This window comes from Fusibacter sp. QWL-12 (genome assembly GCF_058683495.1).
Map to the genome: position 1 here is coordinate 2,014,732 of NZ_CM178745.1, position 57,671 is coordinate 2,072,402.

The 57,671-nt window shown below is 38.1% G+C and carries 51 protein-coding genes (2 of these 51 only partly in view); 36 read left to right on the plus strand and 15 right to left on the minus strand.

Features of this window, described 5'->3' with window-relative positions; translation table 11 throughout:
- Positions 1–438, minus strand: the 5' end (the start) of a protein-coding gene (gene sdaAA, locus AC4PID_RS09800) for an L-serine ammonia-lyase, iron-sulfur-dependent, subunit alpha (protein WP_492131828.1). The gene continues 438 nt to the left of window position 1, outside the view; 438 of the gene's 876 nt are visible here — the first part of the coding sequence; its start codon is at positions 436–438; its stop codon lies beyond the left edge, outside the window.
- 8 nt (positions 439–446) lie between these two features.
- Positions 447–1,121 (minus strand): L-serine ammonia-lyase, iron-sulfur-dependent subunit beta, encoded by a 675-nt coding sequence (gene sdaAB / locus AC4PID_RS09805; RefSeq protein WP_492131829.1) that lies wholly within the window; start codon positions 1,119–1,121, stop codon positions 447–449.
- Positions 1,122–1,254: 133 nt separating this feature from the next.
- Here sdaAB and AC4PID_RS09810 point away from each other — a divergent pair, with 133 nt between their 5' ends.
- The 3 genes from AC4PID_RS09810 to AC4PID_RS09820 are packed head-to-tail and all read left to right on the plus strand — an operon-like array spanning position 1,255 to position 5,599.
- Positions 1,255–3,051 (plus strand): DegV family protein, encoded by a 1,797-nt coding sequence (locus AC4PID_RS09810; protein WP_492131830.1) that lies wholly within the window; start codon positions 1,255–1,257, stop codon positions 3,049–3,051.
- The gene (locus AC4PID_RS09815; RefSeq protein ID WP_492131831.1) at positions 3,048–3,821 is read left to right on the plus strand and encodes a DUF1295 domain-containing protein; all 774 of its coding nucleotides are present in this window, start codon (positions 3,048–3,050) and stop codon (positions 3,819–3,821) included. The genes AC4PID_RS09810 and AC4PID_RS09815 overlap by 4 nt, the downstream gene beginning before the upstream one ends.
- Positions 3,821–5,599, plus strand: a complete 1,779-nt coding sequence (locus AC4PID_RS09820) for a methyl-accepting chemotaxis protein (protein ID WP_492131832.1) — start codon at positions 3,821–3,823, stop codon at positions 5,597–5,599. The genes AC4PID_RS09815 and AC4PID_RS09820 overlap by 1 nt, the downstream gene beginning before the upstream one ends.
- A gap of 150 nt (positions 5,600–5,749) precedes the next feature.
- Here the strand turns inward: AC4PID_RS09820 and AC4PID_RS09825 are convergent, their stop codons facing one another.
- Positions 5,750–7,306, minus strand: a complete 1,557-nt coding sequence (locus AC4PID_RS09825) for an ABC-F family ATP-binding cassette domain-containing protein (protein ID WP_492131833.1) — start codon at positions 7,304–7,306, stop codon at positions 5,750–5,752.
- 102 nt (positions 7,307–7,408) lie between these two features.
- Here AC4PID_RS09825 and AC4PID_RS09830 point away from each other — a divergent pair, with 102 nt between their 5' ends.
- The 3 genes from AC4PID_RS09830 (at position 7,409) to AC4PID_RS09840 (ending at position 10,418) form a co-directional block, all read left to right on the plus strand.
- On the plus strand, positions 7,409–8,011 hold the full coding sequence (locus tag AC4PID_RS09830; RefSeq protein ID WP_492131834.1) for an NUDIX hydrolase: 603 nt from the start codon (positions 7,409–7,411) through the stop codon (positions 8,009–8,011).
- A complete protein-coding gene (locus AC4PID_RS09835) occupies positions 8,011–8,490 on the plus strand; it encodes a GNAT family N-acetyltransferase (RefSeq protein ID WP_492131835.1) in 480 nt (159 codons plus the stop codon). Before AC4PID_RS09830 ends, AC4PID_RS09835 begins: the two co-directional genes overlap by 1 nt.
- Before the next feature lie 125 nt (positions 8,491–8,615).
- Positions 8,616–10,418: a DEAD/DEAH box helicase gene (locus tag AC4PID_RS09840; RefSeq protein ID WP_492131836.1), complete on the plus strand. Its 1,803-nt coding sequence runs from the start codon at positions 8,616–8,618 to the stop codon at positions 10,416–10,418.
- An 80-nt stretch (positions 10,419–10,498) separates the two neighbouring features.
- Here AC4PID_RS09840 and AC4PID_RS09845 read toward each other — a convergent pair whose 3' ends face one another.
- A complete protein-coding gene (locus AC4PID_RS09845; RefSeq protein WP_492131837.1) occupies positions 10,499–12,004 on the minus strand; it encodes a polysaccharide deacetylase family protein in 1,506 nt (501 codons plus the stop codon).
- 150 nt (positions 12,005–12,154) lie between these two features.
- Between AC4PID_RS09845 and AC4PID_RS09850 the strand changes: the two genes are divergently transcribed.
- From AC4PID_RS09850 to AC4PID_RS09865, 4 genes are all read left to right on the plus strand, one after another.
- The gene (locus AC4PID_RS09850; protein ID WP_492131838.1) at positions 12,155–12,484 is read left to right on the plus strand and encodes a DUF1904 family protein; all 330 of its coding nucleotides are present in this window, start codon (positions 12,155–12,157) and stop codon (positions 12,482–12,484) included.
- Between the two features lie 188 nt (positions 12,485–12,672).
- Entirely contained in the window at positions 12,673–15,348 is a 2,676-nt protein-coding gene (locus AC4PID_RS09855) for a winged helix-turn-helix domain-containing protein (protein WP_492131839.1), read from the plus strand.
- A gap of 76 nt (positions 15,349–15,424) precedes the next feature.
- Positions 15,425–15,646: a DUF8691 family protein gene (locus AC4PID_RS09860; RefSeq protein ID WP_492131840.1), complete on the plus strand. Its 222-nt coding sequence runs from the start codon at positions 15,425–15,427 to the stop codon at positions 15,644–15,646.
- A complete protein-coding gene (locus AC4PID_RS09865; protein WP_492131841.1) occupies positions 15,624–16,598 on the plus strand; it encodes an NAD(P)-dependent alcohol dehydrogenase in 975 nt (324 codons plus the stop codon). The genes AC4PID_RS09860 and AC4PID_RS09865 overlap by 23 nt, the downstream gene beginning before the upstream one ends.
- 67 nt (positions 16,599–16,665) lie before the next feature.
- On the opposite strand, the gene AC4PID_RS09870 is transcribed toward AC4PID_RS09865, so the two are convergent.
- Together AC4PID_RS09870 and AC4PID_RS09875 are read right to left on the minus strand one after the other, a co-directional pair.
- Positions 16,666–17,856, minus strand: a complete 1,191-nt coding sequence (locus AC4PID_RS09870; protein ID WP_492131842.1) for a class I SAM-dependent rRNA methyltransferase — start codon at positions 17,854–17,856, stop codon at positions 16,666–16,668.
- Positions 17,857–17,867: 11 nt separating this feature from the next.
- On the minus strand, positions 17,868–19,523 hold the full coding sequence (locus tag AC4PID_RS09875; protein ID WP_492131843.1) for a SulP family inorganic anion transporter: 1,656 nt from the start codon (positions 19,521–19,523) through the stop codon (positions 17,868–17,870).
- Between the two features lie 239 nt (positions 19,524–19,762).
- Between AC4PID_RS09875 and AC4PID_RS09880 the strand changes: the two genes are divergently transcribed.
- From AC4PID_RS09880 to AC4PID_RS09895, 4 genes are read left to right on the plus strand one after another with little or no spacing between them, the layout of a single operon-like run.
- A complete protein-coding gene (locus tag AC4PID_RS09880) occupies positions 19,763–21,844 on the plus strand; it encodes an LTA synthase family protein (RefSeq protein ID WP_492131844.1) in 2,082 nt (693 codons plus the stop codon).
- The gene (gene sfsA, locus AC4PID_RS09885) at positions 21,844–22,548 is read left to right on the plus strand and encodes a DNA/RNA nuclease SfsA (protein ID WP_492131845.1); all 705 of its coding nucleotides are present in this window, start codon (positions 21,844–21,846) and stop codon (positions 22,546–22,548) included. Before AC4PID_RS09880 ends, sfsA begins: the two co-directional genes overlap by 1 nt.
- Position 22,549: 1 nt before the next feature.
- Positions 22,550–22,840: a hypothetical protein gene (locus AC4PID_RS09890; protein ID WP_492131846.1), complete on the plus strand. Its 291-nt coding sequence runs from the start codon at positions 22,550–22,552 to the stop codon at positions 22,838–22,840.
- Complete coding sequence (locus AC4PID_RS09895; protein ID WP_492131847.1) at positions 22,837–23,424, plus strand: LysO family transporter; 588 nt, start codon at positions 22,837–22,839, stop codon at positions 23,422–23,424. Before AC4PID_RS09890 ends, AC4PID_RS09895 begins: the two co-directional genes overlap by 4 nt.
- A 79-nt stretch (positions 23,425–23,503) precedes the next feature.
- On the opposite strand, the gene tpx is transcribed toward AC4PID_RS09895, so the two are convergent.
- Entirely contained in the window at positions 23,504–24,004 is a 501-nt protein-coding gene (tpx, locus tag AC4PID_RS09900) for a thiol peroxidase (RefSeq protein WP_492131848.1), read from the minus strand.
- Positions 24,005–24,164: 160 nt separating this feature from the next.
- Between tpx and AC4PID_RS09905 the strand changes: the two genes are divergently transcribed.
- The 4 genes from AC4PID_RS09905 to AC4PID_RS09920 are packed head-to-tail and all read left to right on the plus strand — an operon-like array spanning position 24,165 to position 26,938.
- The gene (locus AC4PID_RS09905) at positions 24,165–24,638 is read left to right on the plus strand and encodes a pyridoxamine 5'-phosphate oxidase family protein (RefSeq protein WP_492131849.1); all 474 of its coding nucleotides are present in this window, start codon (positions 24,165–24,167) and stop codon (positions 24,636–24,638) included.
- Positions 24,639–24,653: 15 nt separating this feature from the next.
- Positions 24,654–25,490 (plus strand): inositol monophosphatase family protein, encoded by an 837-nt coding sequence (locus tag AC4PID_RS09910; RefSeq protein ID WP_492131850.1) that lies wholly within the window; start codon positions 24,654–24,656, stop codon positions 25,488–25,490.
- An 11-nt stretch (positions 25,491–25,501) separates the two neighbouring features.
- Positions 25,502–26,107: a flavodoxin family protein gene (locus AC4PID_RS09915; RefSeq protein WP_492131851.1), complete on the plus strand. Its 606-nt coding sequence runs from the start codon at positions 25,502–25,504 to the stop codon at positions 26,105–26,107.
- 24 nt (positions 26,108–26,131) lie between these two features.
- Entirely contained in the window at positions 26,132–26,938 is an 807-nt protein-coding gene (locus AC4PID_RS09920) for a carbon-nitrogen hydrolase family protein (protein ID WP_492135377.1), read from the plus strand.
- Positions 26,939–27,162: 224 nt separating this feature from the next.
- Here AC4PID_RS09920 and AC4PID_RS09925 read toward each other — a convergent pair whose 3' ends face one another.
- The gene (locus tag AC4PID_RS09925) at positions 27,163–27,906 is read right to left on the minus strand and encodes an HAD family hydrolase (protein ID WP_492131852.1); all 744 of its coding nucleotides are present in this window, start codon (positions 27,904–27,906) and stop codon (positions 27,163–27,165) included.
- Positions 27,907–28,071: 165 nt separating this feature from the next.
- Between AC4PID_RS09925 and AC4PID_RS09930 the strand changes: the two genes are divergently transcribed.
- Complete coding sequence (locus tag AC4PID_RS09930) at positions 28,072–28,680, plus strand: acetate uptake transporter (RefSeq protein WP_492135378.1); 609 nt, start codon at positions 28,072–28,074, stop codon at positions 28,678–28,680.
- Between the two features lie 147 nt (positions 28,681–28,827).
- On the plus strand, positions 28,828–29,055 hold the full coding sequence (locus AC4PID_RS09935) for a hypothetical protein (RefSeq protein ID WP_492131853.1): 228 nt from the start codon (positions 28,828–28,830) through the stop codon (positions 29,053–29,055).
- A gap of 118 nt (positions 29,056–29,173) precedes the next feature.
- Here AC4PID_RS09935 and AC4PID_RS09940 read toward each other — a convergent pair whose 3' ends face one another.
- Positions 29,174–29,815 (minus strand): lactate utilization protein, encoded by a 642-nt coding sequence (locus AC4PID_RS09940; RefSeq protein ID WP_492131854.1) that lies wholly within the window; start codon positions 29,813–29,815, stop codon positions 29,174–29,176.
- Positions 29,816–29,990: 175 nt separating this feature from the next.
- Between AC4PID_RS09940 and AC4PID_RS09945 the strand changes: the two genes are divergently transcribed.
- Positions 29,991–32,288: an ATP-dependent Clp protease ATP-binding subunit gene (locus tag AC4PID_RS09945; protein WP_492131855.1), complete on the plus strand. Its 2,298-nt coding sequence runs from the start codon at positions 29,991–29,993 to the stop codon at positions 32,286–32,288.
- Positions 32,289–32,432: 144 nt separating this feature from the next.
- Here the strand turns inward: AC4PID_RS09945 and AC4PID_RS09950 are convergent, their stop codons facing one another.
- Together AC4PID_RS09950 and dsdA are read right to left on the minus strand one after the other, a co-directional pair.
- Positions 32,433–33,365, minus strand: coding sequence for a magnesium transporter CorA family protein (locus tag AC4PID_RS09950; RefSeq protein ID WP_492131856.1), 933 nt, complete (start codon positions 33,363–33,365; stop codon positions 32,433–32,435).
- 212 nt (positions 33,366–33,577) lie between these two features.
- Positions 33,578–34,930 carry a D-serine ammonia-lyase gene (gene dsdA / locus AC4PID_RS09955; protein ID WP_492131857.1) on the minus strand — a complete coding sequence of 451 codons (1,353 nt, stop codon included), beginning with the start codon at positions 34,928–34,930 and terminating at the stop codon, positions 33,578–33,580.
- A 125-nt stretch (positions 34,931–35,055) separates the two neighbouring features.
- Here dsdA and AC4PID_RS09960 point away from each other — a divergent pair, with 125 nt between their 5' ends.
- The 3 genes from AC4PID_RS09960 (at position 35,056) to AC4PID_RS09970 (ending at position 37,040) form a co-directional block, all read left to right on the plus strand.
- The gene (locus AC4PID_RS09960) at positions 35,056–35,562 is read left to right on the plus strand and encodes a hypothetical protein (protein WP_492131858.1); all 507 of its coding nucleotides are present in this window, start codon (positions 35,056–35,058) and stop codon (positions 35,560–35,562) included.
- A complete protein-coding gene (locus AC4PID_RS09965; protein ID WP_492131859.1) occupies positions 35,559–36,515 on the plus strand; it encodes a helix-turn-helix transcriptional regulator in 957 nt (318 codons plus the stop codon). The genes AC4PID_RS09960 and AC4PID_RS09965 overlap by 4 nt, the downstream gene beginning before the upstream one ends.
- A gap of 81 nt (positions 36,516–36,596) precedes the next feature.
- Positions 36,597–37,040 (plus strand): GyrI-like domain-containing protein, encoded by a 444-nt coding sequence (locus AC4PID_RS09970; protein ID WP_492131860.1) that lies wholly within the window; start codon positions 36,597–36,599, stop codon positions 37,038–37,040.
- A gap of 132 nt (positions 37,041–37,172) precedes the next feature.
- Here AC4PID_RS09970 and AC4PID_RS09975 read toward each other — a convergent pair whose 3' ends face one another.
- The 4 genes from AC4PID_RS09975 to AC4PID_RS09990 are packed head-to-tail and all read right to left on the minus strand — an operon-like array spanning position 37,173 to position 41,635.
- Complete coding sequence (locus AC4PID_RS09975) at positions 37,173–38,915, minus strand: NADH-dependent [FeFe] hydrogenase, group A6 (protein ID WP_492131861.1); 1,743 nt, start codon at positions 38,913–38,915, stop codon at positions 37,173–37,175.
- 12 nt (positions 38,916–38,927) lie between these two features.
- Positions 38,928–40,721 (minus strand): NADH-ubiquinone oxidoreductase-F iron-sulfur binding region domain-containing protein, encoded by a 1,794-nt coding sequence (locus AC4PID_RS09980; protein ID WP_492131862.1) that lies wholly within the window; start codon positions 40,719–40,721, stop codon positions 38,928–38,930.
- A gap of 12 nt (positions 40,722–40,733) precedes the next feature.
- Positions 40,734–41,129, minus strand: coding sequence for a (2Fe-2S) ferredoxin domain-containing protein (locus tag AC4PID_RS09985; RefSeq protein WP_492131863.1), 396 nt, complete (start codon positions 41,127–41,129; stop codon positions 40,734–40,736).
- On the minus strand, positions 41,129–41,635 hold the full coding sequence (locus AC4PID_RS09990) for an NADH-quinone oxidoreductase subunit NuoE family protein (protein WP_492131864.1): 507 nt from the start codon (positions 41,633–41,635) through the stop codon (positions 41,129–41,131). Before AC4PID_RS09990 ends, AC4PID_RS09985 begins: the two co-directional genes overlap by 1 nt.
- A gap of 314 nt (positions 41,636–41,949) precedes the next feature.
- Here AC4PID_RS09990 and AC4PID_RS09995 point away from each other — a divergent pair, with 314 nt between their 5' ends.
- The 12 genes from AC4PID_RS09995 to AC4PID_RS10050 form a co-directional block, all read left to right on the plus strand.
- Positions 41,950–42,966, plus strand: a complete 1,017-nt coding sequence (locus AC4PID_RS09995) for a hypothetical protein (protein ID WP_492131865.1) — start codon at positions 41,950–41,952, stop codon at positions 42,964–42,966.
- Between the two features lie 174 nt (positions 42,967–43,140).
- The gene (gene truA, locus AC4PID_RS10000) at positions 43,141–43,893 is read left to right on the plus strand and encodes a tRNA pseudouridine(38-40) synthase TruA (RefSeq protein ID WP_492131866.1); all 753 of its coding nucleotides are present in this window, start codon (positions 43,141–43,143) and stop codon (positions 43,891–43,893) included.
- Positions 43,894–43,947: 54 nt separating this feature from the next.
- Positions 43,948–45,378 carry a nickel pincer cofactor biosynthesis protein LarC gene (larC, locus tag AC4PID_RS10005; RefSeq protein WP_492131867.1) on the plus strand — a complete coding sequence of 477 codons (1,431 nt, stop codon included), beginning with the start codon at positions 43,948–43,950 and terminating at the stop codon, positions 45,376–45,378.
- 159 nt (positions 45,379–45,537) lie between these two features.
- Positions 45,538–46,356, plus strand: a complete 819-nt coding sequence (gene larE, locus AC4PID_RS10010) for an ATP-dependent sacrificial sulfur transferase LarE (RefSeq protein ID WP_492135379.1) — start codon at positions 45,538–45,540, stop codon at positions 46,354–46,356.
- Entirely contained in the window at positions 46,357–47,106 is a 750-nt protein-coding gene (larB, locus tag AC4PID_RS10015) for a nickel pincer cofactor biosynthesis protein LarB (RefSeq protein ID WP_492131868.1), read from the plus strand.
- 307 nt (positions 47,107–47,413) lie between these two features.
- Positions 47,414–49,063 carry a hydroxylamine reductase gene (hcp, locus tag AC4PID_RS10020; RefSeq protein WP_492131869.1) on the plus strand — a complete coding sequence of 550 codons (1,650 nt, stop codon included), beginning with the start codon at positions 47,414–47,416 and terminating at the stop codon, positions 49,061–49,063.
- Positions 49,064–49,192: 129 nt separating this feature from the next.
- Positions 49,193–50,953, plus strand: a complete 1,761-nt coding sequence (locus AC4PID_RS10025) for a sensor histidine kinase (protein WP_492131870.1) — start codon at positions 49,193–49,195, stop codon at positions 50,951–50,953.
- Entirely contained in the window at positions 50,946–52,517 is a 1,572-nt protein-coding gene (locus AC4PID_RS10030) for a response regulator (protein WP_492131871.1), read from the plus strand. Before AC4PID_RS10025 ends, AC4PID_RS10030 begins: the two co-directional genes overlap by 8 nt.
- A gap of 157 nt (positions 52,518–52,674) precedes the next feature.
- Positions 52,675–54,000 (plus strand): ABC transporter substrate-binding protein, encoded by a 1,326-nt coding sequence (locus AC4PID_RS10035; RefSeq protein ID WP_492131872.1) that lies wholly within the window; start codon positions 52,675–52,677, stop codon positions 53,998–54,000.
- 100 nt (positions 54,001–54,100) lie between these two features.
- Positions 54,101–54,988: a carbohydrate ABC transporter permease gene (locus AC4PID_RS10040; RefSeq protein ID WP_492131873.1), complete on the plus strand. Its 888-nt coding sequence runs from the start codon at positions 54,101–54,103 to the stop codon at positions 54,986–54,988.
- Between the two features lies 1 nt (position 54,989).
- Positions 54,990–55,844 (plus strand): carbohydrate ABC transporter permease, encoded by an 855-nt coding sequence (locus AC4PID_RS10045; RefSeq protein WP_492131874.1) that lies wholly within the window; start codon positions 54,990–54,992, stop codon positions 55,842–55,844.
- Positions 55,845–55,848: 4 nt separating this feature from the next.
- Positions 55,849–57,671: the 5' portion of an alpha-galactosidase gene (locus AC4PID_RS10050; protein WP_492131875.1), read on the plus strand. It continues 418 nt past the right edge of the window; 1,823 of the gene's 2,241 nt are visible here — the first part of the coding sequence; the start codon lies at positions 55,849–55,851; its stop codon lies off the right edge, out of view.

Genomic DNA, 57,671 nt, shown 5'->3' on the forward strand with positions numbered 1-57,671 from the left:
TAAACCAGAGATTAGAGTTTCTTCATCCAGTGCAAATCGTTCTTTGGTGGTCATTAAAACCGCCGGCATGACACCACAGGAACCCGCTGTCGGTGATGCAACGACTTTACCCATTGAAGCATTCAGCTCCATGGTACTGAGTGCATAAGCCGCAGCCTTTGCTATCGTTTCACCACAAACTGTATTGTGGCTCCCTAAACGATCGTGAATTTTTCGACTGTCATTGCCAATTATTTTACCGCGTCTTGAAGGCTGAGTTGTATCTTGACTGGATATAACAGCGTTCTGCATAACACGGATGACATTTTTAAGATAGTCTCTAATATAACCGTAACTTCTACCGGTACTGATAATCTCTTCTGAGAGAGAAAAGGCATTTAATGTAAGGTTGTTGTTACGGCAGTATAGGACCAATTCAGTTGAAGATGAAAATTTCATAGAACCTCCTAGTCGTAAATTTTCTCGATTAGATTGACGTTAATCATGCCATCTAGTCGCGTTAATTCGTTTAAGACAACTTCCTCAATCATTTCGTCTGTTTCAATAATGCCAATTGCAATTTTTCCTTTTTCTTCTCTAAAGAGCTTCATATAAGCGATGTTGATTCTATGTTCTGAAAGACAAGTTGATATTTTTGCTAGCATACCAGAGTTATCCTTATGATGTGTCACTAAAGTGTTGTAATCACCTGAAAACTGTACGTCTATGCCATTGATGGAATTGATAATCATCTTACCACCACCTATAGATACGCCTACGATTTCCCAAGTTTCTAGTCGATTGGTATGTGCGATGATTTTCACAGTATTTGGATGGGCAGCTTCATCATCAGAGCATGTAAATTGATATTTGAGTCCTCTGGTTTCGGCAATTTTAAATGCATCCACTAATCGTTCATCATCTTGCTTAAGGCCAAGAAAACCACCGAGTAATGCAATGTCAGTTCCATGTCCTTTATAGGTTTTTGCAAAGGAACCATATAAGACAAACTCAACCTGATCAACAGGGAGTTTGATGATATTTTGTGCAGTGTAACCGATTCGGCATGCGCCCGCAGTATGCGAACTGGATGGCCCAATCATCACAGGGCCAATGATATCAAACAAGTTATAATTTTTCATAATAGCTCCTATAATTTGAATTACATCTATCATAGCAAAATGCCTATAGAAAGGCTAATAAATAATTCGTTAAGAATAATTAAAATTCGTAAAATAGGGTAAAAGTGCCATAGTACTGAAAAAAGGAGGACTCATGAATCAGACATTGCTAAACGGTCTTGATTTTTTTAAGCACTTTAAGTGTGGTGCAGAAAATGTGATTAAAGCATCAGAAGTATTGAACCGAATTAATGTATTTCCTGTGAGAGATGGTGATACAGGGACCAACTTGTCCATTACTCTAAGCTCTATTTTGAATGAGGCAGTTGTTCATCCGGATCTCGATTTGGTTGTTAGCTCTATGTCAGATGTCGCACTTGAAAATGCTAGAGGTAATTCGGGAATTATATTTGCTAGCTTTATAGAAGGGTTTTCTGAGGCTTGTCATCAACTGAAAGAAATATCGCCTGAGCAGTTTGTTAAAGCAGCTTCACATGCTGTCTCTGTGGCTTATCAGTCGGTCAGAAACCCACAGGAAGGCACCATATTAACGGTAATGCGTGCATGGGAAAAATACCTAGTTGAGCACATTCAGCCTCATGTGAAATTTAATGATATGCTTCATGAAGCTTATAAAAAAGCCGAGCTTACTCTTGAGGAAACACAAAACATGATGCAAGTTCTTAAAAAAAATAAAGTGGTGGATTCGGGTGCAAAGGGGTTCGTCTTATTTTTAGAAGGGTTTTTAAAGGCAAAAAGTGAGTTAAATGATCCAGGAGATTATTTTCTTGAAACCATACCATATGATTCAAAGATTCAGTTACATGAGGAATCAGAAGAACTCAACTTTAGATATTGCACTGAGTTTATTTTAAAGGAACCATTAGAAGATACGAAGTCACTTGATCATCTGATGGATCGATTTGGGGATTCCCTCATTATAACAGGCAACCAAAGATTGACGAAGATTCATGTTCATACCAATGCCCCTGATCAAATTACATTAAAATTACATGACGCTGGGCATAAAATTTATAAATCAAAAGTTGAAGACATGTGGCTTCAAAATAAAATTGAAACCCATCAGCACCCTAAAATTGGGATATTAACCGATTCAATTTGTGATATTTCAGACGCGTTAATTGATCAGTATCAGATTCATTTTTTACCGTTAGCTTTTATTGCTGGAGAAAGCACATATTTGGATAAATATACAATTTCAAGTGAGGTTTTAAAACCGTTGTTAGATGCTTCAGAGCATTACCCGTCTAGCTCGCAAGTAGACGTCAAGTTGGTTAAGATCAAATTAGAATGGATGCTGAGGTACTATGAAGAGGTGGTCGTACTCAGTGTAAGTAAAGCGCTGAGTGGTACTTACGAGGGGTATAAAAAAGCAATTGAAGCATTAGGTGAGCATTCGAAGAGAATTACACTTTTAGATACTAAGCTGAATTCTGGAGCACAGGGACTTGTAGTTTTAAAGGCTGCACAGATGGCATCAGAGGGGCAACCACTTAATAATATAATCGAAACGGTCAAAAGGGTGATAGGGAATACGAAGATTTTTGTAAGCTTAGATACGTTTAAGTATGCAACAAAGAGTGGTCGTGTGCCTTATGTTGCTGGCAAGATTTTAACCGCATTACATGCTAAGCCAATCATGACTTTGGATGAAGCAGGCTTTGGTAAAGCGGGAGGAATCGCCTTTTCTAGAGATTCAGCAAATCGGAAAATATATAAAAAGGTCATGCAAATTGCAAGTAAATCGGAGTCGATTAAATATGCGATTGTTCATGCCGATAATATCGCTTTGGCAGAGCGTTTTGCTCGACGAATTGAAGCAATCACAGGACAAAAGCCTGAGTATATGACCTCGATATCTGCAATAACGGCTATACATGCTGGCATTGGCTCAGTAGCTGTTTGCATCGTCTCAGGAGGAGAGCAATGATTGAAAGTATCGTTTTTATTGGGATTTATTTTATGATATTCTTTATTTTTGGCACGATTCAAAAAAACAACAGCATCGTCGACCAGGCATGGGGGATTGGGTTTGTTTTGGTAGCATTCTTTAACTTATTCCGACTTGAAACGATTCAGCTCACACATTTGCTCGTCGTTGGATTGATCTCATTATGGGGATTGAGATTGTTTTTCCATATTTTCAAAAGGAACCATAAAAAAGCAGAGGATTTCAGATATGCGAAATGGCGAGAGGAGTGGGGGAAATGGGTTGTACCTCGTGCTTTTTTACAAGTCTATATGCTTCAAGGCTTGTTTATGTGGGTTATCGCATTACCTGCTATTATACTGCTTAACACGGTAAATGATATTAATAGCTCAATTTTATGGCTCATTGGAGTGATAGTTTGGTTATGGGGCTATTATTTTGAAGTGGTAGGCGATGCGCAACTAAAAAAATATAAGTCCAACCCAGCGAACAAAGGTAAGATCATGACGCAAGGGCTGTGGCAATATACAAGGCATCCAAATTATTATGGAGAAGCAACTATGTGGTGGGGCATTTGGCTGCTTTGTATTTCAAGTGGTGTGGGATTATGGACGGTGGTAGGACCGTTAACCATTACTTTTTTACTACTGTTTGTTTCAGGGGTACCCATGCTTGAAAAGGCAATGGCAAATAGAGATGGATTTGCCGAATATGCCTCAAGAACCAATCGATTTTTTCCATGGTTTCCAAAGAAGGGGGTTAAGTCGTAATGAAGAAGATTAGTAGTAAGATTATCACATTGGTAATCAGCAGTGTGCTTATTTCGTCATTAATTATTGGCGCAGTATCACAGTACATGATCTATACGACCAATATGGATCGTATTGATCAGTTGGAAAATCAATTAAGACAAGGCTACGATACAAATATCAAGCATCAAGTTGAGATCGTTGTCAGTGAGCTACAAGGGATAATTAATCAAATGAATTCTGGCGTCATCAGTCAAGCAGAAGCTAAAATCATCGCGGCGGATGTCATCCGTAATGCAAAGTATGGTGACTCTGGTTACTTCTGGGCAGATACGATTGAAGGTGTAAACGTCGTTCTATTGGGACGAGAGGATGTTGAAGGAACAAGTCGTATTGATTTGACCGATACAAATGGAAACAAAATTCTTCAAGGTTTTATTGCTCTTGTTAAACAATCAGGTGAAGGGTATTATGATTATTATTTCCCAAGACCTAACGAAACTGAGGCTCTGCCAAAACGTGCCTATGTAAAACTATTTGAGCCGTTTGAATGGATCATAGGAACTGGCAATTATATCGATGACATCGATGTTGCGGTTGCAGCTGAAATGGATCAGATGAAGAAAGAAATAACGAGTGCTTACTTTATGATCATAGGAGCTTTGATTATATCACTTATCGTTGGTATCATAGCGGCATTGATATTCGGGAAACGTCTTTCGAAGCCAATATTAAGAATCAATGATTTATTAATAAAAACCTCGCATTTGGATATTAAGAACGACGACTCATACGATAATTTATTAAAATACAAAGATGAAACAGGAACGATTGCTCATTCGGTGGCTAATTTAAGAACCGTTCTAAGAGAACTAATTGCTGAAATGCAAAAGGATTCAATTCAGCTCGAAAAGTCATCTGGCGAATTAAACGATGTCGTTGAAATGGGCAAAGAAGGCATCGATGCAGTAACGCAAACGGTTACAGATTTTGCTTCGGGTGCAACTTCTCAAGCCCAAGACGCTATGGTTGCTTCAGAAAAAATGGAGGGTCTAGCTAAGGATATTGATGAAACGGTGAAGAGTGCCGATAAACTCAAGGATTACACCACTGCAGTTTCTGTCAGCAATGTAGAAGGGGTTAAGCAGCTACAAGCATTAAATGATACCTTTGATTCTACAATGTCTGCTAACAAGCGATTGAATGAAAACGTTGAGACTTTGACCATAAAATCTTCATCAATTGTACAGATCACCAATACCATTCAGCAGATTGCAGAGCAAACCAACCTACTTGCGCTTAATGCAGCAATTGAGGCAGCACGTGCTGGGGAAGCTGGAAGGGGATTTGCTGTTGTCGCAGACGAAATTAGAAAGCTGGCTGAGGAAACATCAAAATCAACTACTCAAATCGATACAACCGTAAAAGAAATTCTCGGTGAAATTGGTGAAACGGAGAAGAATATGACCGCTTCAAACGAAGCGCTTGGTTTCTCAGGTAGTGTTTTAAACAAAGTTCAATCCGCGTTTGAAACGATTGAATCATCAATTAATAACACTTTATCACAGCTGGATCAGATCAATGAAAGTATCCGTCACGTCAATCGTAACAAGGACAATGCAACGGAGTCTATTCATGGTATTTCTGCTATTACAGAAGAAAATGCCGCAGCTGCAGAAGAAATTGCTGCAACTATGGATACACAGGCTGATTTGATGAGAAGCATTCAAGAAAATGCAGGGGAAGTTAAATCCATCGCTGATGATATGTTAGAAATTATTAGCAGATTTAAAGTTTAAGTTTTGAGAAAAGCCGATTTAAAAAATAGATGTCGCACAAATATACAGTATTTAATTAAAAAACAGTATGATGCTCAAAAAGAACTATATAAATAAAAAAGGTGCTATTCACATTCATATTAGATGTAAATAGCACCTTTAATAGTTTGACTAGACGATTTTAGTGGTCCACTGCTCTAAGTTCCAGACATCGCTTACGACATCTCTATAGAATTCAGGCTCATGGCTAATGAGAAGAATGGTTCCTTTAAATGCATTGAGTGCGCGTTTAAGCTCTTCTTTTGCATCGACGTCTAGATGGTTTGTAGGCTCATCCAGAACTAGGAAATTTGTTTCTTTATTGATTAATTTACAAAGTCTTACCTTTGCTTGCTCACCACCACTGAGTACAACTACCTTACTCTCGATGTGTTGAGTGGTTAACCCGCATTTTGCGAGCGCCGCTCTTACTTCGTACTGCGTATATGAAGGGAACTCCTTCCACACTTCTTCGATACAGGTGTTATAGTTAGCCTCTTTGATTTCCTGTTCAAAGTAACCGATATGAAGGAATTCTCCGGTATCAACTTTTCCACTGATACTTGGAATCTGACCCAGTATACTTTTGAGAAGTGTCGTTTTACCAAGACCATTTGCCCCGATAATGGCAACTTTTTGTCCACGCTCTAAAGTCAGATTAAGTGGACGACATAAAGGCTCATCATAACCGATTACTAAATCTTCAGTTTTAAAAATCAGCTTTCCTGAAGTTCTTGCCATCTTGAAATTGAATTCTGGCTTCGGTTTCTCCCTTGCGAGTTCAATACGATCCATTTTATCTAGTTTCTTTTGGCGTGACATCGCCATGTTTCGAGTTGCGACTCTCGCCTTATTTCTTTGAACGAAATCTTCAAGGTCAGCAATCTCTTGTTGTTGTTGCTTGTATGCAGACTCAACCTGTTTTTTCTTAGCTTCATAAATTCTAATAAAATTATCATAATCGCCAACATAACGATTGAGTTCTTTATTATCCATATGATAGATGAGGTTGACGACGCTATTTAAGAATGGGATATCATGTGAAATTAAAATGAATGCGTTTTCATAATCGTTGAGGTATTTTTTTAGCCATTCGATATGATCTTCATCAAGGTAGTTGGTTGGCTCATCTAGTAAAAGGATATCAGGTTTTTCAAGTAGTAGCTTAGCGAGTAGAATTTTCGTTCTTTGACCGCCGCTTAAGCTATCAACTTCTTTTTCTAGGCCGACGTCAAGTAAACCTAGACCTCTTGCAACTTCACTGATTTTAGCTTCAATAATGTAAAAATCGTTATGATTGAGGATGTCTTGAATCGTACCGACCTCTTCCATGAGAACATCGAGTTCCTCTGGTGTGACATCGCCCATTTTCATATACATATCGTTCATTTCAGTTTCTAAATCGTATAGATATTGAAACGCACTTTCTAGTACATTTTTAATGGTCATGCCTTTTTCTAGTGCCGTGTGTTGGTCCAAATAACCTGCACGAACGCGTTTTGACCATTCAATATTGCCCTCATCTGGCTCAAGCTTATGCGTGATGATGTTCATAAACGTCGATTTTCCTTCACCGTTCGCACCGATTAGGCCGATGTGCTCTCCTTTTAGTAAACGGAAAGAGACGTTGTTAAAGATGGCTCTATCTCCAAAGCCGTGGCTGAGATTTTTAACCGTTAAAATACTCATTTCTTTTCCTTTCTATTAAAAGCGATATACGCTCTAGTTCTATTTTATCCTTTGATATTATATAATAAAAAGATAAAAAAACGCAAAGGAAATTGATGGGTTATGAGAGATAAGCTAGAAATAATTGAGGTTAAGCAGATCCCTAGCTTGAAATACCTATATGCATATGAAATTAGATACTTAAATCGCAAGGGTGAAGAAAAAATTTGGGAACTGGTTTCAAGAAAAGGAATTGAACGATTAGAATCGGAGATCTATCGTCATGAAAAATACAGCGATGGTACGATGATTGTAGCGACGAATCCGGATAAGACGCAAACGGTTATGATTAGAGAATATAGAGTTTCCGCAGGTCAGTTTATTTATATGTTTCCAGCGGGTCTTAGTGATCCTAATGAAACCATTGATGTAACTAGTAAAAGGGAATTTTTAGAGGAAACTGGTATGACGTTTGAGCTAAAAACTTTTTCAAATGCAAGATATACTTCAGTGGGGATCATCAATGAAAAGGTTGAAATCGCATACGGATACTACACTGGGAAACCAAACGCTGCCTACCAAACTGAAGATGAGTTGATTGAGGTTGTAATGGTAGATCGAATACTGGCGAAACACATTTTAGACAACGAGGAAATAAGTATTAGAAGTGCGTTGATATTAGAGAATCTTTTCAAACTAAATCCATTTATAAATGAGGTAAAATAATGACATTATTAGGTAAAGAACATAAAGACGCTATTTTTGAATTATGTCAAAGGCTAATTGAAGAAAATGCTAGGATGAGTTTTACAGACATTGAAAACATTGAACATTTAGAGAAATGGTTTAATGATACCAACGTTTTATTATATGGAAAATTGAATGCATCTGGTCAGTTGATTGCTATGGTAAAAGCGACGAGAGGTGTAGCCAATAAGGCGCACAGCTGTTACCTTGCGGCTGCGACACACCCTGATTATAGAAAAGAAAGTCAGGCGAGTTCGCTGACAAATGAAGTCCTTGATGATTTAAAGAATAGAGGGGTATTAATAGCACGTACTTATATTTATTCGTGGAACCATGCTTCAATCAAAACCATAGAAAAATGTGGATTTACTCAAAGTGGTCGAGTTGTCATGCACGAGTATGACGAAGTTACTGGTGACTACATAGACGATTTGATCTATTATAAGCGATTAGTTTAAATATTTCGAAATAGTCATTTGACCTTTAGAGGTTGTATGATATAATGAAGTGTTTGAAAAATGGATAAGTACCAAACAGGACAGAGATATACTCTATCTTGTCAAGATATACGAAAGGAATAATAATGGAAAAAATTCTATTTAGTGAATTAAACTGTTCAAGAGAAATCTTAAGAGCGGTAGAAGACATGGGCTTTGAAGAAACGACACCAATCCAATCAATGGCGATTCCGGTGGCGTTTACTGGTCGCGATGTAGTCGGTCAAGCACAGACGGGTACAGGAAAAACTGCGGCATTCTCGATTCCAATGCTCGAAAAAATCGACCTGTCTTCTAAACACGTACAAGCATTAGTATTATGCCCTACACGTGAGCTTGCCGTTCAGATTTCGGAGGAAGTCAACAAAATCGGCAAGTACATGAGAGGTCTGCATATTTTACCCGTTTTCGGCGGTCAAGATATAGAGAGACAAATCAGAGGACTTAGATCAGGTGCTCAAGTTATCATCGGTACACCTGGACGTGTTCTAGATCATCTCAGAAGAAAAACACTTAAACTTAACAATTTAAAGATGTTAGTACTTGATGAAGCAGATGAAATGCTTAACATGGGCTTTAGAGAAGACATCGAAGCGGTTATTGAAGAAGTGGATCACAAAATTCAAACGCTTTTATTCTCTGCAACAATGCCAAAAGAGATCATGAACATCATTAACAAGTACCAAGATGAGCCTGAAATTCTCAAAGTAACACATACTGAGCTTACAACGCCAAACATCAGCCAGGTTTATATGGAGATGAAGGATAGAGATAAGCTCGAGATTTTAACCCGTTTGATAGACATCTATAACTACAAGCTCTCCATCGTTTTCTGTAATACAAAAAAGAGAGTTGACGAAGTGACAGATATGCTTCAAGCACGTGGTTATATGTGTGATAAAATTCATGGTGATATGAAGCAAACACTTCGTATGAATGTTATCAACAAGTTCAAACGTGGTGATATTGAGATTCTAATTGCAACTGACGTTGCAGCGCGTGGTCTCGATATCGATAACGTAGAAGCTGTTTTCAACTACGATATGCCAACTCATGAAGAATACTACGTACACCGTATCGGAAGAACGGGTCGTGCTGGTAAAGAAGGTATTTCTTTCACATTTATTACATCTAGGGAGTTTCACCTTCTTAGAAGCATCATGAGATATACAAAATCTGATATTAAACCGCACCCAATTCCAAAAATTAGCGATCTTGAAGCAGTGAAGAGAGACCTCTTCATGAACAAAATTCGTGAGAGAATTGAAGCTGGCTTAGATCATAAATTTATCAAGATTATTGAAGAGTTTTCTGAAGGCTCTTATACACCGATTGAAGTTGCCGCTGCACTTTTCCAAATGGAACTTGAAATGGAAAATGTAAAAGAAATCGATTCAATTGATAACTCTAAAAAAGTTTATACTGAAAAACCAGATAGAAGTGGCGCAAGACAAAACAAAGGTGGGAGAAGCAGCAGAGGTATGGTTAGAATGCATATCAATGTTGGTAATAACCACAACGTAAGACCAAGAGATATCGTAGGTGCCATCGCAAATGAAGCGGGTATTGAAGGAAGATTGATTGGCTCTGTAGATATTTTTGATAGCTTTACCTATGTTGAGATTCCAGAAAGTCAAGCACAACGTGTACTTGAGCGTATGGACAAACGCGTTATCAAAGGAAAATCAATTTCGATTGAAAAAGCTAAGGATTCAAAGGGTAAATCAAAAGGATCTGAGGGCTATAACAAACGTAAATCAGAAGGCTACAAAGGTTCTAAATCAGAAAGCTATAAAGGCTCTAAATCTGAAGGTTCAAAAGGTGGAAAATCTTATGAAGGCAAAGATAGAGAGAAGAAACGTGTTAAAGCAGATCGTCCTAGAGGCTAGTCAGTAGCTATTTAGAAAAAAAGTTAAAATGAAACTCCTGTATTCAGGCGATAAATAATCGCTTTGAACACAGGAGTTTTTTAATGGGTTTCGACAGCTTGAGAAAATATTCTCACGTTATATTTTGCTGTATTTTCTGTAATGCCTAATAATTCGTCAACTGTGACAATTTCATATCCTTCAGCAATGAGGGCATCTAATATTCCGCTTATAGCTTGAGTCGTATATGCATTTGTATCATGCAAGAGGATAATGGCGCCATCTGCTACGTGATCTAAAACATAATTCGTAATATATGAAGCGTCTTTGTATTTAAGATCCTCTGGATCAACTGACCATAGAATCGCTGGCATATTGATCGTACTAATGACATTTTCATTATAAATCCCATAGGATGGGCGGTATAAAAAAGGTGCTCTACCTGTTATTTGTTCTAGGATGCTTTGAGTTTTTTGGAGCTGCAATAACATTTCATCTGGAGATAAATGTGTCAATTGAGGATGGCTCCAAGTGTGATTTCCGATAAGGTGACCTTCGGCATTAATGCGCTGTATTAAGTTTGGATACTCCTCTGCGCGGATCCCCTGAACGAAAAATGTTGCAACTTGATTTCTGGATTTAAGCGTATCTAAGATAAGCGGTGTATAATCAGGGTCTGGACCATCTTCAAAGGTAAGTGCAACGCGTTTCGCATGTATCACCTCTTGATTGTTACTTGATTCATTTTCGGAGGCCGTTGCTGTTTCAGTGGTCTCGTTAACCATCTCAGTGGATGGTGTTTCAGTGATGACCTCAACGGAAGTCGTCGTTTCAGCTTCTGTTGAAGGAACTATATCATCTATGGTCTCTTTTAATTCTATATGCGCCGTAAAGGTATCAAATGGAATGATAATTTTAGGTTCCCCAATAAAAGCAGGTCCTATTTGGTATTTTTCAAATATAATGATTAAACCACCATTTGTAAATAAGAAATGCTTAAAGTTAGATTCCAGTGGATCAGTTCCTTTTGTTACCCAATCCTTATCAAGTGTAATATTTAAAGCATTGTCGTCTACAAGTTTGGCATAGATGTATTTCGATAAAATTTCAAGGTAGGCGCTAGAACCTTTAAACAAATCCTTTAGTGCCAACTGTCTACCTTGCTCAAGATTGTAGTTAAAGGTATAGATGGTTGAGGTTGGCTGAGCACCGCCAAGATACTTATTTTCTTTAAAAAGAAGTGAAATATGCCGATCTGATTTAAAAACAACCTCGTAATCGAGATGGAGCTCAAAGGGCCAACTCTCTTCCTGCGTTAGTTTTAAATCGGCAGTCTCCTGTCTAAATAGCTCAATTCGGTTTAATGCAAAAGATTTCAGTGCAGCATCTATTTTTTCTTGTCCGATAATTGGATAATGGGCGGCAATGGTTTGATAGTTCTCTTCTTCAATGATACTGATAATCCCTACATCTGGTGAGGTGTCAGTCACTGAAGGTATTGAAATTTCTGGTTTAATAGGATCTTCAATTTTCTCATAGTAAACACTACAAGCTGACAGTGAAAAACAAAGTGAGAAAATTAATAACAGGGAAATTGCTTTTTTCATATTCATTATATCCATTCTAATAAGATACTTCTATTTTATCCCATCTACTGAAATAAGTGAACATAATTATGTGAGAACATTGACCGTGAATGAGAGTTGTGATAAACTTTTCACATGCTTAGGCAATTTGAAAAGAGGTGTTTTTAAGGTATGCCACATATCATTTTTAGAGGGATTGACGTTGCTGATGTTAAAGAAATTGAAAAACCAATGGTTCAAGAAATTTCATCGATCGTCAATTGTCCAGTAGATCACTTTACGGTTGAATGGACACCGACACTGTTTATCTCAGGTGGGGTTGAGAATTCAGGGGGGTATCCCTTTGTTACTATTAATTGGTTTAAACGATCGAGAGATCAACAAGATGATGTCGCTAAGATCGTAACTAAAATTGTTCTGGATTTGGGATATTCAGACGTCTGTGTTTATTTTAATGAGTTGGATCCAACCGCTTATTATGAAAACGGAGTTCACTACTAACCGAACGTATAGAATTTAAAATTCAATATGAAAATGAAACTGTGAGATAGCTCGTAATAATGATATGATTATTATGAGCTTTTTTCTTTAAATAGCCCAAGTTGGCAATGATTCAAACTTAAGTAGGTATTTAACTCTGTTGTTAAAAGGTATATTAATAAAGACTAACCAAAATCATGGGAGATACTATGTCAGAAATTATCCTTACTTCAAAGTTACAAAAGTCCATTATTCCGAGTACTTATGTTAGAAAATCGGAAAGTATTTTGCTATTATCAGAGCGCCAAATCAATATTATTAGCGCGCCTGCAGGTGCAGGAAAATCAACAATTGTGAGTGATTGGATTGATATTGAGAAATGTTCTTATGTTTGGTATAGCTTGGATACATGGGATAATGAAATAGATTTGTTTTTGAGTTACCTTGCCAAAGGATTAATACTAAGTGAAGCAGGACGCGAAGTTGGAAAAGCACTATTACAGATTTTAAGCTCACGGTCTAATTTAGGACATGAAGGTTTTAACCGAACGGTTATTGGTCTTTTACATCAGATTAGTGATCCAATTATTATTGCATTAGACGATTACCATGTGATTTCGGATACAAACATTCATAACTTGTTAAACGAGCTGATACGGCAGTTACCTCAAATGATAAAGCTTTGTATTATATCTCGTGAAGATCCGCCTTTAACACTTGGAAGGGTAAGAGCGACTGGGCGAATTTGTGACCTGAGGATGGCAAATTTAAAATTTACAGTCGATGAATCGGAAGCTTTTTTGAAAACGATGCTCTCTTTTATGACGTTGAGTTCAGAACAAATTAGTTTGATACAAGACAGAACTGAAGGCTGGATTGCTGGTCTGCAGTTGATGGCGCAGACTTTAATAAGATCAGAGAACAAGGATAACACATTGCTATCAATTGGTACCAATAATGATTACATTATGGAATACCTATTGGAGGAAGTATTAAATACATTTGATATTGAGACGCAACTGTTTTTATTGAAAACATCGATTTTTGATGATTTTTGTGAGGCATTATCTGATTATGCACTTGGTGTGGTAAGTGGCACCAGCTATACCTTTTTAGAGACATTAAAGAGAAAAAATAGCTTTATTTCAAGTTTTAGAGGAATGGATCATCATTCTAATGGTGCAATGTGGTACAAATATCATCATTTATTCCGTGACTTATTAAGACAAAGATTAAGTAATGAAAAGGCGATATCAAAAGCGACTATTGACGAAATTTATAAAAGAGCTGGAGAATGGTATGAAAATAGAGAGGAATATCTATCAGCCGTTCACTATTATTTTAATTTACCTTTAGAGGCTGCAAGACTGATAGAGTTACAATGGGAACCTATGGATATTGAACTAAAATCTAATATATGGCTCTCACTTGCTAAAAGACTGCCGGATGCGCTATGCAAAAGAAGTCCTGTGATTTCTATGGGAATTGGTTGGTCAATGTTGGATGCAGGTGATACAGAAGGCTGTGTTAAATGGTTTCAGCATGTAGAAAAGCTAATAGCCCCAATACATTCACTAAATAATGAGATGGGTAAAATGCAAGATAAGACAGATGAACTATCAAAAGAAGACAGTATTGAGTTATTGATCTTTGATCAACGTGAGTTTGAACAGATTCCAGTCTATCTATTGAGTGCCAAAGCTTACATTGCTGCATCTACAGGTGATTATAAAACGTTAATGGCATTAATGGCGCAATTAAAAATTATAACAGATAAGATTCCTTATCAGAGAACTTGGGTTATAGACACCTTTGTTGGGATGCTGGACTGGTCTAATGGAGACCTAAGTCAAGCTTTTCAGACTTTTAATAGGGTTTGGGTAAAGGCAAAACAATCACTACCTCTGATCGTTCAAGGGTCTATTTTTGCTCTACTTATAGAACTGAAAATTCAAAAGGGAGAACTGCTTGATGCTGAACGGATGTTAGATGAGGAGATAAAAAAATTACAACATCCAGTCGGTGATGGACTTTTCGCATTATATAAGCTTTATCAGGCATCGCTCTATTTTATGCAGGGGAAAATAGATCAATCATTGATTGCAATAGAAGAGAGTCAAAATTTTGGGATACTCTACAATCATATGGATTGGCAGTATAAACAAGAGCTATTAAAGGCGAGAATAGAAATGCTCTATGGCAACATAGAGGCAGCAAAAAAATGCGTTGAGCGTGGTAAAGTGCATCATTTTAATAACCCGATTCCAGAGTTTATGGGATATGAAGATCTTGAGTTTTGGATTCAGCTAGAGACAGCTAAGCGAGAAAATAGATTGGCGACATTTGTGGATATGAAATGGCAAGCGCTTCTCGAGAATGGAAAGGACGAGGAATTACCTAACTATCTTAAAGAGAACCAGTATAAATTGCTCTTGTGGTACGCCCCAAAGAAGTACCATGCCTACTCTAAAATGTGTCAATTACTCTTGAACCGTGCAATACAACAAAAGAGGTACATGCAGATGGTTGAGTTTTCGCTAATCTCTATTCGATATGCCACTAGTGTGGCGGTTCAACAGCAGCTCTTCAAAGAGGTGGAGGAAGTGGCCGAAATGAATCAAATCAGATTGCCTTTTTACGAGTTTTCTGATGCATTTTCTGATGAAATTAATGCGTTTAAGTCTGGTTCAAATCAATTATTAACTGAAAGAGAATTAGAAGTTTTAAAATTAATTGCCGAAGGCTATTCAAATCAAGAGATTGGTGCAAGTTTATTCTTGTCGCTCAGTACGATAAAAAGTTATAACTACAGTTTGTTTAGCAAGCTAGAAGTTAAGAGAAGAACAGAGGCAGTTGCAAAAGCAAAAGAAATGGGCATACTTTAAAATACAAACTTTGGTTGGTAGCAGCCAAAGTTTTTTTTAGCTATGATCGAGATACAAAGATTCTAGGAGGTGTAAGATGTTTTATACCATAATGATAAAAGGCAATCTTAAGCCACACTGGTTTGAGAGTCTATCAGTAGAGAAATTTGGTGCATTCAATACGGTTATAAGAGGTGAGTTAGTAGATCAAGCCGCATTATATGGGGTCTTAAACCGTATTCGAGATTTAGGTGTTGAACTTATATCAGTTTCAAGTGAAGATGAGGTGATTTCAAATGAAAGCAATCGTACAAAATAGGTATGGCAAATGGGATTCTTTAAAAGTTGAAGAGGTAGCGATTCCAATTCCAAAAGAAAATGAAGTTTTAGTTGTTATTAAAGGTGTATCATTAAATGCACCTGATTGGCGGCTATTACAAGGCAAACCCTTTATTGTTAGAGTTTTTTCAGGATGGCTTAAACCTAAAGCAAGAATTAAAGGCTCTGATTTTTCAGGCATCATAACTGCAACCGGAAAGTCAGTTAAAAATTTTAAAGTAGGGGATTGCGTTTACGGCGATTTATCCGGGTACGGATTTGGCGCATTCGCAGACTTTGTTTGTGTCGATGAGCAGCTAATAGCAAAAATGCCTTCAAACATATCTTATGCGGATGCGGCATCCTTACCACTCACAAGTGTAACTGCATTACAGGCAGTAAGAAACCTTGCAAAAGTCAATCAGGGTGAACGCGTTCTCATCGTGGGTGCATCTGGTGGTGTTGGGAGTTATATGATTCAACACTGTAAAAATCTGAATGCACATATAACAGCAGTTGTAAGTACAAAGCGGATCCCACAAGCGATTCAATTAGGTGCAGATGATGTTATAGATTACACTAAAAAAGATTTATCAAAGATAACCTCGAGTTACGATGTGATTTTGTATGTGAACGGTGATTATCCGATTTCTATTTTTCATCAGCTGTTATCTGCCAAAGGGAGATTTGTCTTAGTAGGCAGTGGGAATTTGAATCATATTTTATATCTTTCAATTTTTGGGAAAAGCTTAAGTAAAAAATACGATAAAAGCTACCGAGTTTTAATGGCAAAGCCCAACGCAAGTGATTTAAGATATGTTTCTGAAGCAGTTGAGCAAGGAAAGCTAATCCCTGTTATTGATCGCCAAATTGATTTTTCTGAGATTCCTTACTGGATAGGTGAACTCGAAAAGGGCCATGTAGGTGGAAAAATAATTGTAGAACTGGAATAAATAAGCCCCTTCATACGCAATCCGTATGAAGGGGCTTTGTTTAGTCTCAATCATGCTTGTGGTAAAATTAATCGATTTGTATAAAGAGAACTTTCAAATAATTACTCTCTTCATATTTGAAATGCGTTCTAAAATCCTTTGGTAGCTGATGTACTTCGAGAATTTTAAATCGTTTGTTTGCAAGGTTAAAGCCTTTTCCGATAAGTTGTTTAAATTTATCTAAGGTAATATTACTTGAGTTGTTTGATGCGATGATAATCCCCTTTGGAGAAGTGATTTTAATTGCATCAGCAAGTAATGTCGGATAATCCTTTTCTGCACTAAAAGTAAAGTCTTTTGACTTGGCATAGCTAGGTGGATCTAAAATGACCAAATCGAAAATAAGCCCTTTTTTTTGCGCAAATTTAAAGTAGTGGAAAACATCTTCAACTAAGATCGGATGATTTTCAGGGGCAATATGATTTAATTCATAGTTCTTTAATGTATGCTCTAAGCTTCTATTTGCTAGATCGACACTAGTGACACTTTTAGCACCACCAATTGCAGCAAATGTTGAAAATGCACCTGTATAAGAAAACGTATTGAGGACAGTTTTACCTTTTGCGTATTGATTACGTATCGCTTTTCTAATCTCTCTTTGATCAAGGAAAACGCCAACCATACCACCTTCGTTGAAGAAAACAGATAACTTTACACCATTTTCAAGCACGGTTATTGGAAAGGTAAGTGGTTTACCAGCGACAAAGCCATCATTGACCTCTTCATGATCTTCAAAACGACATTTTTCATAGATGGCGTCATATTCAACAGATTGTTTAAGTGCCTTTTCAATTTGATTTTTAAAGGCATAGATTCCCTTACTGTAATAATTGATTAGGTAAGAACCTGCGAAAAAGTCAATGGTTAATCCGCCGATACCATCGCCCTCGCCGTTGAAAACGCGAAAAGCAGTTGTTTTAGGATTGTTATATAATCCGAGACGTTTTTCAATACTTTGATAGAGCTTTTTGAGAAAAAATGTATCATCAATTTTCTCACGCTCATTATTTGTGAGCACCCAACCCAAGCCTTTGTTTTGAAGACCGTAATAGCCGGTTGCAACAAACTTACCCTTTGAGTCTGTTAGTTTGAGTAGTTGTCCTTCTTCGATATCTGATGTTTCAAGTAACTGATAACCAACAACACTTTCCTTAAAGATCAAAGGGTATTTTTCTTTGAACTTCTCAACATGTTTATCATGTAATTTTATTTCGTACATGGTAACTCCTTTTATTTAATTGGCAGCGTTTCAGCAAATGATAACGCTTCTTCAAAATTTTCAAAAATAGCGTCTTCTCCAAGCGTATCAATTAATCCTGATTTTTGCAAGACTTCTCTTGGTTGTTGTTTCAAACCGGAGAAAAGCAATTTTACTTTATTCTTCTTACATACCACAATAAACCGTTTTAAAGCATGAATTGCAGTTGCATCCATTGCCGGTACGTTTCTAAGTCTTAATATCATAATCTTTGTTGATCGATCGACTTCTTTGCTGACTTCTAAAAATTTATCGGCAGCACCAAAGAAAAATGGCCCGTTTACTTCATAGACCGTAATATGTGATGGCAAACGCTGAAGTAGTGAAGGGTCAAAAGAAGGCGTAAAGCTGTCATCTTCCTCAGCAGTATCTCGGGTTAACTCTTTAACTTCTGTTACATCTGCCATACGTTTCATAAACAAGAGCGATGCTAGTACCATGCCTATCTCGATTGCAACAACCAAATCCACAAGAACAGTTACGAAGAAAGTAATGAGTAATACAATCACATCGCTTTTAGGCGATTTTAAAAGACCGATAAATTCACGCCATTCACTCATGTTATAAGCGACAACGATGAGTATCGCAGCCAATGCAGAAAGTGGAACAAGTTTCGCAAGCGGCATGAAAACTAACATTATGAGTAACAAAGTAATAGCATGAACCATACCTGCAACCGGCGTACGGCCACCGTTTTTTATGTTTGCAACGGTTCTCGCGATAGCCCCTGTCGCAGGAATACCACCAAACAGTGCAGAAGCCATATTTGCAATCCCTTGTGCGATCAATTCTGTATTTGAGCGGTGTTTACCGCCGATCATCCCATCGGCAACAACCGCAGATAAAAGGGATTCAATAGAGCCTAATAATGCAATTGTAAATGCAGGCCCAATTAACAAACGTACTTTTTCGATACTGAACGCTGGTAAATGTGGGACTGGAAGTGCAGATGAAAGTTCGCCAAACTTTGAGCCGATGGTTGCCACTTCCATAGGTGTAATTTGAACAATTAGGGTCGTAACTACAAGTGCTGCTAAAGAGCCAGGTACTTTTATTTTGTCTTTTGGCCAAAATATGATAATCAAAAGAGCAATCGCACCAATGATTAAGGTTTGCATCTGAGTTGTCCCAAATGCACCAATATAGGCATGCCATTTTTCGAGAAACTCAGCTGGTACAACGTCCAGCTTAAGTCCAAAAAAATCCTTAATTTGAGATGAAAAAATCGTTACAGCGATACCACTAGTAAATCCGGTTGTAATCGGGTGTGGAATAAACTTTATTACAGATCCTAGTTTAAAGACACCCATAAGAATCATCATGATACCACCCATCATGGTTGCCATAATCAGTCCATCAAGACCATATTTCATCACGATTCCGTAGACAATAACCATAAAGGCACCAGTCGGACCACCAATCTGTACCCTACTGCCACCTAAAAATGAAATAATAAAACCAGCGATAATTGCGGTATGAAGTCCTTTTTCAGGCGTAACCCCTGAAGCAATTGCCAATGCAATAGAAAGTGGAAGTGCAATAATTGCAACGATAACCCCAGCTGTTAAGTCGCTGATAAACTGCTGTTTATTATAATTTTTTATGGTGGTGAAAAACTTAGGTTTCATAAACCCTCCCAAACGTCGCATTTATTTAATACAAGTGTTAACAAACCTTGGTTGATTTCATAATTTTTTGTTGATATAATGTCAGCGTGCTGTATTATGCGACCTTAATATGTAGTTGTATACAATATACCTTTACTATTTTAGCACTTATAATAAGGCGATACTACTCTCATTTATATGAAATTAAAGAAATATAATTAAGAATAAACCGAGCTGCATTAGCCCGAGAGGAGAATATATTGACCAATAAGTTTTTTGACAAAATTAAATCAAATATTAAAAAAAGTCCAACTGCAATTATGCCAATTTTAAAAATGATAGGGATTTTTATCGTCGTAATCGTTCTTACTGAAAGTTTGTTTAGAAAGAGCTTTCCAGATACATTGAACTGGATTTTTACCAGCCCATTAGCTTTTGCTTTAAACCTTATGCTGATGATATTTGTAGCAGCAGTCTTGCTCATATTTACCCGAAATATCGCGATTGTGACATTTTCCGTGAGTGCGGTTTCACTTATTTTGAATGCTATTAATATTGGTAAATATTCTCTTAGAAATGTACCTTTGTTAGTGGATGACTTTATGCTTGCAAAAGAAGTATGGGTTTTAATGCCACAGCTCTTTAATATCAAGGTTTTGATCCAAATAATCATCGGTGCATTGCTATTGGTTGCATATGCCATGGGACTTCGTAAATTTTTTAAAAAGGAAAAGCTACAGGGACAAAGGCTTATTGCTATCTTTATGATTGCTATTTCAATCCCATTTCTGATGCTCGGTCAAACGTCATTTTCTTCTGACCAAGATATTTTAGAAACCGGATTTTTATATTCGCTTTCAAATAATACCAGAGAAGCGTCTATCGTTATCGACGATGCTCAGTTAGAGGAAGCGGATAGCTTAATGCAGAGATATGTTAAGGAATATAATGCTGAATTTCCAACGCCAACTGAAGAACCAGTAAAACCGAATATCATCATCATTCAAAGTGAAGCATATTGGGACATCGATAAGTTGGATATCAAAATGACTGAAAATCCAAATGCTTTCTTTGAGTCTTTACGTAAAGAAAGTCGATATGGTGAAATGTACGTACCAGTTATCGGGGGTGGTACTTCAAACACAGAGTATGAGATTCTTACAGGTATGACCTTAAAAAATTATTCTAATGACTGGTATATGGTCTATCCAAATGAGATTAAGTCTCCTGTTATTTCTATGGCTTCTATTTTACGTAATCAAGGTTATTCAGCGGTAGGGATTCATCCATACATGTCATGGTATTATAACCGATATGATGTTTATAATTATCTTGGTTTTGATACATTCAAAACGTTAGAGTTTATGAATGATGTGAGAACAGTTGGTGGTTTGGCTTCAGATGATTATTCAACTGACATGATCATCCATACGATAGAAAGTGAAACTAACCCTGTATTTAATTTTATCGTTACGATGCAAAATCATGGACCTTTTGGTAATGCAAGATTTGCAGCGGATGAGTTTACTGTTGATATCAAAACAAAAATGTCAGACTCTAGCCGATATTTACTACACAATTATGTTCAAGGACTTTCACTTACAGATCAAGCGCTTGAAAAGCTAGTGAATTATCTAAAAGCAAGTGATGAGCCAACTATCATTCTCTTTTATGGCGATCATCTTCCAGCACTGGGTGACGATTATCAAGCCTATAGAGAGCTTGGATACGTTGGAAATGAAGACAACTACTCTCTTCAAAATGATCTTAAAATGATGTCTGTCCCTTATATTTTATGGAGTAATTTCGATAATACTTCAGAAAAATTACCAACGATGAATGCATCATTTATGTCATCTTATATCTTGAATTATTTAAATCTCGATATGCCAGATTATTTGAAAGCGCTATATATGGCGAGAAGAGAAATGCCAGTTTACTTTAGAACCTTTGGATTTGATGAAAACGGCAATCGACTTGAAAAAGAAGCGACAACTTTTTTAAATACAAAAGCACTTTATGTTTCAATTTTTAATGATCTTGGAACGGGTGCTGAAAAAGCAAAGTGGGCGATTAACGACAACCCTGATTATAATAAATCACTCAGTGAGATTGCCATCTCAGACGTTAAAACAGAAGGTAGCAAAACGGCACTCACTGGCGGTCCGTTTTATCAGAACATGAAGGTATTAATCAATCAAACTGAAACGGCGTTTACTTGGGTATCGGATACTGAAGTAACACTCGGTCAAGCACTTAAAACAGGTGATACGATAGAGATTAGCTTATCCGATAGCGAAGGTAGAGTATTGGCTGAGCTAAAGGCTTATGAGGTAAAATAATGACTGTATATGAATTTAAGGATTTACAATTGGGACGCTTTATAGAGCGTCCCAATCGCTATCTGTCCAAGGTCGAGGTGGAGGGTAGAGTTGAAACCGTACACGTACATGATCCAGGGCGTCTAAAAGAGCTGCTCTATGAAGGCAATGAAGTACTCGTAAGATATTGTCCATCGCCTACACGTAAAACCAGCTGGGATATGATTGCAGCTAAAAAAGAAGATGAGTATGTCTTAGTACATTCTGGCATTCACCGTTACATCAGTACCGCGATTCTAGAAAATCCAGAGCTCAATCCCTTTGGTCCAATGTCGGACTTAAAAGCAGAAGTTAAGGTAGGACAGTCCCGAATTGACTATTATGGTGTTATAATAGGGGAAGCGCCTATTTGGATAGAGGTAAAAGGTTGCTCACTGTCCATTGATGGCACAGCGATGTTCCCTGATGCGCCAACAGTAAGAGGTGCAAGACATCTTGAGGAACTCATTAGTTTAAAGCAACAAGGCAAAAGAGCAGGCGTACTCATTCTTGTTTTAAGTGAAGCGACACAGTTTTCACCCAAATGGGACACGGACCCTGTTTTTGCAGATATTTTTTACAAAGCACTTGAAGTTGGGGTGGAGATTCATCCAGTTAGAGTCTCACTTTTACCAAGTGGTGAAATGCGGTATCTTGGGGAGATACCTATTTTAGAGAGGGGATAATATGTCAGGGATTTTGTTGTATTTAGGGCTGTTAATTATCGGGGGGATATTCAGCTATCGTGGCTGGATACATAAGGCGATGCTCGCCCGCATCGATCGACTTCAAATGGCATGTCTGTTTGGTCTATTGTTTATCATGGGCATGCGCATCGGCATGGATGACCGTGTAAAGGAAGCATTTTTAAAGATTGGCCTACATGCGGTTTTATTTGGAGTTTTTACGGTTGTCTTCAGCGTTCTCACCGTACATCTCATGCTTCGACTCTATGGTAGAAAGCAGGTGACGAAATGACTTTTAAAATCATTTTAGCGGTCGTGATCGGCGGAATCGTAGGATTGTTTGTTCCGGACAGCTGGTATGCACTTTCAGATAACTGGCTGACAGTCGGTTTATGTCTTCTATTGTTTTTTGTGGGCATCGATATCGGAAAAAATAAAAACGTTTTAAAGGATCTGAAAAGATCTGGTGCTTTGTTTTTTTTAATCCCAATAGGTGTGGCAGTGGGCAGCTTAATTGGCGCGTTTATTATAGGTGCAATACTCGGTTATCCGCTTCATGAGTCAGGCGCAATCGGCTCTGGCCTTGGCTGGTATACTTTGTCTTCAATTATCATTGCGCCATACTCTGCTGAGCTTTCCGTTCTTGCTTTTTTAACCAACGTCGTAAGAGAAATCATAGCGATTATGATGATTCCACTTGTGGCAAAGTACGTTGGCTTCTATGAAGCGATTGCTCCTGCTGGCGCAACGGCTATGGATACGACACTACCTATCGTTTCGAGAAATACAAACTCCGAAACTGCCGTATTGTCGTTCTCAACAGGATTAATCCTTTCGACGTTAGTACCCATTTTAGTGCCGCTGTTTTTAAGATAATTGTGCGATATAGAAAAAAAATAAAGGTGCTGCTGCTTATCCTATTCAGATAAACAGAGGCACCTTTTTACGATTAATATTACAAAGTCTCAATGAACTCCAAAACTTTATCATAATCTGGGTGAGACCCAACTTCTTTTACATACTCAACATATCTTACATTATCTTCAGCATCTACGACGACGATCCCACGCGCTAAAAGTCTTAAGCCTTCGATAGCGTAGCCGTATTTTGTTCCGAAATCAAGCGATTGATAATCTGAGACAACGATTGATTTTTCAATGCTATTTGCTACACAGAAGCGTTTTTGAGCAAATGGTAAATCCACGCTCACCGTAACGACCATTACATCTGGGTGTTTTGTCGCTTCTTCGTTAAAACGAATCGTTTGGAACTCACAGATACGAGTATCGATTGAAGGAACAACGCTGTAAATTTTGATTTTTCCATTTAACTCATCAGAATTGAATTCAGACATATCTGGTTTAACCGCTTTAAAAGCAGGTGCTTTCATTCCAACTTTAATTTCTTCTCCTAAAAGTTTGATGGGATTACCGCCCATTGTAATTTGATCTCTCATGACAACCTCCATATATATGTTTACAAGTATATAGTTAACCGAAATATCATTTTATAAACAATTTTCTTAGACATTTACAAAATGTTAAAAATTGCGTTCACAAGTGTAGCCACAGGGTGTATAGTGGATAATGTAATGAGTAAAGGAATTGGAGGTCAATATGTTTAAAGAAATGCGCGTTCAGAAAAAAGTTATGCCAGCAGATCGTATCGACAAGCTGATTTTAGAAGGCGAATATGGCGTTCTTTCAGTTTTGGATACAAATGGCTATCCATATGCTATACCCGTCAATTATGTCTCTGATGAGCATGCAATTTATATACACTGCGCAAGGGAAGGTATGAAAATAGATGCCATCGCTGCACACGAAAAGGTTGGTTTTACAATCGTTGGACGTCATAGCGTCGTCGCTAAAAGATTCTCAAGCGATTTCGAAAGTGTCGTCTGTTTTGGAAAAGCTGAGTTTGTTGAATCAGACGATACAAAGCTTGAAATTCTAAAGCGCTTTATTGTGAAGTACGCTCCTGAATTTACAGAGGGCGGCTTTAAATATGCAGCAAATGATTTTCATAAGACGAACATCATTAAATTAACGGTAGAACACAAGACAGGAAAGACCAACATCGATTTATAAGAATAGGAAGTTAACATGATAGATAAACAATATGAAGCAGTTATCGCACTTGCCAAAGAAGCAGGTGCGCTTCAAATGCATTTTTTTAGAAGTAATACGCTCTCGATTGAGACAAAAAGTACATCAGTAGATATGGTGACAGAAGCTGATATAGCTTGCGATAAACTCATCGTAAGTCGTCTTAAGGAGCTGTTCCCTGGTGATCAAATTTTATCGGAGGAACAAGGCTATCAACCCAATGTGGCAGCGTCTGATTATGAATGGATCATCGACCCTTTAGATGGCACAACCAATTTTTCGATTGGTCATCCTATATTTGCCGTATCAATAGCAAGATGGTATAAGAACAAGCCAGAGTTTGGCGTCGTTTATGTCCCTACTTTGGAAGAAATCTATTTTGCACAAAGAGGTGAAGGTGCCTATCGTGTGGTAAAAGAGCAATCACCAATAAGACTTTGTGCATCAACTCAGTCAGAACTGGGTAAAAGTGTCTTAGCGACAGGATTTCCATATGACCGTGCTACCGCTAAGAATAACAATTCACAAAATATAGCGACGATGGTTCCTCTCGTAAAGGGTCTTAGAAGACTGGGAGCAGCAGCTTATGATTTGTGTTTGGTAGCAGCTGGTGTCTACGATGCATTTTGGGAGCTTAGACTTGGTAAGTGGGACCTCGCAGCAGGTGCTCTAATGATTACTGAAGCAGGAGGCGATTTCAATTATCATTATGATGCTGAAAGGTATAACGTGATTTCAGGATCGAGTGAAGTTTGTAAAGCCATTGTAGACAAGGTCTATCTGTCTAATAATGGTCATCAAATAAAAGATTATCAATTATCAAAGTTGTTATAGGAGAAAAGCGATTGAAACATCCCGTTATTTTAAAAGGAAGTCACAGATCAAATGGTCAAAGTAGTCAATACGTCGATCGGCTTGTGGAAGAACTCAAGAAAAACGAAATTTATCCACAAGTATACGACATTAATCGTTTAACGGTTAAGCCCTGTATCGATTGTAATGTTTGTGCAAATTCTTATGGCAAATGTGTGCACGATGATGATATGGAATCAGTATATAAGGCATTAAAGGCTACTGATGTTCTTATCGTTGCGTCGCCTGTGTATTTCAATGGTATCACCAGTAAGTTGAAACAGCTGGTAGACCGCTGTCAGATGATTTTTATCTGTGATTTTAAACATGGCAAGCCGTATGTGGAAAATACAGTGAGCGAGAATAAGCAAGGCTATATCATCTCTCTGGGTGGTGCAAATGCCTATACCGATCAATTTACTGGGAATGCACTGAGTTTAGGCTTGGTTTTTAGAAACCTAAGAATGCCATTAACGGAGCATTTCACTTATGCAGGTACAGACCATAAAGAAGTTCTAAGTAGAAATGAAGCAAAAGACGACATCGAAAAAATCGTCCAAAATTTGAAAGACTTTTATCAAAGAGTCGGAGAAAAATAAGGAGGGATGACGTTGAAGGAAAAGATGAAATTGGGTCTCATACAAATGATTACCTATAAAGACAAAGAGATGTCACTGGACAAGGCTGCTGAAAACATTAAACAGTTGGCAGATCAAGGCGCAGATATGGTTGTATTACCAGAGATGTTTAACTGTCCATATGAGACGCAAAGATTCCCACAATATGCTGAGCCAGAAGGTGGACCAACCTGGCAGAGAATGAGACAGGTTGCAATAGACAATCACATCTATTTGGTGTGCGGTTCTATCGCTGAAATAGAGGACGGCAACATCTATAATACGTCATTTGTCTTTGATAGAAACGGCAATCAAATCGGTAAACATAGAAAAATTCATATGTTTGATATCAATATCGAAAATGGCCAGTACTTTAAGGAGTCAGAAACCCTTGAAGCAGGAGATCATGCCACTGTATTCGAAACAGAATTTGGTACAATTGGCCTTGCCATTTGCTATGATGTTAGATTCCCTGAACTCTCTAGAATGATGGTAGACAGAGGGGCAAAAATGTTGATTTATCCAGCTGCATTTAATATGACAACTGGACCAGCACATTGGGAACTCCTTTTTAGAACCCGTGCTGTAGACAATCAGGTCTTTACAGTTGGCTGTGCGCCTGCGAGGGACTACTCACTGAGCTATATCTCATACGGCAACTCCATCGTCGTCGATCCATGGGGCGATGTACTGGGTAGATTAGATGACTCTGAAGGGTATCTACTAGGCGAAATTGATTTTGGAGAGGTTTCTCATATAAGAGAACAACTACCGATCATCAAGCAGCTTAGAAAAGATGTTTATCATAAGTAAGAGAAAGTAGCTATTCTACTTCTGAATATTTTCTATTAATAGATTTAATTAGCTTAAAGATATAATAATACTCTCCAGAGGACCGGTCCTCGTATAACTGCGGAGCCTCCTCAGAGTGTTTTTATATCTCTAAGCTATATAACAAATAACAATAGCTGATACGATCTATATAACTAGATACGCATCAGCTATTTTTTATTTTTGTTTGATTAACAGCGTAAAGTTTAAATGTGTAATTGATCGTCTGAAATAACTTTGACGTTAGCGTCTAGTTCATAGACGAGGTCTTTTCTTTCGATGATGATTTTTGCTTTTTCGGCGAGTTCTGGCGTTGTTTTGATGTTGAGTAAGAGTTCTTTAGCGGGATTAATCGCTATCGGGTTTCCAACGCGACAGAGCATGGAGTAATCGCCATTGGTATCGCCATATGCATAGCTTTGACTGAGATCGATGCCGAACTGCTCAACGAGCTCGTCTATGGCTCTGTCTTTGCTGTCAGAATCCCACATAGGGATGACTTCGCCAGTAAAGCGCCCTTCTTCATCGACGATGTAGCTGGTGCCTCTATAAGCGTCGATGCTGTATTTGTCTGCCATCTTTGAAACGAGAAAATCAGGGCTGCCAGAGATGAAAAACACCTTATGGCCATTGAGCTTATGCCATAAAATACGACTGCGCGTATATTTGTAGACGATATCACCGTGGAGTGCGATGACCTGATTTGAAATAAACTCAAGGTCGGCGACGCGTCTCCCTTTTAAGGCTTCATAGTAGGTTTCTACGAGTTCTAACATATAAGTGTCGTATTCGCCAACGCGTTTACGCCACTCTGTAAAAGCACTTTTAATGCTTGTGTGCCAAAGTGCAGGGTCGATGATTTCATATTTTACCATCTTTTTAAAATGTTCTATCAATAAGGAATTGCGATAGAGCGTTCCGTCAATATCAAAAAATGCTGCGATTTGCATATATGCCTCCTTGGTACTATCTTTATTTATTAGTCTATTATACCCGCAAAAGCGCAATTTTTGACTATTTTTTTTTGATTTGATTTTTCTTGATATGGACTTGCTTTTATGATAATCTATTTTGGAGTTTATCATTTAGTTAAAGATTTATCAGTGGGAGGATTTATCGTGGATCAAAACGAAAGAAAAATTTTTACGGCAGACCCATCGGCATTGGGATTATTCGGTCTTGCTATGGTTACATTTGTTGCTTCAACTCAAAAATTAGGTTGGACAACAGGCACATCATTCATTATTCCTTGGGCGATCTTTTTAGGTGCTTTGGCACAAGTTTACGCATGTGTAAATGACGCTAAAAAGGGCAATGTATTTGGTGCAACAGCATTTGGTGCTTACTCATTATTCTGGTTAGCAGTAGCAATGACTTGGATGACTTCAAATGGCGTATTTGGTGAAGCGATGCAAGCTGGCGGCGACATTAAGCAGTTAGGCTTTGCTTTCTTAGGTTACCTCATCTTTTCTTTATATATGACGTTAGCGTCACTTGAAACAAATAAAGTATTGATGATTATCTTTGTACTAATCGACTTCTTGTTCCTTGGCTTATCACTTAGCGTTATTTGGGGCGTAGAGTTCGGCCATGAGTTAGCAGCTTGGAGTGAATTCTTTATTGCTTTAGTAGGTTTCTATGGTTCGGCTGCAAACGTATTAAACCATACATTTGGCAGAGTGTTTTTACCAGTTGGAAAACCACTTGGCATTTTCAAAAAATAGATTTTAGTAAGAACTAAATGATTGAAGAGAAACTACTTATATAGTGGTTTCTTTTTTTTTTACCACAATCCTATTACAGTCGCGCCTGAAGTATGTTCAAATCGCATAAAGTATTGTAAAATAAGAGAGTGAAAAATAGGAGGCTATATGTCAGAAAAGATTGTTAAAGTACAAATTGACCAAGCAGCGCCATTGCCATTCTCTGAAGAAACCATTTTTAGAGCGGTTGCAGAGAATATAGATCGTATCGATACCGACTCAGATGAAGCCTGCTTACTTGTTATTGGGCCAATGGCATTGATTTTATATTGGGAAGACGACAAGGTGATCGTTAACCGAGTGATGCATTCGGACGAAATCAAAGATCAGTTGTAAATGAGATCATAGTTTAACGGTAATTAGTTCTTTAGTAAGAACTTTTAGTTTGAGTTAACACCAAGAATAAGTAAAGCTCTTCCTAGACTTCTAGAAAGAGCTTTCATATTTTGTGGGATTAGTAACCCCATTGTCCATCTAAAAAGATGACGTGGATTCTACTTGCGTCACGTTGATGACCAATAATAGAATAGCTACAGCAAATTCTATTTTCACTTCTACAGTCGTTGCATGAACCCGTATGCGTACAAGGTGTGTTCGTAGAGAGTCTAACATTATTTGCTGGAGCAGCGATTTCTCTGTTGCGAGCGATTGCAGCATCAAGGTCTTTAACGATTTTATTAGGGCTTACAATAAGATAAACTCGGCTTGGGCCGAAAGTGATTGCAGCGACGCGATTGCCTGAACCATCGACGTTGTAGAGTTCACCCTGTTCGGTGATTGCATTTGAGCTAGCAAGGTAAGCATCTGCACTGAAGGCTTTTCTATGAACCAATTGAACCTCTTGTGGCGTCAAGCCTGGTGCGTAACGGTCATAGAAAGTGAAAGGCTGCTCGCGTAACCAGTCGATTAAACCCGTTTCGAATAAGGTTTGTGAACCACCCACAGCAAGGGATGTTTCAGGTGGCATTAATTCAAGAAGAAGTCCTTTTAGTTCATCAACTGTTCTAACATGATAGCCATTCATGTTATTGCGCTTAAGTGCTTTTATTGTCTTTTCGATGCGCTTATCGATAATTGTCGTTAGGTTTTGGTCCATAAATACCTCCTTATGTACCTAAAGTGTATCGAATTCGCTGGTAAATTACAACTTTTAAGCTTTGTTCATAAAAAATTTTACAAATTAGGCATATTATTTTTCTCTATCTAGGTTATAATTACCATAATCGAGTGTGGGAACTAGACGTTATTGAAAAAGATTAAGGTGAGTGATTATGAAGAAATGTTCTGAATGTAAAAAAAATGTCGCGATGATGCGGACAGCAAAAATAGAAAATGGAAAGACTGAATATGTGGATTTATGTCTTGAGTGTGCACAAAAGAAAGGGTATCCGGTAATGGATGAGATTATGAATCAAATCAATCTCAGTCCAGAAGAAATGGATAACTTATCTAAGCAAATGAACAAGCTCTTTGACAATGCTTCACAAGATGAAGAAAATCCATTTATGCAATTTATGAATTATGATCAAGATCACGATCATTATGATGAAGACATGGATCTTGAAGAATATGATGACACTTATGATGAAGCTGCAGAGGACTTTGAAGAGGAAATCGATGAAGAACCTGCATATGATAAGAAGAAGTACAAGAAAGTAAAGCTTAAAACTTTGAGCAAGTATGGCTCAAATCTAATAGAAAAAGCGAAAAACGGTGAAATTGATCGTATTATCGGAAGAAATCGTGAAATCGATCGCGTGGTTCAAATCCTAAACCGCAGAAGTAAAAACAACCCGCTGCTATTGGGTGAGCCAGGTGTTGGTAAAACGGCGATAGCAGAAGGCCTTGCAGTAAGAATCGTAGAAAAACAAGTGCCTGAAAAATTACTCGATACAGAAATCTACTTGTTGGATATGACGGCTATCGTAGCGGGGACTCAGTTTAGAGGCCAGTTTGAAGGCCGTATGAAGTCGATTATTACTGAAGCCTCTCAACATGGCAATGTGATACTCGTCATCGATGAAGTTCACAACATCATGGGTGCTGGTGAAGTACATGGTGGTGTAATGAATGCAGCAAACATTTTAAAACCAGCTCTTGCTAGAGGCGAAGTGCAAATTATCGGTGCGACGACACTTGAAGAGTATCGTAAACACATCGAAAAGGATGCTGCTTTAGAAAGACGATTCCAACCAGTAGTGGTCGATGAGCCTTCAGTTGAAGACAGTATCGAAATTCTCAAAGGCATTAAGGATTATTATGAAGCGTTTCATAAAGTAGCCATTGATGACGAAGTGATTGAGGCAGCGGTTAAGCTATCCTCTAGATACATCACAGATCGATTTTTACCGGATAAAGCAATCGATGTTATCGATGAGGCGGGTTCAAGAGCGAACCTTAAAAACCATGGTCTTGTAGAGGTCAAAGCGCTTGAAGAAGAAGCGGATCGCCTTGAAGCTCAAAGAGCTGAAGCAACGGCAGATGGTGAGTATGAAAAAGCAGCTGACCTTAGAGTCGAGCTTTTAAGATTAAATGAAAGAATTGATGCACTTGAAAAATCCAGTGCACATGTGAGCCTAACGGTTGAAGATGTGGCATATGTCATAGAAGCGTGGACGAAAATCCCTGTAAAACGCATCACTGAAGAAGAAGCTGAAAAGCTCATTGAACTTGAAAACAGACTTCATAGAAGAGTGATCGGGCAACACGCTGCGGTAGAAGTAATCGCCAAAGCGGTAAGACGTAATCGTTCTGGCTTTAGAAAGAAAAGAAAGCCAGCATCCTTTATCTTTGTTGGACCTACAGGAGTAGGTAAAACAGAACTTGCGAAATCGCTGGCAGAAGAGCTTTTTGGAACTGAAGAAGCAATGATTCGTATGGACATGTCGGAGTTTATGGAAAAGCATACCGTATCTAAATTGATTGGAGCGCCTCCTGGATATGTCGGTTATGAACAAGGTGGTCAATTAACTGAAAAAGTTAGACGCAAACCTTATTCAGTCATCCTACTAGATGAAATTGAAAAAGCGCATGCAGACGTGTTCAATATCTTACTTCAAATTCTTGAAGATGGTCGATTAACAGATGGACAGGGCAGAACGGTGTTCTTTGAAAACACTGTCATTATCATGACATCGAACATTGGCACACAGATGAAATCAACGGTTATGGGCTTCGGTGCTGAACAAGAAAAGAAAGTTGAAAATTCAGTAAGAGAAATGCTAAAAGAACACTTTAGACCTGAGTTCTTAAATCGTATCGACGATATCATTGTCTTTAAGGCACTTGCGAAGGAAGAACTTAGAGAAATCGTTGATTTACAGCTTAAAGAAGTTGCTTCAGAAGTAAAAGAAAAGAAAATGTTACTTGAAGTAGACGACGAAGTGAAAGCATTACTCGTTAAAGAAGGCTTTGATGAAAAATATGGTGCAAGACCACTTCGCAGAACGATTCAGCGTATGATCGAAGATGAAATTGCAGAGCTTTACATCAGAAAACTCATTCAAGAGGGTAATTTGCTTAAAGCAGTCATCGAAGAAAATAAAGTGAAAATTAAAGTTGAAGCATAAGCATAAGAGAACGCAAAAGAAATAAGCAAAAGAACAGCAAAAGAACAAGTATAAGAATCAGTAACGTATAAGTATATGGAATCTGTAATATATAATAAAAGAAACCGCCTAATTCTAAAATTCAGAAATAGGCGGTATTTTTTATCAAAACATTTTCTTACGATACATAAAGAGTGCGAAAAGACTGGCAATGACCAGTGAAATAAACATGATAATGATAAATGCAAAGTGCTGATTTGCAAGTGGTACTGGCACATTCATACCAAAAAAGCTGGCGATCATCGTCGGGATTGCCATGACGATTGTAACGGAAGTCAGAAACTTCATTACGATATTGAGATTGTTTGAGATGACTGAAGCAAAAGCATCCATAGTGCCACTGAGTATATTGCTATAGATGTTCGCCATTTCAATCGCCTGCTTGTTTTCAATGATAACGTCTTCGAGCAAGTCTTCATCCTCAGGATATTTTTTAATGGCATCTAGCTTGAGCATTTTCTCAAGTACGATTTCGTTACTTCTAAGTGACGTTGTAAAGTAAACTAAGCTTTTCTCTAAGTCTAAGAGCTGGATCAGCTCTTTATTTTTCATAGATTTGTGCAGCTCCTTTTCGATGTTGTTACTCATTTTATCGATTTGCTTGAGGTACTGTAGATAGTAGGTTGCATTTTTATAGAGTAATTGCAAAATAAATCGCGTCTTTTTATAAGTGAAAAATGCTTTAACCTTTCCGCTGACAAAGTCATTAATCAGTGGGATTTCTTTTGTACAAACCGTAATGATATTATCATTTGCAAGAATAATAGCGAGTGGTAAAGTGGTATAAATTTTTGATCCCTCTTGAACCTCGAAAAGAGGGACGTCAACTAAAATCAAAGTGCAGTCATCATCTACTTCGATTCGTGCGCGTTCTTCCTCATCCAGTGCAGCGCGAAGGTGCTCTGGCGGGATATTGAATTTTTCAGAGATGGTATTGATCTCAGTTTCAGTAGGTTGGGTTAAGTTGATCCAGATAGAAGGCTCAAAGTTTTCTAACTGAACCACTTTTTGATCAAGTGTCTTCATTAATTTGATCATAAAAAATGCTCCTTTCAGTTGATTGCTAACCGAAAGAAGCACCAAAAAAACGTCCTATATATTAAAACGAAACAGGTCGATGGTTACCGCTTACGGTCAGCTGATTTGCCAATATTGAGTTGTCGGATGTACTCCTCGGAACGCTGTCCACAAGCTCACCGCCTTTCATAGTTTTGTATTGCCTTAAACAGTATATACTATAAGTTGAAGAATTAAAACTCAATTTTTATTGATGCCCCTGCTTTTTTAAAATCATCCATAATGGCTCTTGGTACAAGTCCGCCGCCAGTTGCCCAAGAAAGATGTGTCGCATTTTGCATTTTCTCTAGAAGGCCTTCGTTTAACAGATAATTGAAGCCATCTTTTGTGTAAAAGAGTTGGATCGGACCGTAAAAACCCGCAAGAGCAGATGGCTCAAGTTCAATTTTATCAGTGACTGAAAGTAAGTGAAGCAACCATAGCATTGTATGATCTTCTACGGTAAATATTCCGTCGATGAGTGGCATCATAATCTCACCTACAAATCCAGAAGGTCTTCCGACAGCAAGTCCATCCGCTTCTGTCTTAAGCTCGATCCCGATATCCTCTACTGCAATTTCACTGTGAAGACCAGAAGCCATGCCAAGTAACATACAAGGTGCGTGAGTCGGCTCAGCAAAGAATATCCTTACTGCATCCTCGAAGATTAACTTTAAGCCGTAAGCGACACCACCTGGTGCACCGCCTACACCACAAGGGAGGTAGACAAATAGTGGATGTTCATCGTCAACTAAGATGCCTTCATCAGCAAACTGCGTTTTAAGTCTCAGTGCTGCAACCGCATAGCCTGTAAACAAATGTACTGAATTTTCATCATCTATAAAGTAAGCAAACGGATCGTTTAAAGCCGCTGCACGTCCTTCCTCAACCGCTTTTGAGTAATCTGAATCGTGAAGGACGACAGTTGCGCCTTTTTCCTTTAGAAGTGCTATTTTCCAAGGTTTGGCGTCGTTTGACATATGCACGGTAACGTTAAAGCCAATGGCACGGCTGATGATGCCGATGCTCAAACCTAGATTGCCAGTAGATCCCACAAGGATGGTATACTGATTGAATAAAGCTTTAAACGACGCTTGAGCAAATTGGGTATAGTCCTGATCAGAAGCAAGTAAGCCGTTCTCCATCGCTAGCTTTTCAGCTAATAGTAGAACTTCATAGACGCCACCACGCGCTTTAATAGAGCCAGCGATATCCAAATGACTGTCGAGCTTGGTCCACCAATCGCCGATGATACGACCGCCGATAAAGGGAATGATGCCTGTCTGGAGCTGTTCGACCCGCTGTATTTTAGATTCAATTATGCCGTTTGTCGCTTGCGTTTCTGGAAAAAGCTGTGCTAAAAGTGGTGCAAATCGGCGAAGTCTTTCATCAGCCGATTGTATATCTGAAAGAGTTGGTAGCGCTTTGTTTGAAAGCGAATTTAGCGCTTCCTGTGTCTTCATTTTATTTGGATTGACCCAGAATACGGGCTGTGCTTGACTTAAGCTCAATTTTAATGACGCGTCTAATGCGGGTATTGATTTCATAATTACCTCCATTAATTTAATGTCAATTTAATCTTAACAGATTTATGACGCATTTAAAATCAAATTAAAGAATGTTATAATAAAGGCGTCAATACTTATTATAGACTACTAAACAGGAGAAAACTATGACGCTTTTAGAACGTATTAGAGGGTTGAAACAACCTATTTTAATGGTTATTTGCACACTTTTAATCATTGGCTTTTTTATACCGTGGATGACCAATAACCCTGATCTTGAAACCTTTGCTTATTCAGAAATTAAGTTATCTGGCTTTGACATTTTTAGAGGCTATCAATCACTAGTGGCAGTAGTAGATCCGCTGATTTCGGCACTGGGTTATGCCGCATTAGGAAAGGTACTTTATCTTGGATATATTTTAATTCTTTTACCAGTACTGTCATTGGCATCTATTGTTTTATTAGGATTGCGCCATGCAAAAGCGACACTGGTCACTTGGATTAATTTTGTAGCACATGCAGTAATAGTTGTAGGCTTATTTTTATTGATTATGGTTTATGGGGATCTAAGAACCTTGTTTTTTACAATAATGTCCTTCAGCTTTGGATATTATGTGATGATGCTCATGTCTGTTTTAGGTGTGGCAACGCTTGTCGTCACACGACGTAAGTGAAGCACTATCGACTGCTAGGCATTTTACTTCTACTGGAAAACAACCCTGTAATGACAGCGAAGGCGATTGCCGATCATTTTGAAGTATCGGTGAGAACCATTTATCGTGATTTAGATGTCCTATCAGAAGCCGGTTATAGCATTGTTACTGAAAGTGGCAAAGGCGGTGGCGTTGCACTTCAATATAATAAACGCTTAAGACTAAGTGCGATGGATAAAAGTGAGCTCTTAAAGGTGGTTGAACGATTTGCCATCTTCGATAAAGACGATCAGTTATCCGAAAATCTTGCGCTTAAAATTAGAGGGCAATTACCTGAGGAAGCGAGAGTTGTCTTTGATCGGATGAGAGCTGCTTCACTGGTGGATAAAAGCAACTGGTATGGCATATCAGACGATAAAGCGCACTTTTTATCATTGGTTCAGGAAAGTATTATTAATGAGTTTAAAATTAAAATGGATTATAAAAGCAGCACTGGTTATACTGCTGATAGAATGATCTGGCCACTGGGGATTGTAAAAAAGGTAGGACAGGACTATCTTGTCGGTTACTGTGAACTACGTTCTGAAATACGCACTTTTAAAATGGATCGTATTATAGTGCTGAAGCAGACGGAGGATCGATTCAAGCCGCCTGCTGACTTTGATCTTAAAAAGTACTGGGATCATGCGACACCGAGTTATCTTGAACGACAGGTTTTTAATAGAAACTTTAAAGAGGATAACAAGGGTGGCTATTTGGTGACGCTAAAGTGTCCTGAAAAACACTTGGTTTACTTCAGTGGTTTCAAATGCATTTCAGCGGATGATGAAGGTAGATTTACCTTTGACATGGTCTCTGAATCGATTGCACTTACGCAAATTATGAATCATGTCGATGAAATCTATGTGTGTTCACCTGAATCATTAAGAGCAACAATTAAAAGAAAATGTCAGTTTGTCCTTGAAAATTACTAGTTTCTAGATTGACTGACATAATGATGTCAACAAATAGGGTGTATTCTTAATCTATCAAATAAATGGATAAGGAGACTTATTATGAAAGCGAAAATTGTAACTCTTGAGAAGGCAAAGGTAATGGGCATCGTCTACCGAGGAAAAAACGAAAACAATGAAATTCCAGAAATGTGGAATGTGTTTAACAAACGTTTTAAAGAAATTCCAAATCCAGACATGCAAGCCTTTTATGGTTTGTGTTATGGCTTCGAAAACGGTGGTAGCTTTGCATACATGGCTGGACTTGCTGTTGATCAGTTTGAAACAATTCCCAATGGTATGGAAGTTGTGGAACGTCCGGCCGGCAAGTATGCAGTGTTCACATTTAAAGATAAGATGGAGAAGATCGGAGAATTTTGGGATGCAATCTATAGAACTTATCTGAAAGAAAATGAGTTGACTGCAATGACAGGCATGACATTTGAGCTTTATGATGAGAGATTTGAAAAAACGGGTGAATGCGACATTTACATTCCGGTGTTATAGTCAATTATTCGTTTTCAAATTTCAGACAATGCGTAAACTTAATAATAGGATTAACAAACCCCGTAACGAACTGTGATTCACACAGAACGTTACGGGGTTTATGTTTAGTTGAGTATTAACATTAAAGTCAAACTAGATTTTTTCCTTAGGAATGTAGTGTGTATGAAGTAGATCGTGTGCTTTGTGACTATTAGGTTTTCCGAGAAATTCATCGTAAAGCTGTTTGATATAAGGGTTATCATGTGATTTTCTGAGTACTTTGCCTCGATCCTCTGCGTAAATCGCTGCTTGACGTTTTTTGATGATTTCCATATCACCGTGGTGATATGGCTGTCCACCACCACCGATACAGCCACCAGGACATGCCATAATTTCGATGGCATCAAATTGAGAAATCCCAGCTTTGATGTCTTCAAGTAACTTACGTGCGTTGCCTAGTCCATGTGCGATTCCGATTCTTAGATTCAAATCACCAACCTTAACAGTAGCTGAACGGATGCCTTCTAAGCCTCTTAATTGTTGGAAGTCAACTTTTTCAAGTGTCTCTCCAGTAATCCAATCATATGCGGTTCTTACAGCAGCTTCAATGACACCACCTGTCGTTCCAAAGATAACAGATGCACCGGTACTTTCACCTAGTAGATGATCAAAATCACTATCAGGAAGACCAGCGAAATTAATACCAGCCTCTTTCAGCATTAAGCCAAGTTCGCGTGTGGTTAAAACGAGGTCGACGTTGTTGTTTTCATCTTTAGTGAGTTCGGGTCTTGCTGCTTCAGCCTTTTTAGCCAGACAAGGCATGACAGAAACGACGACGATGTCTTCAGGTTTAAGGTTCATCTTTTCAGCATAGTAGGTTTTGATTACAGCACCCAACATAATCTGAGGCGATTTACAGGTCGATGGGATGTCGAGCATATCAGGGAATTGATGCTCAAAGAATTTTACCCAAGCTGGACAACAACTGGTTAACATCGGTAATGTTCCACCGTTTTGTATCCTGTGAATGAGCTCAGAAGCCTCTTCCATAATGGTTAAATCTGCACCAAAATCAGTATCAAAAATAGCATCAAAGTGAAGGCCACGTAGTGAGCTGACGAGTTTACCTGTAGTGATCGTACCAGCATCCATATCGAAAAGTTCGCCGATAGCGACTCTGACTGCGGGTGCTACTTGAACTACGACGTGTTTTTTAGGGTTATTTAGAGCTTCCCAAACTGCATCTGTGTTGTTGACTTCTGTTAATGCTGCAGTTGGACAAACAGCGACGCATTGACCACAGAAGGTACAAGAGGTATCAACCATATCTAGGTTAAATGCTGGGCCAACGAATACGTCGAAGCCTCTGTTAACAGCAGACAGGATACCACAAGTCTGAACCGTGTTACACATGGTTTCACAGCGACGACACATGACGCATTTATTCGGATCTTTAACGAGTGCATAGGATGATGTATCTTTAGGATAATCCATCTTTTCACCCGCATATCTGATATTTCTAATGCCTAAATCCTGTGCAAGTGCTTGTAGGTCACACTCCAAGTTTTTAGGACATACGAGACAGTCAAATGGATGGTTAGAGAGTAAGAGCTCAACTGCGGTTCTTCTAGCAGAGATGGCTCTTAAGTTATCGGTGCGAATCACCATACCTTCAGTACATAGCTCCGAGCAAGAAGGTGCAAGCGCTGGTCTACCTTCAACTTCAACCATACAGACACGACAAGATGCACTTTGATTAACGATGCCGAAGTCTTTTAGATTCATATGGCAAAGTGTTGGAATTTTTAATCCCACCTGCTTGGATGCTTCTAGTATGGTTGTGCCCTCCATAACTTGTAAGGGCATGTCGTTTATTTTTATATTGATCATTTTCATCTGAATACCCCCTTATGGTCTTAGGATTGCTTGGAATTTGCAGGCAGTGAAGCAAGCGCCACACGCGATACAAGCTGCTTCATCGATCACATGTTTTTGCTTTGGTGCACCAGAGATACAGTTAACTGGGCAAACTCTTGCACAAGCTGTACATCCAATACATTTTTCTTCGATGACCTTATATTTTGCAAGTGCCTTACAGCTTCCAGCAGGACATCTTTGCTCTTTAATGTGAGCGAGGTATTCATCATAGAAATACTCAAGTGTGCTGAGGACGGGATTTGGTGCAGTTTGACCGAGTCCGCAAAGCGCACTGTCTTTAATGCTCTTTCCTAAAGTTCTAAGTTTATCGATGTCAGCCATTGTGCCTTCACCTTGAGTGATGCGATCTAAGATCTCATACATACGTTTTGTACCCAGACGGCAAGGCGTACATTTACCACAAGATTCATCTTGCGTAAATTCAAGGTAGAACTTAGCGATATTGACCATACAGTCGTCTTCATCCATAACGATCATTCCACCTGATCCCATCATAGAACCGATGGATTTCAAGCTTTCGTAGTCAATCGGTGTATCAAGATCTGCAACGGTGATAACGCCACCTGATGGACCGCCAGTCTGCACCGCTTTAAATGCCTTGCCATCGATGATGCCACCACCGATGTCATAGATGATTTCACGCAAGGTTGTACCCATAGGCACTTCTACAAGTCCGACATTGTTAACTTTACCTGCTAGGGCAAATACTTTTGTTCCTTTTGATTTTTCAGTGCCAATACTACTAAACCATTCTGCACCTTTAATTAATATTGGTGGTACATTGGCAAAAGTTTCGACATTGTTAACGCTGGTTGGTTTACCATTGTAGCCTTCTATAGAAGGGTAAGGTGGTTTTTTAGTTGGCTCACCACGATTTCCTTCAACGCTATGAATCAATGCGGTTTCTTCACCACAAACGAAAGCACCGGCACCTAATTTAATAGAAATATCAAAATTAAAGTTAGAACCAAAGATTTGTTTGCCTAAAAGACCATATTCCTTAGCTTGATGGATAGCAGTCTCTAGACGTTTAATTGCAAGAGGGTATTCCGCTCTTATATAGATAATTCCCTCAGATGCGCCAATTGCATAACCAGCGATGGCCATTGCTTCTAGTACAGAGTGTGGATCACCTTCTAAAATAGAACGGTCCATAAATGCACCTGGATCACCTTCATCCGCATTACAGATGACATACTTTTGATCTGCCACAGGCTTTCTAGTGAACTCCCATTTAAGTCCTGTAGGGAAGCCGCCACCACCACGGCCTCTTAGACCACTTGCTTTTACGATATCGATAACCTGTTCAGGCGTATACTCCGTTACAGCTTTTCCAAGTGCTTCGTATCCACCAAAAGCGATATATTCATTAATATCCTCAGGGTTGATGAGACCACAATTTCTTAAAGCAATACGATATTGTTTTTTATAAAAGCTCATTTCATCGTGTTTTGGCAGTGCTTTTTGGGTTTCAGGTTCTTTATAGAGCAGTCTACCAACAGTTCTTCCTTTAATGATGTGCTCGTTTACAATTTCAGCCACATCGTCAAGTGTCACTTTCACATAGAAAACGTTATCCGGATGAATCTTTACAATTGGACCTTGTCCACAAAAACCGAAACAACCGGTCTTGATCACTGCAACTTCATCCGCGTAACCAGCATCTGTTAACTTCTCCTTAAACAAATCGACGATTTGGAGGCTCTCAGCAGAGACACAACCAGTACCGCCACACACCATAATGTGCGTTCTTTGTGTAGTCATACCCCAACCTCCTTACAAAGCGCTATGGTAAGTTTTAATAAGCACGTGATCATCCAGGATTTCGCCATTTTGGATGTGCTTATCTAATATTTCGCCAACAAAATTACGATCTACGTTACCATAGATGGTTGGTTCATGTCCTGGCATATTCACCTGAACAGTTGGTTCGCTGTGACAGTAACCCATGCAGCCCACTTGGACAACTTTAATATGTTCAATTCCCTTTGTAGAAATTTGGGAAATTAATTCATTTAAGACTTCACGACTACCAGCCGCAATCCCGCAGGTCGCCATCCCGACGAGAATTTCTATGGTTTGGTCATCGGATTCACCCGTTTCGCGAAGTTTAACTTTTTTGATCTGATCTTCTCTGATTTTACGCAACTCATCTAAAGATTTAACAGGCATTAATCTTCACTCCCTTCCATATTTTTATAGTCATTGATGATTCTAGATACGTCGTTTTCTGTGACATGGCCAAAAACCTTATCGTTAATCATGACGACGGGGGCTAACCCGCAAGCGCCGATACAACGAACATCCTTTAAAGTAAAGAGACCGTCAGGTGTTGTTGTGCCCGGTTTGATATCAAGCTGTTCTGAAAAGGCATGCATTACCTTTTCAACACCTTTGACGAAACAAGCCGTTCCCATACAGATATTAACGGTGTACTTTCCTCTTTTTTCTTGAGAAAAATAAGAGTAAAAACTCACAACACCGTAAACCTTTGACGCTGGAATATTGAGTTTTCGTGCAACATACAATTGTAATTCGCTAGGTAGATAACCAAACAATTCTTGAGCCTTATGAAGAATAGATATGAGTGCGTCTTCTTTTGCATCTTGTTCTAAAATAAAGGCGTCTAACGCTTTTAACTTTTGATCAGCGTTTTCTAGACTGAATATATCTGCCATAAAAACCTCCCTTTCTCGTAAAATTTGACCCCTGTGAGCTTATGTGATTAGTGATTTAAACTCACTTTAATATTCAGAAGATATACAATATTCTGACAAATATAGTATACCTTTATTTTGACTATTTTTAAACAGAGAACATAAGAGTTTGTACATTATTTAGTTCAAATGTAAATTAATTTTGAACTTATCCTTGATTTTTATATAAAAACGTTTAAACTATACTTAACTGATTATGCAGTAAAACCAATGTTCCCCATAGAGAGACAGTTTTCCTCTATGGGGCTTAATTATTTTTCTATTGAGGTAATGAAATGTCTTTTGTTAGAAGCGGTCCTCGCATATTGATTGTAGAGACTAAAGAAGAACAGCTTTTTAGAGCTTATATAAAAGCTCAGTTCGACCAAGTTGAATTGAGTGAAAAAGTTAAAAATTTTGAGGATATTATCACTGTGATGAATCATCACCAGACATTGATCGTTATCGCGGATAATGCAAAAGAAAATATCCAGAATTTTGATGTTACAAACTCCATCATTATCAATGACAGTGCACAATCCTTTTTAATGAGGACGATCAACTGTGGCGCATCGAGTCATGTGAGCTATGTGAGACGTGCACCACGCATTATCGTGATGAAGGTTATTGGCAACATCGAAAATATGCTTGGTGAGATTGCTGATGATTTTAGAGCGAGCATCGAACCAACGAAATCCGTTATTACCTCACATTCAGAAGGCACAGTTATACTACTAACAAGAGGCAATATTAACAAGAAACTCGCTTTTTCAGATTTTTATCATAAAGCGGTGTATACCACTGAGCATTTTTCAGAAACGATTAACAACCTCGACCATCATGCCCTTAAGTACATCAATCGCAGTACGGAAAACAAGGACTGGTTTAACCTCACCATTATTATTAAGGATAAATTTGAGGATTATAAGACGCACTATGATCGCTTGATTTATATTTTGGATTGTCTTGGTGCTGGTATGGTCTTAAAAGAAGGCTGGAGTGAGGAGTCCTCAAGATTCTTCTCAGGATCTATTGGTGGGGGGTACAAGCTGACGCTTTACACTTACATGGAGCCGCTAGAAATTAAGAAAGCCCTGTTTTCACTAGAATACATGGAAAACGGCGAACGCATCGTGGATTTTGATTTATATTATAAGAAAAAGAAAATCCATTGGGATGAACTAAAGATTAAAGGCATTAATACAAAAGAAAACTTAAGTGATCACTATCGACAAGAGCTTTATAAAAGCTTAGAAGAAGAAGATATTTTATACCTTCAATCACTTGAGGATTATATATTTGCATCGAGATAGCTTCCTGTTTGAAAGGTTTTTTGTTATACTGTTAGGGAGGCGAAGCAATTAAAGCTGGCGGATACCGTCAGCTTTTTTTAATAGTCCTTATGACGTTTTTATTAGTTTAAATAGGTTAAACAAGGCATGAATTGTAAAATCTTAAAGGAATACTTTTGAAGGTAAGGTGTTAGAGTGACTTATAAATTAATCATCCAGTACGAGGGCACTCGATATAAAGGGTGGCAAAGACTAAAAACAACGGATCAAACCATACAGCAGAAAATTGAAAACGTCTTATCGCGTCTATTGGGTGAGGCGATTGAAATCGATGGTTCGGGCAGAACGGATGCTGGCGTTCACGCACTGGGGCAAGTAGCGAGCTTTAAAACAAACACGACGATTACAGACTTAGATGATTTTAGTTTTCAAATGAACCAATATCTACCAGATGATATCATCATCCTTCAGATTCATGCTGAAAGTGATCGATTTCATGCGAGATTGAATGCAGTTTCAAAGACCTATGTCTATCAAATTTGGCTTGCAGATCATCCGCCACTTATTGAAAGAAACTGGGTCTTAAACCTTGGTGCCAAAAGGCATCAGCTCAACTTTGAGAGTATGAAGCTGGCATCAGAGCAATTATTAGGTAAAAAAGACTTTAAAGGCTTCTCAACAGATAAGACAAAAAAGGGAACCGTTAGAACCATTGAATCGATCAATTGGGAGATTCATGGCGATATCTTGCAGATAAAATTCACTGGAGATGGTTTTTTATATAATATGGTTAGAATTCTTGTCGGTACGTTGCTTGAAATTGGGTTTAATGAACGGCAAATAGACAGTCTAAACCAAGTAATTATCTCTAAGAATCGATCATTAGCAGGAGAGACAGCACCTGCTCAAGGCCTTTATTTAGAGTCTGTTAGATATGATTCAAATTAAAGGTTTTTATTTGATAGCGTGAACCACTTAGCTTTTAAATTGGAGGTAATTGAAATGGGAAAAATATATATGGAATGTTTCGCTGGTATCAGTGGCGACATGATGCTCGGTGCATTGGTCGATCTTGGCGCAGAACCTGATAAAATAAGAAAAGAACTTTCTAAACTCGGACTAGATCATGAGTTTGAAATTATAGTAGCAAGGAAAATGAAGCATGGTATCGAAGGAACAAAGCTAGATGTCATCGATCATAATAATGCTAACGAGCATCACGGCCATGAGCATCATGACCATGAGCATCATGACCACGATCATCATGACCACGAGCATCATGACCACGAGCATCATGGCCACGAGCATCACGGCCACGAGCATCATGACCACGAGCACCATGACCACGAGCATCATGACCACGAGCATCACGACCATGAGCATCATGACCATGAGCATCACGAACATGAGCATCATGACCATCATCATGATCATTTAAGAAATTTTAGAGATATTAAAGCATTGATAATAGAAAGTGATTTATCTGAAACTGTAAAGAAAAACAGTCTTAGAGTTTTTAGTGTGTTGGCAGAGGCTGAGGGTAAAATTCATGGTAAAACAGCTGAAGAAGTGCATTTCCACGAAGTTGGTGCTATTGATTCTATCGTAGATATTATTGGCACCTGTATCGCACTTGATCTTTTAAATATCACTGAAATAAGCACTTCAACTGTGGAAGTCGGAAGTGGATTTGTTAAATGTGCGCATGGTCTTATGCCAGTGCCTGCACCGGCGACAGCAGAGTTGCTTAAAGGAATTCCTATCAAGAGTCGTGTGAAAGGGTACGAGATGACTACGCCGACTGGAGCGGCTATACTAAAAGCACTAGCAAGCGAGTTTACGGATGAAAGGTCATTTATAGTGAACCGTATCGGTTACGGACTTGGCACAAGAGAACTTGATATTCCGAATTTAGTGCGTATCTCTATGCTGAGTGAAACACCAGTTAATCATGCATCTGTAAACCAATTTACTGCAGTCCAATCAGCTGTAGACCATACACGCGAGCAGTTTATAATGGAAACGAACATAGATGATATGTCCTCTGAACAATTGGTCTATGCAGAGGAGCAACTTTTAAGTGCAGGTGCTTTGGATGTTTACAAGACGTCAATTATTATGAAAAAGGGTCGTCCAGCAATTAAATTGACGATTTTAGCGTGGGAAGAAGATGTTAAAAAACTTCAAAAAATCGTATTTGAACAGACCACTTCAATAGGCATGCGACTTTATCCTGTTGAAAAGGTTAAAATCGAGCGTGCATTTGAAGTTGTAGAGACAGAGTTTGGTCCATTGACGCTTAAAAAAGCGTATTTTGATGGTGAGTTGGTTAACGTTAAACCTGAGTATGAAGAAATTAAAGTGTTTGCACTTCGTGAAGGCGTCTCTATCAAAAAGATCTATCAAGAGATTCAAAAGTATATTTGCTACTAAGAGAAGTAGCTTATAAAAATCGGTAAGTTGTAAAAGAAAAATGTAGGATAAGAAAAATAAGAAGTATAAGAGAAATATGACACTTATTATATTATGTGTAGCGTATTAAATAGAGAAAGTAGAGGCATAAAATTGATAAAGGATAAGTTTGGCAGTTTAATAGAAGCAGATTCAGCATTCGCAAATCTTTGTGAGGTGATTAAAGGGTATGAAAAGCTCGTCGTTGCATTTTCAGGGGGTGTAGATAGTACATTCCTAATTAAGGTTGCATCAGAAATCTTAGGAGACAATGCGATTGCACTTACAGTAAACTCACCCTATATCGCCGACTGGGAGATTGAAGAAGCAAAAGAGTTGACACATGAGTTGGCGATTAATCATAAGTTCTTGATTGTTGAAGAAATTCCAAATCAAATCATTAATAACCCAGTGGATCGTTGCTATTTGTGTAAAACTGAAATTTTTAGTACGATTAAGAAACGTGCAAAAGAGATGGGCATAGATTATGTAGCAGATGGTTCAAATTTGGATGATACAAAGGATTATCGACCGGGCATGCGCGCATTAAGCGAGCTTGAGATTAAAAGTCCCCTTATGGAGGCAGGCATCACAAAAGAACAGATTAGAAAGTGGTCAAAGGAACTTGGTCTTCCTACTTGGGACAAGCCACCCTACGCGTGCTTATTGACGCGTCTGCCTTATGATCAGCCTATCGTTATACAAGATCTTAAGATGATAGAAGCTGCTGAGGGCTATCTTATCGGCAGAGGCATACGAGCGGTTAGAGTTAGAAAGCATGACAGCATCGCTAGGATAGAGGCTGGGGAAGCTGAGCTTGAAACGATGATGAACGTTCAACTTTTAAAAGAAATTGCAGATGAACTCAAATCCTATGGGTTTGAGTATGTGACATTGGACTTAGCAGGGTATAAGATGGGAAGCTTTAACAAAGGGATCACAGAAGAAAGGAATGCTTAGATGAATCAAGAAGCCTTAAAAGCACTACTTGAAGCAACTAAATCTGGAGAAACTTCGATTGATGAAGCCTTAGAACAGTTAAAAACACTACCGTTTAGCGATTTGGATTTTGCAGTAATCGATCATCACAGACAGATCCGAAATGGTCATCCAGAGGTGATTTATTGTGAGTCGAAAACCGTTGATCAAGTGCTGGGCATTATGAAGCATATGGTGAATGAACGTCAGCAAGCGGTTTTAGCAACCCGTGTAACCATGGAACAACAAAGTGCCATTCTAGATGCATTTCCTAGCGCTTCAGTGAATATGTTAGGAAGAACCGTTAAAATAAACTGTCCTGAAATTAAGGAAAATTCGGATTATGTTGCCATCGTTGCTGCCGGTACCTCTGATCTACCTGTTGTAGAGGAAGCTTATGAAACAGTGAACGCTCTTGGACATCGTGCAATGAAGGTTGTCGATGTTGGCGTTGCGGGCATACATCGTTTATTTTCACGACTTGATATGATTAGAGGTGCAAAAGTGGTAATCGTCGTCGCAGGAATGGAAGGTGCACTTGCTAGTGTCGTTGGAGGGTTAGTGGATAAGCCGGTTATTGCAGTTCCAACCAGTGTTGGCTATGGTGCTAGCTTTGGTGGCATCAGTGCTTTACTTACAATGTTGAATAGTTGTTCCTCTGGCGTCACAGTTGTGAATATCGATAATGGTTTTGGTGCCGCTTATGCTGCAGTTCAAATTATGAAGCTATAATCAAATTATGAAGCTGTAATTAAATTGAAACCCACAAAAATTTTTTCGAATTTATATTTAAGTTAAAAATATAAATATTTGGCTATAAATTTTATTGTGAGTTTGAATGACCAAAGCTACTTGTACCAATCAAGTTAATCGTAACCGAATCTTCACTATTGATTATGTGACAATAGTAAAGATTCGGTTTTTTTTATTTTCTATGAGAAACGTAACTTGTGTTACCGATTCAGATCTATTCTCTGGGGTATAATCGGGTTGTAATGAAGTTAACGAATTCACAATTAGAAAATAAGGAGATCGGGATATGAGTATGTTTTGTTATCAATGTCAAGAAGCAGCGGGTGGCAAAGGCTGTTCGAAAATTGGTGTCTGTGGTAAAACAGATGATGTTGCAAATTTACAAGACTTATTAATCTTTACTTTAAAAGGTGTATCAGAGTTCAATCAACAAGCACGTCAAGCGGGCTTAAATACAGAAAAAGCAGATCATGTATTATTGGATGGTTTATTTGCAACTATCACAAATGCAAACTTCGATGGCAATGCAATCAAAGATAAAATCGAAGGCGCTTTGGCAGTTAGAGAAGAAATTAAATCGACTCTTTCAACTGCTGGAAAATTAGAAGAAAAAGCTTACCATGATTCAGCAGTGTGGTCATCAGACAGAGCTGGATTTGAAGCGAAATCTTTAGAACCACAAGTAGGTGTTCTTGGCACTGAAAATGAAGACGTAAGAAGCTTAAGAGAATTGATCATCTATGGCTTAAAAGGAATGGCAGCTTATGCAGAGCATGCTGCTAACTTAGGACACAAGGATCAAGAAATTTATACGTTCATTGAAAAAGCGCTTTTAGCGACGATCAATGATGGATTATCAGCAGATGAACTAGTAGCGCTTACACTAGAAACTGGAAAATATGGCGTTAACGTTATGGCTCTTTTAGATACTGCTAATACAAGCACATATGGTAACCCTGAAATTACAGAAGTTAATATTGGCGTAGGTAAAAACCCAGCGATCCTAATCAGTGGTCATGATCTTAAAGATATGGAAGAACTTTTAGCACAAACTGAAGGTACTGGCGTAGACGTTTACACACATAGTGAAATGTTACCAGCGCATTATTACCCAGCATTTAAAAAGTACAGCCATTTCGTAGGCAACTACGGTAATGCTTGGTGGAAACAAAAAGAAGAATTTGAAACCTTCAATGGACCAATCGTATTCACAACTAACTGTATCGTACCGCCACTTGCAAGCTATAAAGACAGAGTTTACACAACTGGTTCTGCTGGCTTTGAAGGCTTTAAGCACATTCCTAGCAGAGTTAATGGCGGCGCTAAAGACTTCAGTGAAGTTATCGCTCATGCAAAAAGATTACCTTCACCAACAGAGATTGAAACAGGCAAAATCATCGGTGGTTTTGCTCACAACCAAGTACTTGCACTAGCTGATAAAGTAGTAGATGCCGTTAAAACTGGCGCAATTAAGCAGTTCTTTGTAATGGCAGGCTGTGATGGTCGTATGAAGTCAAGAGACTACTACACTGAGTTCGCTAACGAGCTTCCAAGTGATACAGTGATCTTAACTGCTGGCTGTGCAAAATACAGATACAATAAGCTTAACCTTGGTGACATCGGTGGTATTCCAAGAGTACTTGATGCTGGACAATGTAACGACTCATATTCATTGGCAGTGATCGCACTTAAACTTAAAGAAGTGTTTGAATTAAATGATATCAATGAATTACCAATCAGCTATAACATCGCTTGGTATGAGCAAAAAGCAGTTATCGTACTTTTAGCTCTTCTCTACCTAGGCGTTAAAAACATCAAGCTTGGACCAACATTACCAGCGTTCTTATCGCCAAATGTTGCAAATGTCTTAGTAAATACTTTTGGTATCAACGGTATTTCAACTGTAAAAGAAGACATCGTTCAATTCTTAGGATAGTGAGTAATGCAATAACCTTGATATCCAATATCCAAATGGTCATCGTCATATAGACGGTGACCATTTTTATTTTCATTTTGGAATTTATGCGATATGATGATATGGAAATCTAAAAAATTAGAGGCGTATATGTTTTTTAAAAATTTATCCATAAAAAGAAAAATTGTATATTTATTTTTACCAATTGCCATCTTACCGATGCTACTATTTGCCATTATATCCATGAACATCTATGAAAATGCATTTATCGACAGAAGTTTAGAAAGCATGATGGATAACAATCAGTTAATCGTGAATCGAATGGACGGTATTTTGTCTGAAGCAGAAGGCAGTGCAACGTATCTTACATTAAGTATTAATAGAATAGTCAATAGTAATGAGTTTGGAGGCTCGTTAAGCAATGAGATCAAGTTCTTCAATCTGATTTCAAATGAGTTGAGCTATGCCAAACTCATCTATAAGCAGGTGGATTCGATTGCATTTATCGATACCTCAAATAAGCTCTATTATTCTGATTATGCGCTTCAAAATAATAAAACTGGGTTAATAGTGTCACCAATGATACAGTCTTTAAAAGCCACAACAGGTTACAGCCAGTGGTTTGAAATGGACACCCGTGATTTTCTTATAAAAGAACCCAATAAAAAAGTACTCACACTTGGTAAAAAAATATGGAACATCAATTCCGGTGAAACATTAGGCTATTTATTTGTCAACATTAGTGAAGATGCATTTCGTTCAATTTTTTCTGAGCAATTGGCTTATTATTCTATTTATAACAATCAGGATGAGTTGGTCATTGAATCTGAAGCTGCCTCATCTTCAAGTGAAAAAATTGCATTTTTAGGCTCAGATAAAAATTCTAACATCCTTAATCAAAATGAAGAGAAGATATTAGTAACAAAATTGGACTTCTCGCCATTGAATTGGCGTATCGTCAGTGAAGCAAATTTGGATTTATTCATACAAGACCTGAGTAACATCATTTTACTACTCATCTTTTTATTGATTACAATCATCATTCTAGAAATCACGATGACACTTGTGATCAACCAGTTGATCACTTCACCTATTTTAAAGCTTAAAAAGGGTGCTGAGGAAATTTCAGAAGGTAATTTCAACTTCAAGTTTAACATGAGAACCAATGATGAAATTGGTATGCTCGCAAAAAGCTTTAATACCATGGGCAATCGTGTGGATTTGTTGATTAAAGAGGTTGCAGGTGTCGAAGAGAAAAAACGACAATACGAATTGGCACTATTACAGCAGCAGATTAAACCTCATTTTTTATATAATACCTTAGACATTATCTTAAAGTTATCTCAAATGGGTCAGGCGCGTAAAGCACAAATGGTCACAAGAAGACTGGGTGAGTATTATCGAAATTCTCTGTCTGGTGGCGCTGATATTGTGCGGATAGAAACTGAAGTGAAGCTAACAGAAGATTACTTATCACTTCAACAGCTACGCTACCCAGATTTGTTTGAATACAAGATTGATTTACCTGAGAAAATCGCGTTAATTGATATCCCAAAGCTCACACTTCAACCTATAGTCGAGAATGCAATTGAACATGGTTTTATAAACGGGATAGATAACGGTATTATTGAAATTTGCGCAAGATGTATCTTTGAGGACATGATTGAAATCATCGTTGAAGATAATGGCGTAGGTATATCCGAAGAGAGGGTCACAAAGCTTAATGAGATGTTTGTAAACACCGAAGCCATCAATGAAGTTTATAGTATAAAGAGCTTTGGGCTTAAAAATATCAATCATAGATTGAAATTGCATTGCGGGAATGCATCGGGCATCACAATAGAAAGTGAGCCAAATGAATATACTAGAGTGATTATTAGATTACATGCTAAAGGAGTACACTGTGATTAAAGTGATGATCGTGGATGACATGCCAATATTTTTAGATTATTTAAAAACAGCTATTGATTGGCAGTCCTATGGCTTTGAGCTGGTTTGTGAAGCTAAAAATGGCGTTGAAGCGATTGAAAAACTAGAAATATACAAACCTGATCTCGTGTTATCAGATATAAAAATGCCCTATATGAATGGTCTTGATTTAACCGAAAGAATCAATGAACTTTCTCCTGAAACATTGGTTGTTCTGATTACAGGCAATAGTGAGTTTGAGTACGCAAGAAGGGCTTTGAGATTAGGCGTTGTGGATTATATCGTAAAGCCATTTGAAAAAGAAGAGTTGATTTTAACTTTATTAAACTTACAGGATAATATCAATAAAGCAATTGAAATTGAGCAAGATCGTTCTGATGAAATCAGTGTGAAAAAGGAACGCGTTTACCGTGCTTTAATTTATTCTAGAGAATTATCAAACGAAACCCTTGAAGAGCTTGCAAACTCAAATGTTAATATTAATCCGAATGAAAGTCATTACATTTTGGCAGTAGAAGTCGAAGCCAACCAAGATAAACATATGACCTCAGAGCTTGCAATGAACTGGAAACGATTGATTGCGCCACTTTACTATGATTTCATGGAGAGCGAGCTGAAAAGAGTCTATTTTAGTGATTATGAGGGTAGAATTATCTTCATAATGGCAGTTAACACAGCTTCATCCTCAAAAGTCGATGAAGATGAAATTCGATATTTCATAAAGTTCGTTCAAGAAAAGACGATGATGGGCATATCGGTAGGGGTAGGTAAAGTCCATCAAGGATTAAGCGGTATCAGACAATCGTATCTAGAAGCAATAAACGCTTTAGGGCACAGATACCAAAACAGTTCTAACTCCATTTTATATTATGATGCCATAACCACTGAAGAAAAAACTTTTGGGTTTTATTCGGCAGAGATTAATGAAATCATACTCAATCATTTACATCAACGTAATTATGATTTGACCTTGGAGGTTTTGGAAAGTGTTTTTGTTGAAGCCGATATCAAACACTTTTCAGAAGGCTACAAAAAGATGATCAATATGAGTTTGATTAGTCTACTGTTATCCTATATCGTGAAAGCTGGGCGAGACATTGTAGAAATCTATTCAGAGGATTTTGATCCCTATCTGGTAATTAACACGCAACAAGAATCAGAGCAAAGAAGATTTATCAAGGTCATATATAAAAAGGCCTTTGATTTCTTAAACGCACATAGTATTTCGAGGACAGGCCAAATTGCTAGAGAGGCTCAAAATTATATATTGGAAAACTATTCAAATGCAAAATTAAGCATTGATGAATTGTCTAAGCACCTATTGGTCAATCAAACTTATCTAAGGAAAATGTTCAAATCAGAGTTTGGAACGACGATTTCAGAATACTTAACCTCTGTAAGGATGGATAAGGCTAAACAACTGATTCTCGAGGGGAGATACAAGCTTGCATCTATTTCAGATATGGTAGGCTATAATGATCCAGGATACTTTAGCAAATGCTTTAAGAACCATTTCGGCAGTTCACCAAAAGAGTTTTTTAGTTGATGATTTTAAAGAGTTTCTTTTTTAATACAAAGAACTCTTTTTTTTTGAAAAGTACAAGACTATTTTGAATATTCCATTCTAACTGGTGATGGGTTCGACTATAATCAGTCATGTCAACGTCTAATCTAGACGAAAAAAGGATAAGGGAGAGAATCAAATGAAAAAGGTTATATCATTAATGCTAATTTTATTGCTTGTATTAATGTCTGTTGCAGGATGTAGTTCAAATACAACCGATACAACAGAAACTACGGCAGCAGCAATAAGTGAAACACAACCAGCGACAGAAGAAGAAATGGTTACTTTAAAGATTTACGCTCAATATTCAGATGACGATACAAAAATTCCTTATGATTATGCAGTAGCAGAGCTTGCTAAAGACTATCCTAACGTTAAACTTGAACTCGATATTCAAGCGCAAGATGATGGACAAAAGCTACAAACATATGCTGCTACTGGCAATTTACCTGATATTTTTCAAGTTGGCTTATCGCAAATAGAAACGTTTAAAGAATCAGGCAATATTATGGTTTTAGACGATGTTGCAAAATCAACTGGTTTTCTAGACAGAGCACATCCAAGTGCAAACAATATTATTTATAATGAAGATGGTCACATCTATGCATTCCCATATGCAGGTAACGAGCTTGTATTATGGTATTACAACAAAGCTTTATTTGAACAGTACAATGTAAAAGTACCTGAGACTTATGAAGAACTTTTAACCGCTATTAAAGTATTTAATGACAATGATATCGTTCCAATGTCAATTTTCGCGAAAGAGAAGTGGATCACAACCGCTATGTATGACGTATTAGCAACTCGCTTTGATCCACAAGGCATCGCAAAGTTAGACGCTGGTAAAGGTAAAGCATCTGAGGAAGCTTATACAAAAGCAGCAGAGACTTTAAACGAATTAGTAAAAGCGGGTATGTTTGCAGATGGTGCAACCAATACAAACTATGACCAAGCTGCAGCTTTGTTCTATGAAGGCAAAGCAGCAATGTTTTTAAATGGACAATGGGAAATTCAAGCGTCAACAGAAAAATTGGGTGATAACGTGGATTGGATGTGGTATCCAGTAATGCCTGGTTATGAAGCGAACCAATACGCTTTAAGTGGCGGTGGCGCACCAGGTGGTTATGCAGTTAATCCAAATTCTGAGCACAAAGAGTTAGCTGCTGAAGTAGCTGCATATATCTCAGAAAAATACTGTGAAGCAAAATATATGTACAGAGGCAATCCAATTTTAGCAGTTAAAGTGGATGAATCAATTCAACCAGAAACACCATTCCCAGCGATGATGGACAAGTTGGATAAAGCTTTAGGAACGATTACATCTACAACTAAGTTTGCTTGGGGTTTATCAAATCCATTATTTAAAGTTGCAATCGAAGATCAATCACAATTTTTAATGACAAAGGATTATACACCAGCTGAATTTATAGAAGAACTAGATAAAGTAATCGATAGAATGGAATAATATTTAATAAAGTTGAAGTGAGGCTGTCTTAAAAAGAACAAATGGTTTTCTATTTTGTTCCCCAAGAGGCAGCCTTTTTCTATGAGAAAGGAAATAATAAGTGAAGAAATTTTTTGGAAATAAAACGGCGATATTGATTTTCACATTGCCAACCCTCATTCTTTTTACATTAATGGTTTTTTATCCGATTCTTCAGGTTTTTTATAAGAGCTTCTTCAAATGGAATGGCTTAGGGGCTGGCACATTTATTGGATTTGATAACTTTATCAGACTATTTGATGATAAGTTGTTTTTCCTCAGTAATAAAAACGGTTTTATCTTTGCGGCAGTCATCACCATTTTTCAGTTGACGATGGCCACTGTCCTAGCAATTGCTGTATCTACTTTGAAAATGAAAGGTAGAAACTTTTTTAGAATTGCATATTTTATTCCCGTTGTATTATCTGTCACCGTCGTTTGTCAATTGTGGCTATCCATCTACAACTCCGATTATGGTTTGTTAAACCGTTTCTTTGAGACTTTGGGATTGAACTATCGACAAAATTGGCTAACCGATCGAAAGGGCGCTATTTTTGCTATAGCCGTGGTCAATGCATGGCAATGGATGGGCTACCAATTTGCTCTGATTCTAGCGGGCATTAAATCTATTCCAACCTCATATTATGAAGCGGCTCAAATAGATGGTGCATCAGCAGTGAAAGCACATATGAGAATTACCATGCCTTTATTATCTGAAACATATAAGTTTTGTCTACTGATTTCTGTAACAGGAGGTATCAAAGCTTTTACTGAAATGTTTATTATGACCAGTGGTGGTCCAGGAACCTCTTCGTATACACTCACTTATATGATGTATTCCGCTGCATTTAGAAGCAATGAATTTGGATATGGCTTGGCGGCAGCTAGTGTTTTAGTCTTGGAATGTCTCATGGCAATCTTGGTCATTAACTTTATTTTCAAGACAGAACCGGAAGTAGGAGGTGAATAGTATGGAGACAAGAAAGAGACATAAAAAAGGATTTAAAATTTCTGAATGGCTATTCAAAGGCTTTCTTTGGATTTATGCATTCATATCTCTTTACCCTTTGGTATGGATGGTACTTTATTCATTTAAAAATAATGAGGAAATTTTTGTTAGCAACCCCTATGGTTTACCTAAGATTTTTAGAGTAGAGAATTATATCAATGCATGGTCACAGTATAACGTGCCAAGATATTTTATGAACAGCTTAGTTGTTGCGATTGCAACTGTGGCGTTCACCATAGTAATGGCAATGATGTTTGCCTATGCAACCAGTCGTATGAAGTGGAAAGGTAGAAATTTCGTTAGAACCTATGTTGCTTTAGGGATGTTCATACCCGTTCAGGCGGTTTTGATTCCGGTAACTAAAATGGTACAAGGAATTGGATTATCAGGTAGTCACTGGGCGCTGATCGTACCTTATACCGCTTTTAACTTATCCTTTTCAACCTTGGTATTCTATGGCTTTTTTGTGGGCTTACCGATTGAGTTAGAAGAAGCGGCTTGTATTGACGGCGCTAATATCTTTCAAACCTTCTTCAAGGTAATTGTACCAACTGTTACGCCAGCAATAGCAACTCTATCTATCTTCACATTTTTAAACTCGTGGAATGAATTTATACTTGCCAATGTTTTAGTATTGGATCAAAACTTGAAAACGCTGCCACTTGGTATCTTATTTTTTCAAGGGCAATTTACAACCGACTGGGGAGCAATGGGTGCGACGATGGTAATCGCCAGCTTACCGACAGTTCTCGTGTATACACTATTCAGTAATCAAGTTGAAAAAGCAATTACCATCAGTGGTTCTGTGAAGGGATAGTAAAATGAAGATAGAGTTTGATATAAAAGAGCAGATTTTTCATCTGTCAAATCAAAAGATCAGTTATGTAGTAGGCATTCTAAAAAATAGTCATTTGGGACATTTTTATTATGGTGAAGCCATTTGCGGTCCACTTACGCAAGACATTTTTAGAAAAAATGTAAATAGAGGGCTGACAAACTATCTTTATGAAGGTGAATTTGATTTTTCACTATCACATGAAAAATTAGAGTATCCCAGCTATGGAACAACTGATTACCGACAACCCGCCATGATGCTCACCGATAATCGCGGATCGAGAATTGTGGATTTTAAGTATATAAAGCATTTTATTTTTGAGGGTAAGCCTGAATTAGAGGGCTTACCAAGTACCAGAGGTGATGCATCGAATTGCAAAACATTAACGATTGTTTTAGAGGATTTGACGTTATCGAGTGAACTTAGGTTGAATTACACGATTTTTAATGAATTACCAATCATTTCAAGATCAGCGAGCCTTCACTATTATGGAGATTCAAAGTTATCCATTAATCAATTAATGAGTATGAACATCGACTTTTATGACTCGGAATTTGATTTTCTTCACTTACATGGCGATTGGATTAAGGAGCGTCATATAGAACGGTACCCTCTACATCGTGGTGTGCAATCTATAGAAAGCAAACGCGGTGCATCAAGCGCTATTCATAATCCTTTTGTAGCATTGGTTCGTCCGTCCTGCACAGAGCATTTGGGTGAAGCATACGGTTTTGCATTGGTTTATAGTGGTAATTTTTATATTGGAGCAGAAGTCGATTCTGATCGTCATACGCGGTTGAGTATGGGAATAAATCCATTTCAATTCCAGTGGACCCTCAGCAAGGGCGATGTATTTACTTCACCAGAAGCGATTCTAACCTATAGTAACAAGGGATTAAATGAGTTGAGCCAATCATTTCATAGATTGATAACGCAACATTTGATTGATCCAAAGTACAAGGGCAGAATGAATCAAATTTTAGTGAACAATTGGGAAGCAACCTACTTTGATTTTAATGAGCAAAAATTACTTGAAATTGCCTCTGAAGCGAAACAGTTAGGAATGGAGTTATTTGTTCTTGATGACGGCTGGTTTGGTGATCGAAACTCTGATCGATATGGTCTGGGGGATTGGTGGGTGAACAAGAGTAAACTGCCTGATGGCATCACTGGTTTATCTGATAAAATACATGAAATGGGTCTACAGTTTGGTCTATGGATAGAACCAGAAATGGTAAACAAAAATACTGAGCTATTTAAAGAACATTCTGACTGGGTAATTGGCGACCCGTATAGAAATCGATCGCATGGACGAAATCAATATGTACTCAACTTTGGACAGCCAGAGGTAGTGGACTTTATATTCAAGCAATTAATCGAGGTACTAGATGATGCAAAAATTGACTATATCAAGTGGGATATGAATAGAAACATAACGGAAGCCTATTCGTATATACTTGGTAGTAGTCAAGGTGAGCTGTTTCATAGGTATATTCTTGGTGTGTATGCGTTATATAGTCGATTATTAGACCGTTATCCAGATTTGTTAATAGAGTCATGTGCAGCAGGTGGTGGTAGATTTGATATGGGAATGCTTTACTTTGCCCCACAAACATGGACAAGTGATAACTCGGATGCCATTGAGCGCTTAAAAATCCAGTATGGAACGACTATGCTGTTTCCACTCTCGACTATGGGTGCACATGTAACCGCTTCGCCAAACCATCAGGTAAAGCGAAACACGAGCTTAAAGCTAAGAGCGGATGTAGCATATTTTGGCTCCTTTGGTTATGAACTTGATTTAACAAA

What these genes read in the sequence shown, in the direction of transcription:
- AC4PID_RS09835 (WP_492131835.1), top strand. Translation starts at nt 8,011, where the DNA reads ATGACATTATTAGGTAAAGAACATAAAGACGCTATTTTTGAATTATGT.
- larC (WP_492131867.1), top strand. Translation starts at nt 43,948, where the DNA reads ATGGGAAAAATATATATGGAATGTTTCGCTGGTATCAGTGGCGACATG.
- AC4PID_RS09845 (WP_492131837.1), bottom strand. Translation starts at nt 12,004, where the DNA reads ATGAAAAAAGCAATTTCCCTGTTATTAATTTTCTCACTTTGTTTTTCA.
- AC4PID_RS09825 (WP_492131833.1), bottom strand. Translation starts at nt 7,306, where the DNA reads ATGAGTATTTTAACGGTTAAAAATCTCAGCCACGGCTTTGGAGATAGA.
- tpx (WP_492131848.1), bottom strand. Translation starts at nt 24,004, where the DNA reads ATGAGAGATCAAATTACAATGGGCGGTAATCCCATCAAACTTTTAGGA.
- AC4PID_RS09950 (WP_492131856.1), bottom strand. Translation starts at nt 33,365, where the DNA reads ATGATCAAATTAATGAAGACACTTGATCAAAAAGTGGTTCAGTTAGAA.
- AC4PID_RS09990 (WP_492131864.1), bottom strand. Translation starts at nt 41,635, where the DNA reads ATGGCAGATATATTCAGTCTAGAAAACGCTGATCAAAAGTTAAAAGCG.
- AC4PID_RS09860 (WP_492131840.1), top strand. Translation starts at nt 15,425, where the DNA reads ATGTTTTATACCATAATGATAAAAGGCAATCTTAAGCCACACTGGTTT.
- AC4PID_RS09890 (WP_492131846.1), top strand. Translation starts at nt 22,550, where the DNA reads ATGTCAGGGATTTTGTTGTATTTAGGGCTGTTAATTATCGGGGGGATA.
- AC4PID_RS09925 (WP_492131852.1), bottom strand. Translation starts at nt 27,906, where the DNA reads ATGCAAATCGCAGCATTTTTTGATATTGACGGAACGCTCTATCGCAAT.
- AC4PID_RS09895 (WP_492131847.1), top strand. Translation starts at nt 22,837, where the DNA reads ATGACTTTTAAAATCATTTTAGCGGTCGTGATCGGCGGAATCGTAGGA.
- AC4PID_RS09865 (WP_492131841.1), top strand. Translation starts at nt 15,624, where the DNA reads ATGAAAGCAATCGTACAAAATAGGTATGGCAAATGGGATTCTTTAAAA.
- AC4PID_RS09995 (WP_492131865.1), top strand. Translation starts at nt 41,950, where the DNA reads ATGTCTTTTGTTAGAAGCGGTCCTCGCATATTGATTGTAGAGACTAAA.
- hcp (WP_492131869.1), top strand. Translation starts at nt 47,414, where the DNA reads ATGAGTATGTTTTGTTATCAATGTCAAGAAGCAGCGGGTGGCAAAGGC.
- AC4PID_RS09870 (WP_492131842.1), bottom strand. Translation starts at nt 17,856, where the DNA reads ATGTACGAAATAAAATTACATGATAAACATGTTGAGAAGTTCAAAGAA.
- AC4PID_RS09850 (WP_492131838.1), top strand. Translation starts at nt 12,155, where the DNA reads ATGCCACATATCATTTTTAGAGGGATTGACGTTGCTGATGTTAAAGAA.
- AC4PID_RS09970 (WP_492131860.1), top strand. Translation starts at nt 36,597, where the DNA reads ATGAAAGCGAAAATTGTAACTCTTGAGAAGGCAAAGGTAATGGGCATC.
- AC4PID_RS10035 (WP_492131872.1), top strand. Translation starts at nt 52,675, where the DNA reads ATGAAAAAGGTTATATCATTAATGCTAATTTTATTGCTTGTATTAATG.
- AC4PID_RS09875 (WP_492131843.1), bottom strand. Translation starts at nt 19,523, where the DNA reads ATGAAACCTAAGTTTTTCACCACCATAAAAAATTATAATAAACAGCAG.
- AC4PID_RS09975 (WP_492131861.1), bottom strand. Translation starts at nt 38,915, where the DNA reads ATGAAAATGATCAATATAAAAATAAACGACATGCCCTTACAAGTTATG.
- AC4PID_RS10025 (WP_492131870.1), top strand. Translation starts at nt 49,193, where the DNA reads ATGTTTTTTAAAAATTTATCCATAAAAAGAAAAATTGTATATTTATTT.
- AC4PID_RS09820 (WP_492131832.1), top strand. Translation starts at nt 3,821, where the DNA reads ATGAAGAAGATTAGTAGTAAGATTATCACATTGGTAATCAGCAGTGTG.
- AC4PID_RS09810 (WP_492131830.1), top strand. Translation starts at nt 1,255, where the DNA reads ATGAATCAGACATTGCTAAACGGTCTTGATTTTTTTAAGCACTTTAAG.
- AC4PID_RS09935 (WP_492131853.1), top strand. Translation starts at nt 28,828, where the DNA reads ATGTCAGAAAAGATTGTTAAAGTACAAATTGACCAAGCAGCGCCATTG.
- AC4PID_RS09985 (WP_492131863.1), bottom strand. Translation starts at nt 41,129, where the DNA reads ATGCCTGTTAAATCTTTAGATGAGTTGCGTAAAATCAGAGAAGATCAG.
- AC4PID_RS09855 (WP_492131839.1), top strand. Translation starts at nt 12,673, where the DNA reads ATGTCAGAAATTATCCTTACTTCAAAGTTACAAAAGTCCATTATTCCG.
- AC4PID_RS09840 (WP_492131836.1), top strand. Translation starts at nt 8,616, where the DNA reads ATGGAAAAAATTCTATTTAGTGAATTAAACTGTTCAAGAGAAATCTTA.
- AC4PID_RS09960 (WP_492131858.1), top strand. Translation starts at nt 35,056, where the DNA reads ATGACGCTTTTAGAACGTATTAGAGGGTTGAAACAACCTATTTTAATG.
- AC4PID_RS09980 (WP_492131862.1), bottom strand. Translation starts at nt 40,721, where the DNA reads ATGACTACACAAAGAACGCACATTATGGTGTGTGGCGGTACTGGTTGT.
- dsdA (WP_492131857.1), bottom strand. Translation starts at nt 34,930, where the DNA reads ATGAAATCAATACCCGCATTAGACGCGTCATTAAAATTGAGCTTAAGT.
- AC4PID_RS09815 (WP_492131831.1), top strand. Translation starts at nt 3,048, where the DNA reads ATGATTGAAAGTATCGTTTTTATTGGGATTTATTTTATGATATTCTTT.
- sdaAB (WP_492131829.1), bottom strand. Translation starts at nt 1,121, where the DNA reads ATGAAAAATTATAACTTGTTTGATATCATTGGCCCTGTGATGATTGGG.
- larB (WP_492131868.1), top strand. Translation starts at nt 46,357, where the DNA reads ATGAATCAAGAAGCCTTAAAAGCACTACTTGAAGCAACTAAATCTGGA.
- AC4PID_RS09940 (WP_492131854.1), bottom strand. Translation starts at nt 29,815, where the DNA reads ATGGACCAAAACCTAACGACAATTATCGATAAGCGCATCGAAAAGACA.
- AC4PID_RS09945 (WP_492131855.1), top strand. Translation starts at nt 29,991, where the DNA reads ATGAAGAAATGTTCTGAATGTAAAAAAAATGTCGCGATGATGCGGACA.
- AC4PID_RS09830 (WP_492131834.1), top strand. Translation starts at nt 7,409, where the DNA reads ATGAGAGATAAGCTAGAAATAATTGAGGTTAAGCAGATCCCTAGCTTG.
- AC4PID_RS09905 (WP_492131849.1), top strand. Translation starts at nt 24,165, where the DNA reads ATGTTTAAAGAAATGCGCGTTCAGAAAAAAGTTATGCCAGCAGATCGT.
- sfsA (WP_492131845.1), top strand. Translation starts at nt 21,844, where the DNA reads ATGACTGTATATGAATTTAAGGATTTACAATTGGGACGCTTTATAGAG.
- AC4PID_RS09920 (WP_492135377.1), top strand. Translation starts at nt 26,132, where the DNA reads ATGAAATTGGGTCTCATACAAATGATTACCTATAAAGACAAAGAGATG.
- AC4PID_RS09910 (WP_492131850.1), top strand. Translation starts at nt 24,654, where the DNA reads ATGATAGATAAACAATATGAAGCAGTTATCGCACTTGCCAAAGAAGCA.
- AC4PID_RS10045 (WP_492131874.1), top strand. Translation starts at nt 54,990, where the DNA reads ATGGAGACAAGAAAGAGACATAAAAAAGGATTTAAAATTTCTGAATGG.